The organism is Runella aurantiaca, from assembly GCF_003339505.1.
GTDB lineage: Bacteria > Bacteroidota > Bacteroidia > Cytophagales > Spirosomataceae > Runella > Runella aurantiaca.
Genome location: NZ_QPIW01000035.1, coordinates 1 through 57,671, shown reverse-complemented (window position 1 = coordinate 57,671; position 57,671 = coordinate 1). Strand labels below are relative to the sequence as shown.

41 protein-coding genes (1 of these 41 running past the window's edge) are annotated in these 57,671 nt (G+C 44.3%); 18 read left to right on the top strand and 23 right to left on the bottom strand.

The features are described from left to right. The 3 genes in view from dnaN to DVG78_RS26790 are tightly spaced (at most 56 nt apart) and all read right to left on the bottom strand, a layout consistent with a single transcriptional unit that may run on beyond the window. Positions 1–323, bottom strand: the beginning of a protein-coding gene (gene dnaN / locus DVG78_RS26800; protein ID WP_114464076.1) for a DNA polymerase III subunit beta. It extends 805 nt beyond the left edge of the window; 323 of the gene's 1,128 nt are visible here — the first part of the coding sequence; it begins with the start codon at positions 321–323; the stop codon falls past the left edge of the window. Between the two features lie 56 nt (positions 324–379). Beyond that, on the bottom strand, positions 380–1,462 hold the full coding sequence (gene aroC, locus DVG78_RS26795; RefSeq protein ID WP_114464075.1) for a chorismate synthase: 1,083 nt from the start codon (positions 1,460–1,462) through the stop codon (positions 380–382). Beyond that, positions 1,462–2,877 (bottom strand): BatD family protein, encoded by a 1,416-nt coding sequence (locus tag DVG78_RS26790; RefSeq protein ID WP_158550110.1) that lies wholly within the window; start codon positions 2,875–2,877, stop codon positions 1,462–1,464. Before DVG78_RS26790 ends, aroC begins: the two co-directional genes overlap by 1 nt. 113 nt (positions 2,878–2,990) lie before the next feature. Here DVG78_RS26790 and DVG78_RS26785 point away from each other — a divergent pair, with 113 nt between their 5' ends. Then, positions 2,991–3,197 carry a hypothetical protein gene (locus tag DVG78_RS26785; RefSeq protein ID WP_114067939.1) on the top strand — a complete coding sequence of 69 codons (207 nt, stop codon included), beginning with the start codon at positions 2,991–2,993 and terminating at the stop codon, positions 3,195–3,197. A gap of 65 nt (positions 3,198–3,262) precedes the next feature. Here DVG78_RS26785 and DVG78_RS26780 read toward each other — a convergent pair whose 3' ends face one another. The 8 genes from DVG78_RS26780 to DVG78_RS26745 form a co-directional block, all read right to left on the bottom strand. Beyond that, positions 3,263–5,023, bottom strand: coding sequence for a tetratricopeptide repeat protein (locus DVG78_RS26780; RefSeq protein ID WP_114464073.1), 1,761 nt, complete (start codon positions 5,021–5,023; stop codon positions 3,263–3,265). 97 nt (positions 5,024–5,120) lie between these two features. Continuing rightward, a complete protein-coding gene (locus tag DVG78_RS26775; RefSeq protein WP_262511877.1) occupies positions 5,121–6,044 on the bottom strand; it encodes a PstS family phosphate ABC transporter substrate-binding protein in 924 nt (307 codons plus the stop codon). Beyond that, the gene (locus DVG78_RS26770; protein ID WP_114464071.1) at positions 6,037–6,255 is read right to left on the bottom strand and encodes a hypothetical protein; all 219 of its coding nucleotides are present in this window, start codon (positions 6,253–6,255) and stop codon (positions 6,037–6,039) included. Before DVG78_RS26770 ends, DVG78_RS26775 begins: the two co-directional genes overlap by 8 nt. A 5-nt stretch (positions 6,256–6,260) precedes the next feature. Beyond that, a complete protein-coding gene (locus DVG78_RS26765) occupies positions 6,261–7,088 on the bottom strand; it encodes an energy transducer TonB (protein ID WP_114464070.1) in 828 nt (275 codons plus the stop codon). A gap of 36 nt (positions 7,089–7,124) precedes the next feature. Then, a complete protein-coding gene (locus DVG78_RS26760) occupies positions 7,125–7,694 on the bottom strand; it encodes an ExbD/TolR family protein (protein ID WP_114464069.1) in 570 nt (189 codons plus the stop codon). A 32-nt stretch (positions 7,695–7,726) separates the two neighbouring features. Then, entirely contained in the window at positions 7,727–8,353 is a 627-nt protein-coding gene (locus tag DVG78_RS26755; protein ID WP_114464068.1) for an ExbD/TolR family protein, read from the bottom strand. A gap of 104 nt (positions 8,354–8,457) precedes the next feature. Further along, complete coding sequence (locus tag DVG78_RS26750) at positions 8,458–9,291, bottom strand: MotA/TolQ/ExbB proton channel family protein (protein ID WP_114464067.1); 834 nt, start codon at positions 9,289–9,291, stop codon at positions 8,458–8,460. A 462-nt stretch (positions 9,292–9,753) separates the two neighbouring features. Then, the gene (locus DVG78_RS26745; RefSeq protein WP_114464066.1) at positions 9,754–10,581 is read right to left on the bottom strand and encodes an SDR family oxidoreductase; all 828 of its coding nucleotides are present in this window, start codon (positions 10,579–10,581) and stop codon (positions 9,754–9,756) included. A gap of 148 nt (positions 10,582–10,729) precedes the next feature. Between DVG78_RS26745 and DVG78_RS26740 the strand changes: the two genes are divergently transcribed. The 4 genes from DVG78_RS26740 (at position 10,730) to DVG78_RS26725 (ending at position 18,597) form a co-directional block, all read left to right on the top strand. Beyond that, positions 10,730–13,054 (top strand): T9SS type B sorting domain-containing protein, encoded by a 2,325-nt coding sequence (locus DVG78_RS26740; RefSeq protein WP_114464065.1) that lies wholly within the window; start codon positions 10,730–10,732, stop codon positions 13,052–13,054. A gap of 63 nt (positions 13,055–13,117) precedes the next feature. Beyond that, positions 13,118–15,589, top strand: coding sequence for an OmpA family protein (locus DVG78_RS26735; protein WP_114464064.1), 2,472 nt, complete (start codon positions 13,118–13,120; stop codon positions 15,587–15,589). A 146-nt stretch (positions 15,590–15,735) separates the two neighbouring features. Further along, positions 15,736–17,226 carry a GH3 auxin-responsive promoter family protein gene (locus tag DVG78_RS26730; protein ID WP_114464063.1) on the top strand — a complete coding sequence of 497 codons (1,491 nt, stop codon included), beginning with the start codon at positions 15,736–15,738 and terminating at the stop codon, positions 17,224–17,226. A gap of 342 nt (positions 17,227–17,568) precedes the next feature. Further along, positions 17,569–18,597, top strand: coding sequence for a lytic transglycosylase domain-containing protein (locus DVG78_RS26725; RefSeq protein WP_147277183.1), 1,029 nt, complete (start codon positions 17,569–17,571; stop codon positions 18,595–18,597). A gap of 80 nt (positions 18,598–18,677) precedes the next feature. On the opposite strand, the gene DVG78_RS26720 is transcribed toward DVG78_RS26725, so the two are convergent. The 5 genes from DVG78_RS26720 to DVG78_RS26700 all read right to left on the bottom strand — a co-directional run bounded on the left by DVG78_RS26720 (position 18,678) and on the right by DVG78_RS26700 (position 23,196). After that, positions 18,678–19,217 (bottom strand): YceI family protein, encoded by a 540-nt coding sequence (locus tag DVG78_RS26720; protein ID WP_114464061.1) that lies wholly within the window; start codon positions 19,215–19,217, stop codon positions 18,678–18,680. Positions 19,218–19,384: 167 nt separating this feature from the next. Then, positions 19,385–20,173: a polyprenol monophosphomannose synthase gene (locus DVG78_RS26715; RefSeq protein ID WP_114464060.1), complete on the bottom strand. Its 789-nt coding sequence runs from the start codon at positions 20,171–20,173 to the stop codon at positions 19,385–19,387. Next, the gene (locus DVG78_RS26710; RefSeq protein ID WP_114464059.1) at positions 20,146–21,408 is read right to left on the bottom strand and encodes a glycosyltransferase family protein; all 1,263 of its coding nucleotides are present in this window, start codon (positions 21,406–21,408) and stop codon (positions 20,146–20,148) included. The genes DVG78_RS26715 and DVG78_RS26710 overlap by 28 nt, the downstream gene beginning before the upstream one ends. Before the next feature lie 19 nt (positions 21,409–21,427). Then, the gene (gene hemE, locus DVG78_RS26705) at positions 21,428–22,450 is read right to left on the bottom strand and encodes a uroporphyrinogen decarboxylase (RefSeq protein WP_114464058.1); all 1,023 of its coding nucleotides are present in this window, start codon (positions 22,448–22,450) and stop codon (positions 21,428–21,430) included. 92 nt (positions 22,451–22,542) lie between these two features. After that, positions 22,543–23,196: a metal-dependent transcriptional regulator gene (locus DVG78_RS26700; RefSeq protein WP_114464057.1), complete on the bottom strand. Its 654-nt coding sequence runs from the start codon at positions 23,194–23,196 to the stop codon at positions 22,543–22,545. 285 nt (positions 23,197–23,481) lie between these two features. Between DVG78_RS26700 and DVG78_RS26695 the strand changes: the two genes are divergently transcribed. After that, a complete protein-coding gene (locus tag DVG78_RS26695) occupies positions 23,482–24,807 on the top strand; it encodes an Nramp family divalent metal transporter (protein WP_114464056.1) in 1,326 nt (441 codons plus the stop codon). Positions 24,808–25,064: 257 nt separating this feature from the next. Here DVG78_RS26695 and DVG78_RS26690 read toward each other — a convergent pair whose 3' ends face one another. Beyond that, on the bottom strand, positions 25,065–30,047 hold the full coding sequence (locus tag DVG78_RS26690; protein WP_147277182.1) for a hypothetical protein: 4,983 nt from the start codon (positions 30,045–30,047) through the stop codon (positions 25,065–25,067). Positions 30,048–30,202: 155 nt separating this feature from the next. On the opposite strand from DVG78_RS26690, the gene DVG78_RS26685 reads away from it, so the two are divergent. Together DVG78_RS26685 and DVG78_RS26680 are read left to right on the top strand one after the other, a co-directional pair. Continuing rightward, positions 30,203–31,486 carry a DUF2851 family protein gene (locus DVG78_RS26685; RefSeq protein ID WP_114464054.1) on the top strand — a complete coding sequence of 428 codons (1,284 nt, stop codon included), beginning with the start codon at positions 30,203–30,205 and terminating at the stop codon, positions 31,484–31,486. Between the two features lie 87 nt (positions 31,487–31,573). Then, entirely contained in the window at positions 31,574–33,043 is a 1,470-nt protein-coding gene (locus tag DVG78_RS26680) for a M20/M25/M40 family metallo-hydrolase (RefSeq protein WP_114464088.1), read from the top strand. 45 nt (positions 33,044–33,088) lie between these two features. On the opposite strand, the gene DVG78_RS26675 is transcribed toward DVG78_RS26680, so the two are convergent. Further along, complete coding sequence (locus tag DVG78_RS26675; RefSeq protein ID WP_229598328.1) at positions 33,089–38,659, bottom strand: alpha-2-macroglobulin family protein; 5,571 nt, start codon at positions 38,657–38,659, stop codon at positions 33,089–33,091. A 196-nt stretch (positions 38,660–38,855) separates the two neighbouring features. Between DVG78_RS26675 and vapB the strand changes: the two genes are divergently transcribed. The 4 genes from vapB to DVG78_RS26655 all read left to right on the top strand — a co-directional run bounded on the left by vapB (position 38,856) and on the right by DVG78_RS26655 (position 41,412). Then, positions 38,856–39,065 carry a type II toxin-antitoxin system VapB family antitoxin gene (vapB, locus tag DVG78_RS26670; protein WP_114464086.1) on the top strand — a complete coding sequence of 70 codons (210 nt, stop codon included), beginning with the start codon at positions 38,856–38,858 and terminating at the stop codon, positions 39,063–39,065. Between the two features lie 48 nt (positions 39,066–39,113). Further along, entirely contained in the window at positions 39,114–39,452 is a 339-nt protein-coding gene (locus DVG78_RS26665) for a type II toxin-antitoxin system VapC family toxin (RefSeq protein WP_114464053.1), read from the top strand. 400 nt (positions 39,453–39,852) lie between these two features. After that, positions 39,853–40,728 (top strand): sensor histidine kinase, encoded by an 876-nt coding sequence (locus DVG78_RS26660; RefSeq protein WP_158550108.1) that lies wholly within the window; start codon positions 39,853–39,855, stop codon positions 40,726–40,728. Positions 40,729–40,731: 3 nt separating this feature from the next. Beyond that, positions 40,732–41,412 carry a LytR/AlgR family response regulator transcription factor gene (locus DVG78_RS26655; RefSeq protein ID WP_114464051.1) on the top strand — a complete coding sequence of 227 codons (681 nt, stop codon included), beginning with the start codon at positions 40,732–40,734 and terminating at the stop codon, positions 41,410–41,412. A gap of 62 nt (positions 41,413–41,474) precedes the next feature. Here DVG78_RS26655 and DVG78_RS26650 read toward each other — a convergent pair whose 3' ends face one another. The 3 genes from DVG78_RS26650 to DVG78_RS26640 all read right to left on the bottom strand — a co-directional run bounded on the left by DVG78_RS26650 (position 41,475) and on the right by DVG78_RS26640 (position 44,428). Continuing rightward, positions 41,475–43,100 (bottom strand): ABC-F family ATP-binding cassette domain-containing protein, encoded by a 1,626-nt coding sequence (locus DVG78_RS26650; protein WP_114464050.1) that lies wholly within the window; start codon positions 43,098–43,100, stop codon positions 41,475–41,477. A 380-nt stretch (positions 43,101–43,480) separates the two neighbouring features. After that, complete coding sequence (imm9, locus tag DVG78_RS26645) at positions 43,481–43,960, bottom strand: Imm9 family immunity protein (RefSeq protein ID WP_114464049.1); 480 nt, start codon at positions 43,958–43,960, stop codon at positions 43,481–43,483. Between the two features lie 60 nt (positions 43,961–44,020). Continuing rightward, positions 44,021–44,428: a hypothetical protein gene (locus DVG78_RS26640; protein ID WP_147277181.1), complete on the bottom strand. Its 408-nt coding sequence runs from the start codon at positions 44,426–44,428 to the stop codon at positions 44,021–44,023. Between the two features lie 464 nt (positions 44,429–44,892). Here DVG78_RS26640 and DVG78_RS26635 point away from each other — a divergent pair, with 464 nt between their 5' ends. Beyond that, positions 44,893–45,177: a 2TM domain-containing protein gene (locus tag DVG78_RS26635; RefSeq protein WP_114464047.1), complete on the top strand. Its 285-nt coding sequence runs from the start codon at positions 44,893–44,895 to the stop codon at positions 45,175–45,177. A gap of 194 nt (positions 45,178–45,371) precedes the next feature. Next, positions 45,372–46,103, top strand: coding sequence for a metallophosphoesterase family protein (locus tag DVG78_RS26630; protein ID WP_114464046.1), 732 nt, complete (start codon positions 45,372–45,374; stop codon positions 46,101–46,103). Positions 46,104–46,130: 27 nt separating this feature from the next. Here the strand turns inward: DVG78_RS26630 and recO are convergent, their stop codons facing one another. Further along, entirely contained in the window at positions 46,131–46,826 is a 696-nt protein-coding gene (gene recO, locus DVG78_RS26625) for a DNA repair protein RecO (RefSeq protein ID WP_114464045.1), read from the bottom strand. Positions 46,827–46,871: 45 nt separating this feature from the next. Between recO and argB the strand changes: the two genes are divergently transcribed. Further along, positions 46,872–47,681 carry an acetylglutamate kinase gene (gene argB, locus DVG78_RS26620; RefSeq protein WP_114464044.1) on the top strand — a complete coding sequence of 270 codons (810 nt, stop codon included), beginning with the start codon at positions 46,872–46,874 and terminating at the stop codon, positions 47,679–47,681. Between the two features lie 46 nt (positions 47,682–47,727). Beyond that, positions 47,728–48,189, top strand: a complete 462-nt coding sequence (locus tag DVG78_RS26615; RefSeq protein ID WP_114067979.1) for a RidA family protein — start codon at positions 47,728–47,730, stop codon at positions 48,187–48,189. An 81-nt stretch (positions 48,190–48,270) separates the two neighbouring features. Here DVG78_RS26615 and sov read toward each other — a convergent pair whose 3' ends face one another. Next, a complete protein-coding gene (gene sov, locus DVG78_RS26610) occupies positions 48,271–55,839 on the bottom strand; it encodes a T9SS outer membrane translocon Sov/SprA (RefSeq protein WP_114464043.1) in 7,569 nt (2,522 codons plus the stop codon). Positions 55,840–56,098: 259 nt separating this feature from the next. On the opposite strand from sov, the gene DVG78_RS26605 reads away from it, so the two are divergent. Both DVG78_RS26605 and DVG78_RS26600 read left to right on the top strand, forming a co-directional pair. Further along, complete coding sequence (locus DVG78_RS26605) at positions 56,099–57,148, top strand: AAA family ATPase (RefSeq protein ID WP_114464042.1); 1,050 nt, start codon at positions 56,099–56,101, stop codon at positions 57,146–57,148. Beyond that, on the top strand, positions 57,132–57,557 hold the full coding sequence (locus tag DVG78_RS26600) for a hypothetical protein (protein WP_114464041.1): 426 nt from the start codon (positions 57,132–57,134) through the stop codon (positions 57,555–57,557). Before DVG78_RS26605 ends, DVG78_RS26600 begins: the two co-directional genes overlap by 17 nt. Positions 57,558–57,671: the final 114 nt, after the last annotated feature.

Sequence of the window (57,671 nt, the reverse complement as noted above, 5' to 3'; positions counted from 1 at the left end):
AGTTTATAGCGACCATTGTCAGAGATAATTTCAATGCCAAAGGTATCACTGTCTATGTTGAGCGTAATCGGCTGCTCTGGCAAGCCGCGCAGGGTATCTAAAAGCAGTTTGGCGGGAATCGCAATCGCTCCTTTATCAGATGATTCCACTGGCAATTCTGTTACCATCACCGTCTGTAAATCAGATGCTGTAACAGTAAGCAGGTTGTTATCTAGCTGAAACAGAAAATTTTCAAGAATAGGAACAATCGGATTAGTGGAAACGACGCCGTTAATCGCTGCGAGTTGTTTAAGCAAAACCGACGACGATACAGTAAATTTCATAGCTAGGAAAATATTTATTTATTAACAAATTTAGCAAAGATACGGCTAAAGTCAAACTATTTATGCCGGATTGTCCTATCTCTCAGGTAGAAATCTACCAAGACCAGCGCGGCCATGGCTTCCACGATGGGTACTGCTCTTGGCAACACGCACGGGTCGTGCCGTCCCTTACCCTGTACCAAAATTTTCTCCCCTTCACGGTTGATACTTTCTTGCTCTTGCATGATGGTCGCTACGGGCTTAAAAGCCACGTTAAAGAAAATATCTTCGCCGTTGGAAATTCCGCCCTGAATCCCTCCTGAGTGATTGGTACGGGTACGTACTCTGCCGTCCTCGTCGGTATAAAAAGCATCGTTGTGTTCAGAGCCGAGCAATTTCACACCCGCAAAACCACTTCCGTATTCAAATCCTTTGACAGCATTGATACTCAGCATTGCTTTCCCAAGCTCTGCATGAAGTTTATCAAATACGGGTTCGCCCCAGCCTACCGGAACACCTTTGAGTACGCCGCTTACAATACCACCGATAGAGTCACCCTCCTTACGAATAGCGTCAATGTAGTCAAACATTTCTTGCGCCATCACTGGATCGGGACAGCGAACGGCGTTAGAGTCGGTCAGCGATAGGTCAAGTTCGTGATATTCTTTATCCAATTTCAATTTTCCAACCTGCGAAACATACCCCTGCACTGTTACACCGAGGTCAGCAAGTACTAATTTTGCCAAGGCTCCCGCCGCAACCCTGGCCGCCGTTTCGCGGGCTGAACTACGCCCTCCGCCCCGATAATCCCGAACACCGTACTTGGTTTGATAGGTGAAATCCGCGTGCGACGGCCGATATTGGTCGGCAATATGTGAATAATCCTTGCTGCGCTGGTCTTCGTTCCAAATCACCATTGAGATGGGAGTACCCGTTGTTTTTTCTTCAAAAACCCCTGATAAAACCTGAACCGTATCAGCCTCGCGGCGTTGGGTTGTAATGCGCGATTGGCCAGGTTTGCGACGATCTAATTCCTGCTGAATAAATGCCAAATCAAACGTTACGCCCGCAGGGCATCCTTCTACCACTACCCCGATGGCCGCGCCGTGTGATTCGCCGAAGGTGGCTATTTTAAATATTTTTCCGTACGTACTGCTCATTATTTTCTAAACATAAAAATCATTACAATCAACATTATTACAATTAAGATGTTGGCAATATTGCGAATAATGGTCTGGTAATCAACCACTGGTTTCATACTATCCCATTGCTCTATGCCAGTATAAACCGACTCCGCATCCGAAGTCAACAATTGCGTATTCTGAACATTTTCTCCAACAATCGTCAGGTTAAGCGTTGAACGCAGCGTATCATATTTTTGCTTCTGCGGATTAAAATAGACCCAAAATACCAAATTGTTTAACAAAAAACTACCACTTTGTTTTGGAATTACCTGATACTGAAACGTTTTTGCACCAGCAATCCTATTTTTTTGTCGAACTATATTATTTTCTATATCGGGGGGATATACATCAAACAATGCCATATTCGTAAATGTTGGTTCACGAACGGATTGAATATTTCCTTCGCCCACTATGCTGAAATTATACCGATAACTGTTTCCAGTTTTAAGTTGGCTGCTGTTAATTTTTTCTTCTAACCTAAAATTTCCAACGATGACCTGATTTCGCAACGGGTGAGGCGGTAGACTCATTACTTCAATCGTGAGCGGTTTAGAGGTATAGGTTTTTAATTCTATCACATCTTTTCCTTCTTCCGACTTCGTTATCATTTTCATCATCCAGCCTACGGAAGGAAGCCTAATGGATTGGTTATTTAGAGGAAAAAAGGACGCTTGATAAATCCGATACTCCGTAAATCGTTTTCCATTTATGGTTATCGGAATATCAGGAATTTCCTGAATACCGAAATTCTCTTCCCAACAATTGGCGGGTTTGAGGATTTTGAGGATTTTTTCCAGCTGCTTTTCTACTTCGTAGAAATCCATTTCTGCGGCATTGTTTTCAGAAACCAGCAAGGAAAGCCGCAAGTTAAAACCCTGTTGCACATATACCCGCTTTTTATCTACACTAACCGCCAAAAACACTCCTTGTGAAGCCTCTTTTTCCAATTCTGCGCTTATTTCGGCCGATTCTTGTGTGATTTCTTGCGTTTCCTCCTCAGTGGCAGATTCCACCGTCACAGTAGTCCCCTCCGAGCGCAGGATTTGTTTATTTACTAAAATTTCCAGTGAGCCTATTGTAAACGTACCCGTTTTTATCGGGTAATAATTTTGTGAGATAGTATAAGTCACAATGGTTTTACCACCTACTTGATTTGTAAGGCTTGACCGCGAACTTTCCCGTTTTTGAAAATTTTTGATATTGTCAGGGAATGAAATCAATGGCACCTGTTCAAGTCCCGTTACTTTGACTGATATAGTAAAAGGCTCTTGTACGTTAATTTTGGTACCGCTAAATTCAATCTCAAAGGGGTTTTCAGTCACCTGCGATTGAGCTATGGATATAGTCCAAAAAAAAATCAAAAAAAGTATATATCTGTTTTCTTTTTTCATCGTTATATTTAATGCAAAATTAACAGACTCGTACGACATAATACCTACACCCAGTTCGTTAATTTACCAAAGGTCCATCCTCTTATCCATTTCTTTAAAATTATGAATCTACTATGGCGACTATGTTAGAGTTTATTAAGACTGTGCTTGTAAAAGTAAGTTTTGACAAGAAGCTGTTTGAAAAAGAGTTACGCAAAGCATTGAAGGTGCTATTGCCCGAAGATGTAAAACGGCTTAAAACGTGGTGTTACGAACATTTTAATGAAAAATACCACGTTGTATTAAATCAGTATTTCAGTAGACATCAATTGGCCCTTTAGTTTTTAAGCGCCACAAAAAAGCCCCTCGTGATCGACACGAGAGGCTTTTTTTATGCATAATGTTTTTATGCTTTTTTCTTCACTGGAGGCTTAGCTGCGGGTTGAGCAGGCTGCTCGGGTGCTGGCGGGTTCAGGAAGTCATTCGCAACTTTATTACCTGGATCAATTTCCAATAATTTAGTAAACCATTCCTTCGCTTTCGCTTCATCCTTCAGCGTAATCACACTATATGCTCCCAGTACTTGATAAAACAACTTGAAGTTAGCCTTTATAGCATCATCCATGGGGGCTGCCGAAGCAAGCTTGATATAGTTTTCCATGAGCGGAATCGCAATACCATTTGTCATCGCTTCTTCACGTGTATAGGCAAAGTAATTAGCTTTTGCCCGTTGGCCGTGTGCATACAGATAATCTGGCTTACGCTCGATCATTTTTATGTACAATGAATCTGCTGCCAAGAAGTAATTACGCTTTTTCTCACGCAATGCAAGAGAGTCAGGCCCCGAAGCAAACGTTCTGTTGGCAACATTGTACAAAGGCAAAGAGAGGTTTACATAATCCTGCAAGCCAGGTGTTTTTTCACGAGCAATCACCTTCTTATAGTAAACAATCGCTTTTTCATAATCCTTCGCAGCATTGTAGAAAGCAGCGATTTCTTTGTAACCGTTATCGACGGTATCCATTTCTGCCGCTTTCTCCAAATTCGCCACGGCGGCGGCGGTATCGGCTGGAGAAATACGCAACATCGCATTTCCAAGGTAGCGATAATCGTTATCAATCGCTTTTTGTGGCGCCTGTTTCAAAAACTTATTCAAGTTTTCGATGGCTTTTTCGTACTGATTTTCTTTGTAAGCGGCCCATCCCATCATACGATACAATACATCGCTGGTGCGGCCACTGCTCATTACTTTCGCAATTTTCGAGTTTACTTTTGAGAACTCTTCCGCCACGAAGTTAAACTGCGCACTACGCAACACTTCATCATCTGAAGCACACGCCGTAATCTTTTCTATGTAAGCATCCATATAACGTGATGCCTGTTTGTATTGACGAACATAGAAGTATAGCTCAGCGTATTCTTTGTTGGCAGGGGCATAATCAGGGTCAACTTCAATTGCTTTTTTAAAGTTGGTTTGGGCCAATTCATAATTGCGGCCACCCCAATAAATTTTAGCCACTTTAGCAAAAGCTTTTCCTAAGCCTGGCGTAACATTAATGGCATCTTCATAGGCCGATACTGCGGGTCCTGCTTCACCTTTAATATAAAAGGCATCTCCCTTGGCCATGTAAACTTCCTGATTTTTGTCTCCGCCTTTCAGCATCAATGCAATGGCAATATCAGCTAATTCTACCGCCTTGGCTGGGTCAGTGGTCTTGTAGATAGGTTTCATTGAATCTATCACCACATAGCCAGTATACGCTTCGCTGATGCGCTGCAGTACATTTACATTCTTGTTTTTGGTTGCCTTCAGCACTTCGGCAAAAATCGTTTGGGCGCCTGTACGGTCACCTTGGGCCAAAGCAACAGCTCCCATTCCTACCTTATTGAGGTTTTCTTTGCTCTTGGGGTCTGCGGCTAAGCCTTTTTCAAATGCAGCTTTTGCGAGATCAGGCTGCTTGGTGCGGAGGTAGTAGTAGCCTAAGTAGAACTGGTTGTCAGCAGAAGGAGTGGCAGTGGCCAACTTCTCAAATGTTTCTTTCGCCAAGCAAGCCTGGTTGCCGTCCAATTGCTTTAAACCGGTGGCGATGTCTTGAGCAGAAGTCTGACTGTAGACAAACGCACTTGCTGCAAACGCTACCAACCACGATTTGAATCTAATGTTCATCTTTCAGTAGGTTGAAAATGGAGGTGATATAAAAAAAGTTTAAATGACTCAAACAACGGGTAACAAAACTATGAAATTGTTAGATAACCGAAAAATTTTATATTTCTTTCTTTAAAATTACTTCCCGATTAAATGGTTTTGCGGGCCAAAGACCGCACTTTTCAATAACTAAACTCCCCACATCCCGCATAATATAATTGACCAATCCACTCCCTAAGCCCGAATGCATCTCACGACTTATAACGTACACTTTCCGATGCAGCGGGTATCTTCTCCACTTTAAATCATCTTGAAAAGGCTGATAATAATCTTCATTCGTAGGATTTGGTTTCTCAGCCACTCCCATTACGCGCAGCCCTTGCGAAAGTTCGGCCGTAAGTGGCGCCTCTCCGTCGCTTATCCAACTTACCCCAATAAACCCTAAAGCATTAGGGTGTTGCTTTACATATTCTATGACTTTTTTGTTGGACCCTGCCGAAAAAATATTAAGTCCTTTCACATCCGACAGGCCAAATTTTTTCATGATAAAATTAAGATTACTCGAATTGGCATTGTCAAATACAAGCACAATATCCTCCACCTGATTAGCACTTCCAAGCTGTCCCCATGTTTTGACTGTTCCTTTAAATACACCTGATATTTGCTCTAGCGTAATCAGTGTATCGGGATTAGACCGGTTTATTAATAGTGCCACTCCATCCGTGGCAATATGTTGAGGATTGTATTTTATCCCTTTGGACTTAAAAACTTTCTGTTCTTCGGCCGTGAACTCACGGGTCACAAATGCCAGACGAGCGCTGTCTTTTAACATAAAAGCAGCCGCTTGATGTTCAGGGAGGTACCGAACATCAAAATGCGTTTCTGGAAAGGTATGCTCATAAGCCTGATACACCTGATCAAGCATGGGTTGGAGAGACTCATCCGCCGTAATAGTAACCCGGCCATGAGACGTTGAATCTTCTGGCCTCTTGCAGGAAACTACCCAAAGCACAGAAAGTATAAAGAATGAGGTTCTAAACATCTTCATTTTGGTACTGAACATATCCACGATAAAATCGATAACCGCCATACACAACCAGCATTCCCCCAAACAGGTACCTGATTAATCCGGAAGGTAACATCCCAAAAGTAGCAGAGGAGGCCACCAAAAAGAGGCCTCCTCCGAAATATGCCAGCCCTATACTCATCGAAAGTATCGACGAAAGTTGCCGGTAAAATGGTTTACGCTTCATGCTACTTATTCCAATACAAAACTGATTGGTAAGTTGTATTTTACCCGCACGTTACGGCCAGACTGTTTTCCTGGCTTCCATTTAGGCATACCTTTTACAACTCGAATAGCTTCTTCGTCGCAGCCGAATCCCAAACCTTTGAGTACGGCAATATCCTGAATACTACCATCCGTATTTACTACGAATGTTAAAAATACTCTTCCAGATACGTTAGCGCGAGACGCAGCAGCAGGATACTTGATATTTTTACCTAAGTATTGCCCCAGTGCACTTAGTCCTCCTGGAAATTCTGGATTTTGCTCAACCACCTGAAAAACTTGTTCTTCAACAGGAGCGGCTTCCACAACTTTCACCTCTTCTTTTACAGGAGCGGTTTCTTCAGGGGCGATAATTGCCTCTTGGGCATTCTCATCACCTTCCTGTGTTTTGTCAGCAACTACTGCTTTTTCCAGTTCTTCCACCACTGGTGGAGGTGTTTCTTCTGGTACTTCTTCATCTTTCTTCACTTCAGGAGGAAGAAATTTGATGGTAGCCACTTTTGGCACCTCAATTGGCGGAGGTGGCGGCGGAGGTGGCTCGTTAGGGTCGATTGGCGGTGGCGGAATCTTCATCAAGTCAATTTCCGACATGAATTGTTCTTCTTCTTTCTGCGGAATCAGACTGATGAGGGCCGGAGAAAGCATTGCCAATACAAACAGACCGATACCAATAAACATGGATTTGGTCAGCGTTGGACGGTATACTTTTCTCAGGTCATACGCACCATACGCTTTATTGCGGTTCTCAAAGATAATATCGTCGAGAGTTACCGCGGATGCTTTAGTTTCAGCCATTGCGTTTGGTTATTTTTTTAATAAAATAAAATACAATTATTCTGCTTTGTCTCCTAAAAGTTCTTTCTCAGCAGTCGTAAGTGCATCTACGAGGGCGTAACGTTTACTTCTAGTTACTGCCATCTCATCAAGAGCGTCTACCATATTTTTGTAGGTACTGCTCCTCAAAGGTTTGATAACAACTACGAATTGGCTTATGCCTTTTTCATCTTTACCGTGCTCACGGTCTACTTGCGCCTGTGCCTGAAAGATCAAGGTACGCAAATCAGGACCAAAAGAGACTTTTTTCAAGTCTGTTTTGGCTTTGTCATCATCAGCCGCAATCCGATCAAGCGCCCAAACCGTATTATCCTTACCTAAAAATAACGTTAATACTTTTGAGGCTTTAAGAGGTTCGGTATCTTGAGGTTGGTCTTTATTTTGCTTATCAGGCACTGCCAACGACATCGACGAAGGCTTGCTGAGCGTAGTAGCCAAGATGAAGAACGTAATGAGCAGGAAGCCCAAGTCCACCATCGGGGTCATATCTACGCGTGTAGAGGCTTTTTTACTGCGGACTTTCTTATCACCGTGTCCGCCACCACCACCTTGTGCTATTTCTGACATTTCTTAAAAGATTTTAATAGTGGTTTGGTTAATTATTCTGCTTTCCAGCCAGCGGGTGGGGCCTCCGTTCCTGTAATCAAGTTAAACTTGTTGATGTTTTGTGCTTGTAGTGAGCCCATTACATCTTTGAATACAGCAAACTTAGCAACGTTATCACCTTTGATAGCGATACGAAGTTGGGGATTGGCACGGCGTGCTTGGTAAATCCACTTAGCCAACTCATTTTGTGAAGTTGAGTCAGTTGGAATACCAGGTTGTGGCACATCCTTCATTTTATCAGGATTAGTCACGCCTACGTTGAGCCATTGAGGTAAAGAGCGGATTGGAACACCAAAGTTAGCTTGAAGAGAGAATACTTTTTTCTGCTTGTCAGTAAATTGTATCCCTTCCGTTTGGGTGATATTATCCAGCATTGCAAGGCGCGTCTGCTGGTTATCCACTCCAAAATAAACTTTTCCGTCTTTGCCTATGCTAATAATCATAATGTCCTTATCGGGAACTTTGATAGCCGATATAGACGAGGGCGTTTCGATGGTTGCCGCATCTTGTGCCTTGAACTGAGCCGTCAAGATAAAGAAGGTCAGCAGCAGAAAGGCTACGTCACACATCGCCGTCATGTCCATCATCGGATAATTCCGTTTGGGTTTTAGAGCAGGCATATTACTTTCGTTTTAAATTGACAATACAAATGTAGAACACGAACAAATACAAAGCAAATATTTATATATAATTTTTTTATATATAACATTTGCCCTGCCAACTCTTAGTTATGAGCTGAGAAATTTTGCTGGATGCTCAGACCGATTTCGTCAATTTTGTAAGTCAACGTATCAATACGGCTTGTAAAGTAGCTGTACATGATTGTAGCAATAGCCGCAGTACCGATACCGAGGGCCGTGTTTACAAGTGCTTCAGAGATACCTGTTGCAAGAGCGCCAGTATCAGGAGCACCAGTGTTACCCATAGCGGCAAACGCACGAATCATACCCAAAACCGTTCCAAGAAGAGCCGTCAAGGTAGAAACAGACGCCAAGGTTGCGATAATGGTCAAGTTTTTCTCAAGCATAGGCAACTCAAGGCTGGTTGCTTCTTCAACTTCTTTCTGAAGAGCCGCCAATTTTTGATCTTTAGTCAGTTCGGTTTCCGTACGAAGTTCAACGAACTTGTGAAGGGCCGTTTTTACAACGTTACCAACTGAACCTTTTTGTTTGTCACACTCTTTGATAGCCGCTTCAATTTCGTTCTTGTCAAGAAGGCTTTTCACTTTGCGAACAAACTCATCAATTGAACCTGAACCATTGGCACGGCCAAGGATAAAGAAACGCTCAATTGAGAAAACTAATACTGTTAAAAAACAGGTAAACAACAATGGCACGATAGGTCCCCCTTCATATACGATACCGAAATAATCGCCAGATTTTGGTCCTTTCTCGTGGTCTCCATCTACAAAGTGACTAGAGTCACCGCAAATAAACGTGTAAACGAGATAAGCAATAACCAACAATACAGGGATAACCAAAATGGGGTTAAGACCACCAGCTTGTTTTTTGGGAGCGGCCGCTTTGGCCGGTGCGGGAGATGTAGCCTTCTTTTCCATCAGACTTACTTTTAGGGTTTAATTGAAAAATAGTTTAAGTGTTTGCGCTGTAAAGAAAACGAAAATTTTAAACGGTTAATGCTTTAACCAAGAAAATTTTTGTTGGTGATTTCTTAAAATACTTATAAAAAATGCGGTACAAAGCTATAAGATTTCAGAAAAAAAACTGTCAAATCAAGTGTTAGTTTTTTTTATTTTTTTTTAAATCCTTCCCATTTAATCAACCGTTAAATAAGAAAACCTTTCTTCTTAAGGACATTTTACCGATTGCTCTCTCAAACGTAACTGCTGTATTATCAAGCAAAATACTTAGTTTGACAATAATATCAGGTACAATTTCCAAAGCTTATTCCAAAGTAATTGGAAATCATATTTTACTCTATTTAAATTTTCTTCCTCATCGAAAAAACCTAAGAAGTTTCTTTAATCACCTAAGCCAAAGGGAGGCTCAGATGGTTAAAATTAAATAAAAAAATCTGGCAGCAGTTCACTATCATTCACTTCAGTGTACTTGTACTTGTCGAAGTTTGTGACCCCACTCTCACGCAAGACCTCTTCATCAATGAAAAAATTACCTGTACACTCGCGACTGCCTCTGCTCAAAACAGCATAGGCAGCATCAGCCATAATTTCTGGTTTTCGACATCTTTGAATGGATTGCTCTCCTCCCAAAAGATTTCGAACTGCGGCCGTTGCAATGGCGGTTTTAGGCCACAGCGCATTGAAAGCCACACCCTGCTTTCGAAACTCTGACGCCATCCCCAATACGCACATACTCATCCCGAATTTTGCCATCGTATAAGCAACATGAGGAGCAAACCAACGAGCCTCCATGTTGAGCGGTGGTGACAAATTCAGTACATGGGGATTGTCTGCTTTAAGTAGATATGGCAAACAGGCTTTGCTCGTAAGAAATGTACCTCGGGTGTTGATTTGATGCATTAAATCATACCGCTTCATGTCGGTCATTAAGGTGGGGGTCAACTGAATAGCGCTGGCATTATTGACCAGAATATCAATTCCGCCAAAAACCTTTACAGCCTCTTCCACTGCATCATACACCTGTTGTTCTTCTCGAACATTTACGATTAAGGGCAAAGCTTTGCCGCCAGCAGCTTCAATTTCGGCCGCAGCTGTGTAGATGGTTCCCGGTAACTTGGGATGGGGTTCGGTCGTCTTGGCAGCAATGACGACATTGGCTCCCTCCTGCGCCAAACGCAGCCCAATGGCCAATCCGATGCCTCGGCTTGCGCCAGTAATAAAGGCCGTTTTTCCTTGAAAATGGTTCATGTTTTCGTAATTAGAGAGGGTTTTACTGCAATTATGAAAGTACTATTGGCACGATTTATGATTTGAAGTCTAAACAATGTTTACACGAAGGTAAGTGACCTCAATTATAGAAAAAATATAATTCTACATTGAGTCTAAAAATCAAAGTATGAAATTACGCTCAGCATCATATCTGGTTATAATAGCTGTTCTGTTTAGTTACCATACCTCAGCAACCGCGCACGAAAACTGTGATAGTTTAGCCGCGCCCACTATCAGTTGTCAAAAACAAGTCAGTTGTGCAGGGCAACCAGTAGTGTTTAAGGCCACAGGATGCGATGGAACTGTTGAATGGTCAACTAAAAAGACGGGAGTAACCCTCACTGTTTATCCGACTCAAACGACGACCTTCCAAGCGGCTTGCCTAAAGGGAGCTTGTAAAAGCAAAGCATCAAATGAGTTGATTATTACGGTTTCTACTCCCGCTACTCCAGTTGTTGAAGCTACAAAAACCAAGCTTTGTTTCGGTGATTCTGTTAAATTAACCACGAAAGGATGCTCCGGTGAGGTGATTTGGTCTAATGGAATGGTTGGGAAGGAAATTGTTGTTTATCCAGTAGCAACGGCTAAATACACCGCTACATGTCGTACAGAAGGCTGCGTGAGTTGTTTTGCGGATGATGTCATTATTGCGGTTATGGGAGGTGAACCTTTAAGGTTAAAGGCCTCTCAACCCACTATCTGCGAAGGACAAAGCACTATTTTATCGGCTACAGGCAACTGTGCCGGGCAAATAAAATGGTCAACGATGGAAACGGGAAGCGCCATTACGGTCAAACCCAACCATACGACCGAGTACTGGGCCTTTTGCGAAACAGACGGATGCGAGCCCGTCAAAAGCACTCTCATTATCCAAGTTGCCCCCCCCAAACCACCCGTGTTAACATCCACTAAAAGTGCCGTTTGCGTTGGTGAAAGTCTAACAATTACGGCCGAAGGCTGTTTGGGAATCGTCAAATGGAACACGACAATGGAAGGGCAAACCATCACTGTCTCTCCAAACGAAACAACAACTTATTCAGCCGTTTGTGTGCAAGGCACTTGCCAAAGCAATTTTTCTTCTCCTATTATAATATATACCAAAGAGTCCACCCCCACCAAGCCGCAAGCAGTACAGGAATTAAAGAATGAATGCCCTTATACCACCGTTGATTTATCTTCTGCTATTACAGTAAAAGCAGTAACAGGGGTTTACCATGAGGCCCATACTAGCGACTCTCCCGCTTCGCCTTTGGTCGCAGAAGTAGGAGCCATTACAGAAAGCCGTACCTTTTACTTGTTTGCCCGAAACAAGGAAGGTTGTTACAGTGAAGCAACCCCCATTAAAACAATAATCAATGCCTGTCAAAATGCCTTGCCACTTTGCAGTACAAATCCTGCAACGGCTGCGATTGTCAAAGCCGAGCTAACGACAGCAGGCAATTATTCACTGGAAGGCAAAATTGCGGGCATCGCTGCTACTGGTCAATGGAAAACCAACGGCACAGGAGTATTCAATACGATGGTTGGGCTATCGGTGATTTACACTCCATCCCCAGAAGACCGTCAGGCAGGAAAGGTATCTATTCATTTTTCTAGCGACGACCCTGACGGCGAAGGCCCCTGTAAAGCAGGTGTGGATGTAAAGGAATTGGAAATTAAGGCCGCACCTTTGTCTCCCAAAGAAATTATCGGTATCAATAAATTAGTAAAAGGATGGGTACAACTTTCGGCACAACTGTTTGAAATTGAGTACACTATTCAAATTGTCAACATGGGCAACAATGAACTTAAGCAAATTGAACTCATAGACAGTTTAGATACAGTTTTCAAAAATGGCGCAATTATTGTGGGAAAACCAATAGTAAAGGCCGTTGACTTTGTTTCGGCACTTACCATTGACACCGCTTACACAGGGCAAAATGGTCATTACAACCTCTTGGTGCCAGAGTCAGGCTCTTTATTGTCAGGGCAAACCTTGAGTGTAACCCTTAAAGCAGTCATCAATACTACCGATGCAAAAGACAGTTTATTTTATAATACCGCCTATGCAAGGGCACAGGATGTCAATGGAAATTTTTGTACCGACCAATCGACCAACGGAAATTGGCCAGACCTTAATCAAAATGAAGACCCAACCGACGATTCAGTGCCTACCGTTGTGGCGCTAAATACCTTGAAAGATGCAGGACATGACTTATTGCTTCCAGAAGGATTTTCACCCAATTCAGATGGCATCAACGATTTTTTTGTCGTAAAAAAACCAATCGGCCTAACCGCCTTGCTGGAAGTATATAACCGATGGGGCGGTCTGGTTTACCGAAACGAAGATTATAAAAATGATTGGAACGGGGGTATTAATTCCCAAAATAATATCCCTACGGGCACTTATTTTTACGTTATAAGATTAAGTGACGGGCGGGAATTTTCGAAATTTTTAACAATAAACCGCTAAAACCCGTTCGTTAAAACAATATCTCAATTAGCTGATATGCAGGGGACTTAAAAGCATATACCCATGATGATTAAACTTAAATATCTTTGTTTGGCACTACTTTTCTCCGCCGTTACACTGGCACAAACTCCAGCGAGAGAGTCGTTAATACAGCAAGCCAACCGGCACTTTGATACCCAAGCTTATGCCAAAGCAGTAGCTCTATATCAGGAGATACTGACTCAAAATCTAATACCTATTCCGCAGCGCCAACAAGTATTATTGAACTTAGCTTCATCTTACTTCAATCTAGGAGACAACGTTAAGTCGGAAGAATTTTATAAAACCATTCTCAGCGAAGGCTCCCTTAGTGAGTTGCCAGCATCTCACTATCTGAATTTTGCAAAAGCGCTTGCCAATAATGGCAAAATGCAGGAATCCGAAAAATACTACGACCTCTATCAAAGCCGTAAATTGGCCGAAACTCAACAAAATCAGGGCGCAGAAAACTATACCAAGAAGCGCATTACGTATCGTCTCGACTACCTTGCCATCAATACCTCTAACGCCGAGTTCAGTCCCATGTATTATAAAGACGGATTGGTGTTTGTATCGGGCAAAGCCGCTGGTGCCGTTTCTACAGAATCTACCGAAAAAGGATATTTAGATTTATTTTTTGTCAATAAAGAAAGTGAAATCAGAGCCTTGACCACGCTGAATGCTGATGGAACAGAAGCTGAAATAAAAGAGGCACGCCAGGTACCTGCTCCCACTCAACCAAGAAAGCTTGGCAGCGACTCATACACAAAAAGTACCTCCAATGACTCCCGTACCCTTGGCTCTTACAACGGCTATGGTTTGAATGACGAAGCAACTGGAGGGCAAAAATCAACCACAAAATCAGGAAAAGCAGTCCCGTTTAGTAAGGAATTGAATACAAGGTTTCACGAAGGGCCTGTCACGTTTTCGGCCGACGGCTCCCAAATAATTTTTACACGCAATAACTTTAACGAAGGCCAAAAAGGGGTAAGCGACGACAATAATATCAAACTCAAACTATACAGTGCACAGTGGGGAAATGGCGACTGGACGAATGTGCAGGAACTTCCTTTCAACAACAACGATTATTCTACCGCCCATCCTTCCTTGAGCAAGGATGGCTCACTACTGTATTTTGTCTCAGATATGCCCAAAGGAATGGGTGGCAAAGATATTTACGTATCGCGGTATGATAATGGGCAATGGTCAACCCCTATTAATCTTGGAAAAGAGCTAAATACAAAACAGGACGAGGTTTTTCCTTTTGTCGATGCCCGTGGAAATCTGTATTTCTCAACCGCTGGTCGCAAAGGAGGCTATGGTGGCTTGGATTTATACTATGCCGTACTGAGTAAAGACGGCACAAAAGTTATTGAAGTGATTCATTTAGACGCTCCAATCAACTCCAAAGCCGACGATTTTGGACTCATCACTGACGCCGCCCGAACGACAGGTTATTTCAGCAGCAACCGCCGCGAAGGAGATGACGATATTTATCGCTTCACGCGTGAGAGTTCTCTCTATGAATGTCGCGAATTACTTGTACGGGTCTTTGATAACCAAACCCAGCAGCCTCTCGACAGTGCCACCATCACCATTAAATCAAAATCCGAAAGCCCTGAAGCTGATAAACCATTACAGACCGACGCCAACGGTTGGGCTCATTTATGCCTTGCTTCCAACAACGATTTTATCTTTAATATTTCTAAAAATGGTTATTTGGACAACACAATCGGTTTTTCGACCCGCTATTTGACCGATGATAAACCAACACGTTTAGAACTCGGCATGGAGACATTCACACCAAGCAATATTATATCTACGACTACTACCGAAACTGAACCAAAAAAGACACCAATCGGTGACGACATTTCTGAATTAAAACACTCTCGGGTAAGGGGAATCGTACGCACAGAAACCGACCGACAGCCCATCGAGGGGGTCTTGGTCAAGCTAAGAAACGAATGTGATAAAAAAATATACGAATCTATTACTGGCCCCGACGGTCGTTATGACTTTGAGATTGCGGAGGGGTGTGATTATACTTTGATTTATTCTAAAGATACCTACGGAACAAATACGGTTAAAATCAACCGAGTTCCGAAAAAAGCGGTGCCTAAAGTGCTTTCCAAAGATATTGGCCTTTTGAAAAAAGGAGACATTGTCAAACTTGACAATATTTATTACGACCAAGGCAAAGACGGAATTCGTCCAGATGCGGCGCGTGAATTGGAGAAGGTAGTTGCTACCATGAAACGTTATCCTTCCTTGCAAGCTGAAATCCTCTCCCATACCGACAGCCGGGGCGATGCCAACTTTAATCAGGTTCTTTCGCAAAAAAGAGCGCAGGCGGTTGTTGATTACATGGTTTCAAAAGGTGTTAGCCGAAATCGCCTTAAACCCACGGGCATGGGCGAGAGCACTCCTGTCAATGGTTGTGTAGATGGTGTTATTTGTACGGAAGCTGAGTACCAGAGAAATCGACGTACAGAGTTTAAAGTGCTAGAAATCAGATAAATAAATATCTTTAATTAAAAAAGAGGGCCCCCAATCAGGTCCCTCTTTTTCTTTTTTATTGAGCGTAATCCATAAAACGCCTATTTTTGAGGTTTCGGTCCCTGTATTTATTTTTTGCAAAGACCCCAAACCATAAAGACTCAACAATGGGCTTCCGCTCTTTTCTCAGCAAACCGCTCGCAAAATACATTTTTAACAGTGAGCAAAACTGGATGTATAATGCCCCAGCAACCCAAAATCAATGGCGCACAAAATTGGTCTCAACTGCCACAAAAACGGCCTTTGGACGTGATCATTTTTTTAAGGATGTGGCATCATACGAGGATTTTAAGCAGGCCGTTCCCGTTCGGGATTATGAAGACTTAAAAGGGTACATTCAACAGATAATCGACGGTCAGGACAATATCTTATGGCCTGGAAAACCTATCTATTTTGCGAAGACATCGGGCACCACATCAGGCACAAAATACATCCCAATCAGCGAAGATTCTATCTCCAATCATATCAATTCCGCCCGCGACGCGCTGCTCAACTATATTCATGAAACTGGCAAAGGGGCATTTTTAGACAACAAACTCATTTTCTTATCAGGCAGCCCCGTGCTAGATACCAAAGGGAGCGTGCCCACGGGGCGGTTATCGGGTATTTCTAATCATCACGTCCCTGCCTATCTGCGTACCAATCAACTACCAAGCTACGAAACCAACTGCATCGAAGAATGGGAAGAAAAATTGGAACGGATTATTGACGAAACCATTTCGCAGCCCATGTCGCTCATTTCGGGGATTCCTCCGTGGGTACAGATGTACTTTGATCGCATCATTGCCCGAACTGGAAAACCCATCAAAGATGTTTTTCCCGAATTTCAACTCTTCGTTTATGGAGGGGTCAATTTTGAACCTTATCGAGCTAAGCTGTATGAATCTATCGGAAAAAAAATAGACTCTATTGAGATGTATCCTGCCTCCGAAGGTTTTATTGCCTATCAAGATTCCCAGTATGCAGAAGGGCTGTTATTGCTTGCTGATACAGGTATTTTTTACGAGTTTATACCTACGGAAGAGTTTTTCAACGAAAAACCAACACGTTTGTCACTGGAAGAAGTCGAAGTAGGCAAAAACTACGCCCTCATTATCAACAATAACGCAGGCCTTTGGGGCTATTCCATTGGCGACACCGTTAAATTTGTTTCCAAAGACCCCTATCGTCTGTTGGTTACGGGGCGCATCAAGCATTTTATTTCTGCTTTTGGTGAACACGTCATTGGCGAAGAAGTAGAAAAAGCGCTCAAATACGCTATGCAACGACAACCCGAAACCGAAGTCGTTGAGTTTACAGTAGCTCCGATGGTGACTCCGAGTGAGGGACTCCCCTACCATGAATGGCTCATTGAATTTGCCACTCCACCCAACGATATTGAACGTTTTTCGCTCGACATTGACCATCGGCTCGCTGAGTTGAACGTTTATTATGATGACCTCGTGTCGGGCAGCATTTTGCGGCCTTTAAAAATCACAACATTGGCAAAAAATGCCTTCATTGACTACATGCGCTCACAAGGCAAATTAGGGGGGCAAAATAAGGTTCCCCGCTTAGCAAATGACCGAAAAATTGCTGATTTTCTATCCGTAGGCTAACAAAATTTTCTCTAAATCTTCATTGACTAAGCCGTCGTATACGACGGCTTAGCTGTTTTATTCCATCAATTATTTGTTGATTTCTTCTGAATACAAATTTACAAAAAGTACAAGTTTGGTCCGTTTTTTGCTATATATCTTTACCGTTAAATAATTATTTTACTACGATAAAATATAGACCGCTATATTGCAAGTGCCTGATAATCTATTGGTAAATTTTTAGGACATTGAACAATTTTTACGTATCTTTACGTTAATGTAGCTTCACAGCTATTGAAAAGCGAGGTACTTTACCCTTCTTAAAAGGCATACCTAGCAATGTTTCACTAACCAAAAATCGTTTTGAAAAGAAGACAATGTATCATTCTATCAACGCTTTTGTTGTCAAGTTTAGGAGCTGAAGCCGAGGGCTTCAATGAATCCTCATGTATTCGCTTTTGTAATGAGCCACTCCCAGTTTATGAAAGCCAAGTACTCAAGTATTTTCAATCTGCTTTGCTCCACACGGCCAGTATGCCCCTGCATCAAATTAAGCCAAGAGCACAGAAATTTTTTCAGGTCATTGACCCAATTTTAAAACAATATCAAGTTCCACTGGATTTTAAGTACTTGTGTGTAGTAGAAAGTGCGCTCAACCCTAAGGCCATCTCCCACAAAGGAGCCTATGGCTATTGGCAGTTTATGCCCCACACAGCTCGCGCGATGGGCCTCGTCGTTGACGGCCCAAAGGATGAACGCGAAAATCTGGTTAAATCTACCCACGCTGCCTGTCAGTACTTTTTAGACCTTTATCGTCAGCTCGGCTCGTGGTCGTTGGTAGCTGCTGCTTACAATGCTGGTCCTACAAAAGTGCGACGGTATTTGTCAGCGCGTGGCAAAACGAGTTATTACAACCTTCGCATCAGTGCCGAAAATCGCCGTTATCTATACCGGGTTTTGGCCGCCAAGGAGCTTTTTACTCGCCCTGAACTGTATAAGTCGGTGATTAGTGAGGAGATGACTCTCCAAAAATTCATCCGACTACACGGATTGGCACTGGGTTTGATTGCCCCTTTAAAAATAAAAGTAAAGTCTCCTAAGACAAACGAGTTTCTTACCGAAGAAACAACCGCTACCTTGGACGAAGGACTTTTAACAGGTTTTGACGATTTGATTTCGTTATCGTTTAAGCGTAACGGGACTTTCCGTTACACGCCTCCTGAGCCAATCGACGAGTTGGAGTTTGCTCAAAGTACTGACTCTAAAACGAATCTGTACTGGTGGAGAGCGCCCCGAGTTAATACTCGCCGGCGAAACGACCTGAAAGCTTTATTGGCTGAAGCTCGTAGCCGAGTGGCACGTACTCCTCACTTAAACTCCAGTTTAGTTTAGCTAGCACGTTGTATTTCAAACAAAAAGCGTCATCTCGAAAGAGATGACGCTTTTTGTTTGAACCAGAAGTTCTAATTCTACTAAGCTTGCTTAATCAGCTGGATATTGATGTGTAGTTTTACTTCGTCGCTTACCACAATTCCGCCCGCTTCAGTAACAGCCGCCCAGTTTAAACCAAATTCTTTACGGTTGACCTTACCTGCTATTTCAAACCCCACTTTCGTATTACCGTAGAAATCAACCATTTGTCCACCGTACTCGGCAGAAAGGGTTACCGATTTAGTAACGCCCCGCATGGTCAAATCGCCCGTTAAAACGTATTCATCATCACTTTTTTTAGTCAATGAGGTAGATACAAATGAAAGCGTAGGGAAATTTTCGGCATCAAAGAAATCGGCACTTTTAAGGTGGGCATCGCGCTGTTCCATGTTGGTATCAATGCTGTTAACATCGGCACTAAACTTAATAGACGCGCCTTCAAAACTATCTCCGTCAGTTTCGGCAGATGCTTCAAACGACTTAAAGCTCCCCGTTACGGTCGAAATTACTAAGTGCTTTACTTTAAATTGTACTTCTGAGTGTGTTGGGTCAGCTACCCAAGCAGTTTTTAATGTTGCCATTGTTTTATGTAAGTTTTATGTAAATCAAAATTGATGATGCAAATTTATATGTATATACATTAAATGTCAAGACATTTTTTAAATATTTTTTTTGAACAAAAAAAAGTTGCCAGTAAGCGTTTACTTACCAGCAACTTTAGGGAGAAACGACTGCAGCCAGTCACAATTTAAACCATTTCTGTAACGGGGGCTTCGGGGACCACCTCAGCTTCTGTTTGCGGAATATAAGTCTTAAAAAAACTTCTGATTTTTAAATAGAGTACCCCCAAAACCGCTTCCTTAAAAATCTTCGTAGACATTTTCGAAACGCCCTTGGTGCGGTCTGTAAAAATGATCGGCACTTCGGTTATTTTATAGCCATATTTCCACGTATTAAATTTCATCTCAATTTGAAAAGCATAGCCTACAAATCGAATATCGTTTAAACCAATCCCCTGCAACACTTCACGTTTATAGCAAATAAACCCCGCTGTGGGGTCCATAATTTCCATCCCCGTAATGAAACGAACATAGACTCCCGCAAAATAAGACATCAAAACGCGTCCCATTGGCCAGTTGACCACATTTACCCCTTTGATATACCGAGAACCAATCGCTACGTCATTTCCCTCTTTTGCACAAGCTGTATACAAACGCACCAAATCATCAGGATTATGGGAAAAATCAGCATCCATTTCAAACAAATAACGATACCCTTCGCCAAATGCCCACTGAAATCCGTGAATATAAGCCGTACCAAGCCCCTGCTTACCTTTGCGTTCAAGCAAGTGCAATTGGCCCGAATACTCCTGCTGAAGCTCTTTCACTTTCAGCGCAGTACCATCAGGAGAACCATCATCTACAACGAGTATATCAAAAGGAAGAGACAAACTAAATACCTTACGGATAATAGCCTCAATATTTTCAATTTCATTATAGGTAGGGATGACTACAAGATTCTCTTTGAAGATTCCCATATATTTTTTCGTTTTAAATTAATATCAAATCTGTTTAAAAAAGGCATCGAATAAAGACCAAATATCAACATGACAAATATCAGGCCATTTCGTACGTTAAGCATTACTACCCACAACAACTTCATTTCGACCATGCGATGATAGGAGCCTGGGTAAATTGCTATTGTTAAGATAAACGCTGCCCCAAAACAATAAATTATCGTGGGACGTAAAAAAGGGACAATCGGCAAAAACCAGATGAGGTATTGTGGAGAAAATACTTTATTACTTACTAAGAACAAAAGTAACACTACTCCAAAAGCAATCAACAACATCTCCGTAGAAACGCGATTTTGCTTCTGAAAGAAGACGTATATTACGCCCAAAACCAATAAATACGTCATGGCGAATCCCCACGATAGTACTTTCAACAGTGGAATAGTCAGGGGAGTAACCAAATGAATCGCCCCAAAATTAGTGATTGTTTGCAAGGGAGTTCCTCCTATTTTATTCCAAAGCACCAGCCATCCTCCTACCAAACTTTCAAGTTGAATACCTCTTAACTGGTGATATTTTAGGAAAGACCATACATCCTCGCCCGCCCAAAAATACATTCCTACAATTGTAAGTACTGAAATCACTGAAATTCCCCCTAAAAAAAGCGCTAAAAATCGGTATTGCTTATTTACAAAATAATAAAAAACGATTGGCGCTACAAAAATAACTGGGTATAGTTTTGCAAGAATACCAACCGCCAGCCATACGCCAGAAGCGGCTGGCGATTGCTTTACTACATAATAAATGACCAGAATCGTGGAAAACGCCACAAACGCATCATACCTAAATAGAAATATAGGCAAACTGATTACCCATAAAACCCAATAAATCAGCCGTATTTCCTGGACTTTTGGCGCTTCTAAAAATGTATTCGCTATTTTGAAAGCAATCCTCCCTGTATAAAAGCCGAAAACAATATTTTGTAGCGCAAAAAAAACGACAAAGCCATAAAAACCTGTTTCCCCAATTTGACACAACAATTGGGGAAACAGCATGGTAAGAATGGCCAATGGTGGGTATTCCAGCTTAAAATCATGGTAAGGCACTAGCCTGTACACAATTATATTTTTGGAAAGGTCATAGTAGACCTGCAAATCCCCCAAATGCACCGAGAAATTACGAAGGGTTACCACTACCTCAAAACACACAAACAACCCTACAAATACAAGTATATTTTTTCTAAACAGGGCTGAATTCATGCATATTAATTAAGTGGAATCAGTGCGATTTTACAGCATTAATAAAACAACGTACCTTTTCAGGATCGGTGTCCGGATATACTCCGTGGCCTAAGTTAGCAATATATCGCTGATTACCAAAGGCATCCAGCATTTTTCGAACTTCTTTTTCAATTTGACTAAAAGACGAATAAAGCACACAGGGGTCAAGATTTCCCTGTAAGGTCTTGGTAGGAATCAACTGGCGCGACTCCTCAATATCCATGTTCCAGTCCAGCCCTACTACTTCGCAGCTTAATTCGCCGATTTCTTTACGCGCAAAAAAGGCCCCCTTGGCAAACACTGTAACGGGAACTTCGGTGATTGCGTCACAAATTTGTTTGATATAAGGCAACGAATACTCTCGATACTGCGTTGGCGACAAGATTCCCGCCCACGAGTCAAAGATTTGAACCAAATTTGCCCCCGCTGCGATTTGTGCTTTTAAGTACAAAATGGTGCTGTCTGTGATTTTTTGGAGCAATTTATGGGAAAATTCAGGGTCAGCATAAAGGGCTTTTTTGGCCACTGAAAACGTTTTTGAACCTTTGCCTTCCGTCATATAGCAAAAGATGGTAAACGGCGCGCCCGCAAAACCAATCAAAGGCACTCGACCGTTGAGTTCTTTCTTTACAATACGAATGGCCTTCAGCACATACCCTAAATCAGCTTCAGGGTCAGCGATTCGCAATTGGTCTATATCGCCCATTGTTTTCACCACCTTCGGAAACACCGGCCCGCGTTTTTCTTCCATTTCGTAGGGTAAGCCCATCGCTTCGGGCACCACCAAAATATCGGAAAAAATAATCGCCGCATCTACCCCTAGCAAATCTACGGGTTGAATAGTGACTTCGGCGGCCAGTTCTGGCGTAGTAGCAAGTTGAATAAAGCTACCAGCTTTTTCGCGCACGGCACGGTATTCGGCCAATATTCGCCCTGCCTGACGCATCATCCAAACAGGTACACGTTCGGTTTTTTCTCCTCGCGCAGCCCGCAGGAGAAGGTCATTTTGTAATAATTCCATACTGCAAATGTACAAAGAAGCTGGTAGTAGGTTGGTGAGATGGGGAGAAATATCAACAACACTGCCTAAAGAAGTTCGAAAAAATTTAACTGTTATTTTACCAAAAGGTTTTTTGCAACTTCATGACTGACAAACAATGTACGTACGTTGTCAATCAAAACGCTAACTGATTTATCAAAATCGCTGATTTCGTTCACTTTTAGTTGACAACCGAGCGTGAGGCCCGCTTTATCCAAATGCTGCAAAAACGCGGGGGAATGTTCCGATACTCCCGTCATAATTACCGTAGTTCCTTCCACAATTTCTGAGAGTTTACGGTAAATAAAACGGGGCATTTCGCCAGCAGCGTTGGGGATTGGGTCGCCGTGGGGGTCAAACTTGGGATACCCCAAAAAAGCGTCCAGTTTTTCAATCAGGCGCTCCGAGCGTATATGTTCCAGTTCTTCGGCAATCACGTGTACTTCGTCCCAGCCAAACTGAAGTTTTTCGGCCAAAAAAACTTCCCAAAGACGGTGCTTCCGAATGACCAGCAACGCAAGCCGCTCACCTTCTTCGGTCAAGGTGACACCCCGGTATTTTTGATAATTGATCAATCCTTTCTCTGCCAACCGCTTAAGCATGTCTGAAACCGACGCCGCCCGCGTATTGGTACTGTCGGCGAGGGCATTGGTTGAAACACCTTCCTGAGTCCCTATTGACAGGTAAAAGATGGTCTTGAGGTAATTTTCTTCCGTGAATGAATACAAGACTTTACATTTTGTTTCAACAAAAAAACAAAATTTAGCTCACTTTTCTGCACTCAATATTTCAACATCTTTGATAAACCACTGAAATTCAATAAAAAACACTTGGCAACTTTTATTAAAACAAAAAGTTTAGAAACGATAAATAAAAAATTTAGACTAATCTAAAAAAATTATTTGAAACCCCTTATATTTGTATTGCCTATTATTAACAAGCCATAAAAACACCTCGGTGGCACAGCTGTTTTGAGTACTAAAAGCTGTGCCGCCACAAAACGAACAAAAACAATGAAATTAATACTGTCTACCCAAAATATGCCTCTCGACCGCCAATCCCTTTCCGAAACCAACGCGAGCATTGCCGTACACACAAAAGGCAGTTTTTGGAAAAAAATGTCGGCCTATATTGGACCAGGTTTAATGGTTGCCGTTGGATATATGGACCCCGGAAACTGGGCGACCGACATCGCAGGCGGAGCGCGCTTTGGCTATACGCTGTTGTCCGTTATTCTGATATCCAATCTTTTTGCCATGCTTCTGCAACACTTATCGCTCAAGCTGGGCATTGCCACGGGCATGGATTTGGCGCAGGCTTGCCGCGCTTATTTTCCCAAAAAAGTAGCCCTCGTTTTGTGGGCATTGGCCGAAATAGCCATTACAGCCTGTGATTTGGCCGAAGTTTTAGGCTCCGCAATTGCCCTCAATCTGCTATTTCATATCCCATTATCGGTAGGGGTAGTCATTACTACGTTGGATGTATTGCTGATTTTATATTTTCAGAACAAAGGTTTTCGAATTATCGAAAGCATTGTGGGTGGGCTGATTGCCGTTATATTGATGTGTTTTGTGTACGAAGTCATCGTTTCACACCCCGAATGGAGCCAAGTAGCGGGTGGATTGATTCCGCAAAAAGAAGTGATTACCAACCCAGGGATGTTGTACGTAGCCATTGGTATTTTGGGCGCTACAGTCATGCCGCACAACTTATATTTACACTCCAGCATTATCCAAACCCGCGCCTACGCACGCACGGATGAAGGGCGCAAATCGGCCATTCGTTATGCCACTATCGACTCCACGGCGTCGCTCGGCATTGCATTTTTTATTAACGCGGCCATTTTGATTTTGGCAGCGGCTACTTTTCATACCACAGGCAACCAACAAGTAGCCGACATCACCGACGCCCACCACCTCCTCGACCCGCTCTTGGGCAGTCGATGGGCCAGCGTGCTTTTTGCCGTAGCTTTGCTGGCCGCCGGACAAAACGCCACCATCACGGGCACTATGGCGGGGCAGATTGTAATGGAAGGATTTTTGAATCTACAAATGAAACCGTGGCTTCGCCAGCTCATCACGCGGCTGATTGCGATTGTTCCAGCGCTGTTTGTTGCCATCCAATACGGCGAACATGGCACGAGCGAACTGCTTGTTTTCAGTCAAGTAATTCTCTCTATCCAATTGAGCTTTGCCGTGATTCCCCTGATTCTTTTCACCAACAAACGCGACTGGATGGGTCGTTTTGTCAACTCACGTTTACTTTCTACGGTTAGTTGGGTAATTGCTGCCATCATTGTGGTGCTGAATGTATATTTATTGATAGATACTTTCACTTAGCGGTATTTTACCTGAAAAAATACCTGAATTCCGGTATTGTGGCCTACTATATAAACACAGATATTTGCGTTCATAAAATCTGGGCTCCTTTTTTGAAGGGACACTAACATCATTATAATTTTTCCTATTAACAGCCTTTCCACTTTTTTCAATTGTTTTCAGCAGCTTTATGGTGTTGTATTACATTTGAATCACAAAACAAATCGGCCAGTGATGAACTACGCTCATCACTGGCCGATTTGTTTACTCTTTTTTCGCTAAAATCCTTCTTTCTCCTCTTCCTTCTCTTTTTTCTTAGCAGGAACTTTAGCGGGCGTCTGCGCTACTTTTGCCCCTGGCTTGGCTTTCGGGTCAGTCGGCTTGGCCGCCGTTTTCGTATCCTTTGCCGTTGATGTTTTCGGGTCTTTCTTACCCTTGGCAGGAGTTGCTTTATCGGCTACTTTTGTATCGGTTTCCTCCGCTATTTCTTCTTCGGCCTCCGTCTCTTCTACTTTAGGTTCTTTGGTTTTGGCGGGAGCGGCGGCCGCAGTTTTGGTTCCGCCGCTAGGAGCGGCTTTGGTAGGAGTACCCTTGGTTGGTGCCTTGGTATCTTTGGCCAATGTAGGCTTTTTAGGTCTTGGGCGGTACATTGACATGAACCTACTCACAAACATATCGCGCTCTTCTAGCCCGATGGGCAGTACCGTTGACTCCTTTTTATCCCTTGATTTAACCGTAATAAAATCATTCACTTCCTGTACCGACGACACCATCGCCAGTTTTCCTTGCTGCCAGTCAAAGTAATACCAAACATCTTCCGACGACTCAATGTAGATACTCACCTCATCGCCCCGGGCATTTTTACGGATTTCAACCATGCCTTCCAACTCTGCATTTATGTCGGTGTTACCGAGGTTTGACACCCCGATTTTGCCCACACTATAAAACGCATTTTGCGGTGCCGACCACCTCAAATCAACGTTTGATAATACCAACGACGCATTAAATTTGGGCGACGCATCAAACAGCGGCTTATACGCCGCCGCCGTACGCGCAATGTAGCTATCGGTGGCTTTTCGGCCGATTAAGGCGGTCAATTTGGCCCCTAAACGTTCAAAATCAGGCTCTGCAGGGTCGCTGTTTTGTTCGTCAAGATTTGTTTGCACAATATTCTCCGCCGCTTTGGTAATAATCTCCCGATTGGCGGGAAAACTCATCGAAAGCAACGTATTAAAACGATACGAAGTACTGTCAATGTTTGTTTGCACACTTCCCGACGCCAAAATCATCTTTTCTCCTTCTTTCTCGCTCCGTTCGTTAATCAAGTTAAGTTTTCCGAGATAACTGATGGTGCCTTTGACATCGTTGAAGGTGTACGCATTTTCTTCATCCACCAACTCATCCGCTGATTTTGTCTCGGGAATAATTTTAAATAATTTGCTCTTCGCATCAAAACGCAACAACCCTTGCGCCTCAAAAATAGTCTGGTCATTGCGGGCTTCTTTGGGCGATAAAAACGTACTGTATAACCCGTCAGCCCCCGCACGATAGTGCAATCCGACCGAAATCGGCAAATCAGACTCGTTTTTGAGGGAGGGGGTTACTTTCAACGCCACATCTTTGGTCGGTGTTTCTTTGAACGGAATCCACGATGCGACCAAATCGGGTCGTTTCTTTATAATGGGCTTGATGTAGCCGTCAAATTGCAGGTTTGGCTCGGGGGCCAACATCGTCATGCCACCTTTGTACTGCAACCTCGGTCCCACCACAAAATTATCAGCCTCCACAATCTCTGCCCGCGCAACGGTCGAAAATACCTTTGTTTTGCTCTGTGGAACGCGGGTACTAGTTGACGCCGACGCCGTGGTTATCTGACGCAAATCAAAATTGCCCATTTTGACGGGAATGGTGTCATTGGTTACCGTAGCATATAGGTAGGTGGCATCGCCTGAGAATTTTGTGCGGGACACAATCTGAATATTTCCGTTTTTCAGGCGGTGGTATTCATTCAACGTATCAAGGACCAAACGTGCGTTTTTAAACGGTGTCATTTCTCCGTTGCGACGCACCACCACCAAACCCTTGTCAGGCAGCACCTTGGCATCAGCGGCTTTGATAAACGGTACACCTCCGATGTTGAGCGTCATTTTTTCAATCTCATACAATGCCGACGAGCCATTGAAGGTCAAGCCTTCTTGTTCGGGTGCGGTCGCCGTAAATGTCGACGTAGCCACATCGCCTTTCATCGCAATGGTTTTGGCATTAATATTCCATTGCGCGCGGTTGATAGACGTTCGATACGAGGCAAACGGAAAATCCATCGACGTGTTTTCTAACGAATTTTTGTTCGTAGAAATCCCCACCAATCCTTTCACGATGTTGAAATCAATGTCTACATTTTGCCCTAACAACACTGGCCGGGTGGCGTTGGTAGCGGAGATAATTTTATACTGCGACTCGCCCGCCAAAAACCCTTCTTTGTTAAATTTAATGTCCTGAGAAGTAAGCTCGGAGTCGTCGCGACGCAGAAGGCCCTTGCCGTACAATCCCGTAGAGCGCAGCACAATACGTCCGTCTAGCTTGGTGGTAGCGTTATAAAAATTAAAGGTATTTCCCTTGGTAGTCAGCGACATACTATCAGCTTTAGGCATCCAGCGTAGGCTATAATTGCGTAGCTCTACTTTAGGAAAATAGGCTTTGCCAATGGTCGCTTCCTTGATTTCTGCCTCCGCTCCGCTCGCAATCAACGAATCAGACATAAACAGCATGGCTTGGGTCGGAATCCGCGCGCTCAAGTGGGCAATTTCGCCCTGCGAGCGCAGCCCTTGCTTATCCATGACCAGTTCTTTTGTAAACTTGATGGTGGTATTGGACCCGTAGACTTTATAACCAGCCGCAGGAGGTGTGTAATTGAACCCTAATGAATTGTCGGGCATGGAGCGCAGTTGTGCCTGAAACGGCGGGAAAATCCCGCCCGAATTAAAGGTCCCGATAAACACAATGTCCTGCGTACCGAGGCTGTCATAATCCAGTGAAGGAATTTTGAAAAAGACTTTTTTATCGTAGGCTAGCTCTCCCCGATCGGGTTGGTCAAAATAAACCGTCATCCCTTCGGGCACACTCAGACGCGGAAAGACCGAGTTTTTCTTCCCACCCGCTTTATTGCCAGGGTCGTTCAGGTAAATTCTCCCAGATTTTTCGTAGACAATATCCCCGCCAACTTCGGTCGAACTTCCTTTATCGTAGGCTTCTTTGGGAATATACGTAATCTTATCAATTTTGTTCAAGTCCACAAAAAACTTGTCGTAATTAAACATCAAATCGCGCCCATTGAACCTAAAGTTGGCTGACATTAGCAAGCCATTCATCATAAAATCCCGATTCTTATAGACTTTGATTTGCTTATCCGACGGAAACGCCACGATTTTTAGGGAATCACTAATGGTAAATTTATCAACACCCCTAATCGTTAATACATTGTCTTTAAGGTCAATAGAAGCATTGGCAGTGGTACTGTTGGCAGGATAGAGCGACGACACCAAAAAGTTATCAAAGTCGGTTTGTTTGTTATTAGCAAGTACGTACAAAAGCCCTTTGTTGGCCATTCGATACAATCCCGTCTTGGGCTCAATGGCCAAATACCCATCGGCATTCAGCTGACTGAATGCCGTACGCAGCGCCGCCGGGTCACGTTTATAAAACAGTGCGATGTCTTCGGCAAAAAAGGTAGGTGTTTTTTGTTTGGAAATATAGTTGGCCACCATCAGCAGCGGATGAAAACCGTATTGCTCACTCATGGCCCGAAAACGCTCAGACTTGAAAAAACTAAAGGATTCAAAACGAACAGGAACGACATTTTTGCCCGCAATAACCGAAAACTCAATTTCATTTTTCACAAAACTCCAGCGTACCATTTCGGCGTCGATGTACATTTTGTGGTAAGAATCGGTAAAAGAGGTATTTTGATAACCCGTTCGCTCGGCTTTTTGAACCTTTACCAGCCCTTCTGAGTCGTTGTAAGAAAGTCGAATGGCGGGGTGATACAAAGAATCTTTATCGCCCAAATAAGTTGCAAAACTTGCCAACGGCGACGTAATGAGGGAGTCGGCAAATTCAAACCGACGGCTCGTTGATTTAAACGCTATTTTGTTGCCGTTGCTGATAATCAGCGTTGAAGGCTCCTGACTTAGCGAACCGCTCGATAGTTTCAAACCTACCAACGACACACCGCCTTTATAGCGCATATTTTTGCTCAACCCCTTCAATTGGGCATCATTCTGATAGGAGACAAACCGTGGATATGGCGAGGGCTGCCCCTTGGGCCGCCGCTTGCTTTCGTACTCAAAAAGTCCATCAACGGGTTGGGCGAGCTTGGCCGTATAGTTCAGCTTAGCGTCATCGGTAATGATTTTTGGTAAGCCTACGTTAAAACTATACCCACCAAATGTAACGTAGACATCGGGCGTACCCGCCATCTCCCAGGTCATTTTCCCGCCTTTTCCGAGCCAAATTCCTTCTTTGACCGCCAACTGCCCGTTGGTTTGGGTGATAGGAACGGAGTCATTGGCGGTGGTCATGACCAAGTTTACGTTTTTGAATTCAACAAGCGCTCCCATCACGGTGGGCAAAGGCTTTTTTTCGTAAGCGGTGGCGCTGCTGAGCAACCCCGTCGAATCGGCAGTCACACTTCCCCATCCGTCATTGGCGGCGGCAGGTTTGGTCGAGTCGGTGGCTTTGGCGGCATCGGCAGCCGCATCCACAAAGCGAAAGCTGAACGTGCCCTCGAAGGCAAACAAACGGTTAAAATTTGAGAGATAAATCAGGCGATTTTCAAACAGGTTTCGTGCCGTTTCGAAATATTTAAGCGCGCTTTTGGTATCGTAGGTTTCCACCACTTGCGTGGCCACGGTCAGGTAATTATCAACTTCGGCGGGGTTGGCGTAGGTGCCGTTAAAGGCCGCGTTGATACCGCTAAAAAACTGCTCAAAATGCGGCATGGCGGGTTTGTAGCCCTTGGCCACCATGCGCCGCGAGAGCGCAACGATACTTTTTTGGTGGTTTTGCGTCAAACGACTGTCTAACCACAGTGTTTCTAGGTTCTTAGCTGCTTTGACATACGCTGGACTCCCACTCATCGCCATCATTTTTTGCGCATCGGCAATGAACTGCGCGGGGTCTTCTGAGAGCTTTACAACTTGGGCTTGTGTGTTTAAACCCAACAGGATAAGAACAAATAGTATAAGTAATGAGAATGGTTTCATAGACAGGTTTTTAAAACAAACTCTTAAGGGTAATATTGAAATCACTTAGCTCCACTATGTGGACACGCACATGCTCATAAACACAACGTAATTTGAAGAAAATAAACCATTTAATATAACTCAATTTAAGGCCTTTTTATTTTGAATCAACGCCCATGTCTGAAGATTTTCTGTATTTCCTGTGGCAATTTCAATATTTCCAAAAAACCAACCTGCAAACCGTTACGGGTGAGGCGCTTCAGATTTTGGCCGTGGGGCTACGCAATACCAATGCAGGGCCCGATTTTCTGAATGGGCGGGTGCTCATCGACGGATTGGAATGGGTGGGTAACGTCGAAATGCACCTGCGAAGCTCCGATTGGCACCGGCATACCCACACGCACGACCGCGCCTACGACAGCGTGATATTGCACGTGGTCTGGGAAAACGACGCCGTCATTGCCCGCCCCGATGGTTCGTTGGTGCCTACACTCGCGCTCAAACCGCTGACTGCCTTGGTGTTACTTCAAAAATACCATTCGCTCATCGACAACCACGAGGTGATTCCGTGCGCTGGTCAATTTGAACACGTACCCGAACTCCAAAAACGCTCCATGCTCGACCGCGCACTCCTGCAACGCCTCCAACGCAAGGCCGCCACGGTGCATGAAATGCTGGTGCGAAATCAGCAAGATTGGGAAGAAACGACCTATCAGTTGTTGGCCCAAAACTTTGGCTTTAAAATCAACGCCGAACCGATGCTTAGATTGGCGCAGGGACTCCCCCTCAAAGTCCTGCAAAAGCACCGCGACAATCATACCCAACTAGAAGCAATGCTGTTGGGCCAATCGGGGCTGCTCTCCAACGCGCAAGGTTCTGACGATTATTCCCATACGCTAGAACGTGAATATACTTTTTTATCGGCCAAGTATGGCCTGAATTCCCACCAACTCCGCCTACATGAATGGAAATTTTTACGTCTGCGTCCCGCCAATTTTCCAACGGTGCGACTTGCCCAATTGGCCACCCTGATTCAGCAGCAAACAAGCTTTTTTTCGTTATTCATTCATGCCGAAAATGTTGAACAATTGAGTCGGTTGCTACGCGTTGAGCAATCGGTTTATTGGCAAAAACATTATTTATTTCAGAAAGAGGCGTCGGCAAAAGTAGCCCTATTGGGCAAATCATCGGTTGAAAATATCGTCATTAATACCGTCATTCCGCTTTTAGTGGCTTATTCGGAAGCCCGCGACAATCGCGTTTTTTTGGATAAAGCGATGGACTTTTTAGAGCAACTCCCTACCGAAAAAAACCACATAACAGAGATATGGGCCGCGTTGGGACAAACCACGAAGACGGCATTTGATTCGCAAGGTGTTATTGAAATTTATACGCATTTTTGCCAACCCAAACAGTGTTTAAATTGCACGATTGGCACATCCCTTCTGCGTCACACCTAACCGTTTGATAATTACTTTTGACGCGAAGAAACGATAATGTCTGCTTTTTTGTATTTTTATAAGTTCTTAACGCTTCCACAACCCCGTATGTATCGTCAAGTTTTATCTGCTTCTTCAGTAAGCCTTTTGTTGGTCGCTTTGTTGGCTTTCCGAGGCGACAATGAATTCGTTTCTTCCTTCCAAAAAATCAACGAAGATGTCCTTAAAAACAGCCGAGCGTACGAAACTTTAGGCAATGCGGTATCTACCATCGGCCACCGACTGACGGGCAGTGTCAACGGTGCCAAAGCGGAGCAATATGCTTTTAATCTGTTCAAAAAGTACGGCTATACAGATGTAAAATACCAACCGTTTGAAGTAGAATCATGGATGCGCGATACCGTTACGCTGGAAGTTGTCCCCAATAAAAGCGATAATTTTCGAAGTGTACCCGTGGTGGCCTTGGCGCACTCGCCCGTGCAGGCGCGGGTCAATGGTGCCATTGTTGATGTTGGCAACGGCTTAGAAGAAGACTTTGAGGCTGTAAAAGAGCAGATTAAAGGCAATATCGCGATGGCAAACATCGGCTTGGTCAACGGGAAACCCGGTCAAAAGAATCTACACCGCTCCGAAAAAACAGCCTTAGCCATTCAATACGGTGCTACGGCGATTATCACGGTCAATCAAGTTCCTGGTAATGTACTGCTGACGGGAACCGCTTCTGTGACTGGCTCGCTGATTTCCATTCCTGCCGTGAATATTTCGAAAGAAAGCGGCGAAGAAATCAGAAATTGGATAAAAGTAGACACGGATTTGCACGCCATTGTGGATATGCGCAACGTCAGTAAAAAAATCAAAGCCCGCAACATCATTGCCACTTTGCCCGGAAAAACCGACGAGCGTATCATCATCGGAGGACATCTGGATTCGTGGGATTTGGCCACGGGTGCCACCGATAACGGTCTTGGTTCTTTTACCATTATGGACATAGCCCGTGCCTTTAAAGCCCTTAAATTAAAACCAAAACGAACCATTGATTTTGTACTTTTCATGGGTGAAGAGCAAGGATTATTGGGCTCGCGTCAGGTGGTGAAAGAACTCGTAAAAAATAAGCAGATTGACAAGGTAAAATTCATGATGAACCTCGACATGACCAACAATGTACAGGGCATGAACGTAGGTGGGCGCGATGAGTTGGTTCCTTTTTTTCAAGCCGTTGGCGAACAAATAAAGAAAGTAGACGCAAACTTTGCCAACTTGGTCGGCAGTCGTGCGGCACTGCATTCGGACCATCAGCCTTTTATGTTAGAGGGGATTCCTACGGGCGCACCTGCGGGTCGTTTAGCACCTAATGTATTCGGCTGTTACCACGCCGACTGCGACAACTTCAACCTTGTCAATCGGGAAGAAATGACCAATGGTGTGCGTTTTTCGGCCATGTTGCTCTACGCACTCGCCAACGCCGATGCTCTTCCTGCCAAAAAATTGGACAGCAACAAAACCCGCGATTTACTCGTAGCCCAAGGCCTTAAAAAAGAATTGATTTTGGGAAAAGACTGGAAATGGAACGATAATTAACATCATTTATTTACGGGACGCTCTAATGACGTCCCGTAAATAACCTCAATCTACTTTCACTTTTCCTCCTCCCGAATAGCTTCTGAAATCTCCTGAATACATCGCATCCGCCGAAACGGGGCCGAGTGTGAATGTACCTTTGGTAATCACACGCACCATGTAATAAAACGTCTTCGGCGTGTTATCGGCAGTAGTGTAATAATTGATGCGGTCGTCGCGAATATCGAAATGATTTGGGATGCTCGGCGCTTTAATCCATGGCATATCGCGCGGCTCGGTTAGGCGTGGATTTTCAATTTCAAAGGCTGCGGGAAGCAAATCCGTTAACACCACATTTTCCACGGGCGAGCCATCGGTACTTGTCAGCGTGATTTTCACCACCACTAAATCATTTTGACGAAACGTACTCAATGGCTGACCGTTGCGGCTCAAAAACTGCTTGCGTACCCGCAACCCTGCATCCTCTTCTACATACGCACCCGTAGCATTCAGCCCTTCGCTTTGCGCAAACCAATAAAGGGAACCTTTGCCGGAGGCTGTAATTTGCAATTTACGGTTTGCGATTTGTGATTGTAATACCAAATCTTTCCCATCAAATGCCGCCAACTGCTTACTGCCTACCGCTAACTTAGCCGTTACCGTCGAGCCAGCATTTTTCTTAGCCAATTTACCCAAGGCTAAAAAGGAAAACGCCGCTTCTTGCGTGTTGAGGTACGCGGTGGAATTCAGGGCTTGCGACAATCGACGCGCCAACGTAGGAATTTGAAGATTACTGGCATCTGTTTCAATCAGCGTATTTAGCGTCAACGCTAAATTTCGAATAGGCGACGCAAAACTACCGCTCAATTGACGCGCTGAGCGGGTTTCGGCCAAAGCAGTTGGCAATAAAGCAACGTAACTGCGTTCATCCCCAATCTGCTTAAAAGCCGCCGCCAGCAAATAGCGCGTATCTGAAGTCAGCAACTGTTGATTTTGTTTGTAATAATTCATAGAGGCGCGATTGGCTTTTCCGCCCAGCGCCAAGGCATATAGCGAGTACAGCGACGAACGGCTCGCAATCGTCACCTGCGTATAGCCACTTGCTTCGTCGTAGGTGTAGTCATACTCGGTAGCGGGTGAGCCTGTTTTTACGGTCAAATAATCCAACATGCGCCCCAAAGCCGATTGATTGATTTCGAATCCTGCGCGTTGAGCTTCGATAAGAAAATGAGTAGCGTAGGCCGTTCCCCAAGAAGACTCTTCGGTGCTGGCGGGCCAGTAGCTCACCGCACCGCTCGGCAACTGCATACTTTCTATTTTTTGAATGGCCGCCTGTACGTTGAAAGTGGGATTAAAATCACTCTCTCCGCTTTTAACCACGTAGGTCTTTGGCGCAATCGACTTGGCGATGTCGGCAAAATACAGTTGAGGGAATGCCTTGGAGATTGTCTGCTCAATACAACCGTGTGGATAGCCCAACAGATAATCCAAGGCTTTGGCATATTGCACCATCGGCGAGCGGCTCACCACCAATTTACTGCTGACCGTTGAAGGAATAAAACCATTTCCACTTAAATCAACAGTTCCTGCACTCCCACCAGCAATCACGCCTGATTGTGATGTTTTAAGCAATGAAGTGGCAGGACGTATGGTTAATTCCGTCTTCTCTACAAACTTTTCTTTGCCGTTGTTGACCGTCACAGTCACACTACCCGTGCCCATTGCTTGTGCAGCTTTTACCACAAATGAAGTACGACTTTCTTTTTCGGGTGCAATGCTCAGCGTTTGACTTTTGGCTTGCAGATTCTGAAGCTGACCGTTTACACTCAGGCTTACCTGCACGTTGGCCGCCGTTTTTTCAGTATTGGTTACGTTGACGGGAACAATAAGTTCATCATCTGGACTCAAAAAGCGCGGCAAAGCAGTACTAATCACGATGGGGTCTGCCACTTTCATGTTTTTGTTGCCCGAACCAAAACCATTGTCTTTATAGGCCACGGCCATGATGCGTAAGTCGCCCGAAAATTGGGGAATATCGACTTCAAATTCAGCTTCCCCGTCCATGCCAGCGTCCAGTTGCCCAGACCAATAAGCCACCAAGTTGACCCGTCCGTTGGAGAGCGGATTGATGCGTTTTTCTAAATCATAACCATCTCCCCCCACGCTGCTGGTGGAAGCCAGTGAAAGTTCGGGAAACAGAAATGGGTACAAATCGTGGCTATTGACCTCCAAGGCACGTTTTTGGTAAAAGAACCCATGAATATCTGGCGTTTGAAAATTCTTGATTTGTAAAATCCCTTCATCCACCACCGCCACGGTCACCTGCGCATTGCGGGCCGTTTTGATACGAATCTTTTGCTTGGTTTTAGAACGAGACTTTTCTACGGCAACAATCTCCACAGGTAATTTCGTATCTTCATCTTCGACTTTGACCGAGGCAAACCCGTGCGCCACGGTCAACGGCAAGTTAGAGTTGTCCAACGGTCGAATCAAAGTTGCGGAAATAAAGACATTCGGCAAATGATTGCTGCCCACTGAGAAGCTGAATTCGGCAGATTTGTTATCGGTCGTTAAATAGGTGTGTTCCAGTATTTTATTGCGCTCGACCGTAACCAATAATTTACCCACAAACGGTGTTTTGAACAAAACCGTGGCTTTGTCACCTACTTTATAACTTGGTTTGTCAAACTCCATCAGCACTTCGCCTTCATTGCTCACTTCAAACGACGAGGCCGAAGTACTTCCCCACCCGTATGCGTAAAAATTGACCACCGAATACCCCGCGACTGGTGTCCCCACCGCCCCACTCGTACGCCGTATCCGCACTTCATATTCGCCCGACACCGTAGGCACATAACGCACTTCTGCCAAACCGTTTTTAAAATTCACGACGTTGGAATACACCACTTTTTCGCGCTTTTTGGAAGAATAACGCAATTGATCATTTTGTTTTTCCACGACCGTCTGGTAGTCCATGCGAATCACCTCTACCTGCGCCTGCACCGTTGCTTTGGGCTTGCCGTCTTTATCGACCGCCACCAACCCAATAGGTACGGGCGCATTGAGCCCCACGTAGTTATCGGCCATTTTTACCCCGTAAAATACCTCCTGCGTAAACACATCAAAGCGCTTGAGACGATTGACAGGGCGGCCCGTTTCGTCAAAAACAGTCACGTAAATTTTTCCTTCCAACACCCCCAAATCCTTGTATTCGACAGGGAGCGGAAATGCTTCTTTCGCTAATCCATTATCATCGGTCACGCCTTGTCGCAGTACATTTTCAAATTTTGTAGCAGTACCATCGGGCATATCAAAAATGTACTCTTTGTAGTTGGCGGCAAAAAAAGCTTTGCGCTTGAGCGAAAACTCCATTTCATAGTTGCGCCCCGACGCGGGCGGTCCAAACAGGTTGAGCGCAGTCGCGTTGAGCGTAATGGTTTGACCCGTTCGGTAAAATTCCTGATTGGTTTTGGCGTCTACCTTGATGCGGTCGGGCATAAACTCCTCAATATTCAGCTTTTTAGAAGCCAGCAACACATCGTTTGCGTTGTATATTTCCACGCTGTAGCCACCCGTCACGGCGGCTTTGTCGAGCGCTAAAGAAGTTTCTACCGCACCTTCACCGTTGGTCGTTACGCGATAAGTTTTGAGTTCTTTTCCGTTGGGTAGCAGCACTTTAATTTTCAACGGCACCTCCCCTACACTTTTCCAGTTTTGCTGTCGCACCACGGTATTGAAGTGAATCGTCTCGCCAGGGCGATAAATATCGCGGTCGCCGTAGATAAAAGCTTCAAAACCCGAATTATTGTCGCGCTTGCCCTCCACTTCAAAGCGAGAAGTTTCAACCTGCGTATCTTCCAGAAGGAGATAATTAAAATCAGCATCGCGACTTTGGGCTTCACCGCTGTGGGCCACGACCATCGCGATGGAAAAATTCGGGGCTTTTTCCGATAGTTTTTCAAACTTAACCACGCCTTTGTTGTCGGTCTTTCCTGTCAACACCGTTTGGTTATTAGAAGAAATAAGGCTAATTTCTAACTTATCTAGTGGCTCGGCGGTTTTGATGGAATTGGCAAACACCCACAATTCATCTTTGCCCTGCTTCGCAATCAATCCAATATCCGACAACGAAACCAATTTATTCGCGCGTTGGTATTGCTCATCTTTCGACTGGACGGTTACCAAATAAATTCCACGAAAAGCATTGGGCGCATCTGGCAAGCCCAGATTAAGCGCCGAAACGCCTTTTACTTTGGGGAGGTTATCGGTCTCAACGGTCTTATCCACCACAAGGTCGCTGTAAGATTGGTTGTCATCTTCCTGATAGTTATACGCGCCTGTAGGTCCCCAATTGTCGTCGCCGCCCAAATAGCCGTACTCTTCGTAGCGGTTATTTCTGAGGTACTGCAAAATGTTATTTTCATATATCTTGGCGATTTTCACCTGCACTTTAGGCACGTTCACAATCTGAACCCCAACGTTACGCGCGCCTTTGGAAGAAAGATACACGGCTTTTTTATTGACAAAGCCAATGCTCGCGGGCATCAAGCCAAAAAACAAATCTTTACTGACCGCTTCTTCCAGATTCGCACCCAAAACGCCTTTCACTTGGTCGGTGAGGGTCAGTACGTACGTATCCGTTTCGTTAAAATCTCCCCGAATGACAAAACCGTTTTCGGTCAGTTCTGCCTTGGTCTGCACGGCGGGCTGAATGGTATAAAAAGTCGACAAATCTACATTTTGAAGTTCCTGCGTGGTCACGACACGCACCATGCCCCGGTTGTTCTCAAAACCCGTTTTTACCTCTTTTACTTCGAGGGTCGTGGCGGACGGAATCGTGCTAGAGAGCGCAATATTTTCTTTGCTTACATAGGCGGTATTGGGCACTTTCAAGCCTTTTTCGACCGAAAGTTCCAGCGGTTGCTCGTTTTTATCAGCGGCGGCATCGTTCAACGAAACCGTAACGGCCTCAGATGTTTGCGATTGAATAATGGAGGAGTTAAGTGCTTTCTCCTCACTTTTCACTTTCAACTTTCCGCCCACGTCGCTCCCATTAACAGCATAATTAAAATGCAGTTTGGCTTTGGCCAATGCTTTTCCCGTTTCGCGCGATTTGGTCCAGTAGGTTTCGGCGTCGGTAAGTTGGAGGTAAGGTGTATGAAATTCTATTTCTTCGCCCGATACGTCATATCGTTTTTCAATGGTTTTCTTTGCCAGCTCTTTGCTCAGCTCGGCGCGGTATTCGGTGGCGGGCTCAAAGCCGCTTGCGGGCGAAAAAATCAGTTCGTTGGGCGCGGTCCACTTAAATTTCCCCGCCACGGCAGGGATAAATTCCACAAATTTGGTCGACTCCCAACTGTTCAGTTCCGACTCAGAAACAATGTCTTTGTTGAAAGTAAAAACCAGATTTTGAGCCAGGTTGATCTCATCATCAAAATTTCGCCCCACCACCCGAAGTTCGTTGAGTTTTCCACATTGTGTGAGGAAAAGTGTGGAAAAGAGAAGTGTAAAAAGGGAAAGACGAACGAATTTGATTTTAGGACGATAAGTATCTTTGTCATTCTGAAAGAAAGTGTTTTCAGACCCTTTCAGGGGGACAAAACAGGCTTGGAAGCGACTGCTAAACAGGGAGCACATTAGGGTGAGAGGTTTAGAATTTAAGCGTATTAACGCTAAAAGTACGGGAAATTGTTATCACAAAACAACAAAAGAATTTCCCATTTATTTGGCGGTCTGTAAAGGAAATTTTAACACAGCGTTGTGGGCAGGCCACCAGTATTTTTCTGACGTCAGGATCGAAAAATTTGATAATTTTGTAGAAAAATCAACAGAGATGGCAACCGACCAATTATTATTGAAAGAGTTTAACAAATTGCCCGCTTCTTTACAGCAGGAAGTACTGGACTTTGTTGGCTATCTTTCTTCTAAGTATAAAACAAAGCGTTCTGTACCCAAACGTAAAGCAGGCAGTATGAAGGGTTTAGTTTCGTATATTTCCGACGACTTCAATGCTCCCTTGGAGGATTTTAAAGATTATATGTAAAAATCATTCATAATGTATTTATTGGACACGCACACTTTGTTGTAGTATTTGGAAGAAAACGCTCAGTTATCCCCCAAAGTCAAGAAGTTAATAGAGCACCAAATTTGCTTCGTTCACATCGCTTCTTTTTGGGAAATAGCTATAAAGGTTTCTATTGGCAAGCTTTCTCTAACGTATACGATTGACCAAATGATAGCTCAGTTACGAAAAGAAGCCATTACGATTTTGCCAATTTCCGAGAAAGCCATTGAAGAGATCAAAACCCTGCCGCTCCATCATCGTGACCCATTCGATAGGCTGTTGATTGCGGAGGCCATCACTCAAAACTATATTCTGCTGAGTATTGATACTCAAATAGACCCTTATCCTGTTCAAAGGATTTGGTAGTGTTCCCATTCATCCTGCCGTCTGTACCTTTACGCCACGTCATTCAGGGTGTTTGCCACCTTTATTTTCAGGCTTCATTGGGTTGTTTTTGATTTGCGTCATCATCCTTATCTTTACCACTATGCAAATCAACAAATGGCGACTTTTTTGGCTTCATTATGCGGGCGTTTTTACTGTTCTGTTCTTTTGGGGATTTATGAGTTACTATACTCGTGGACTTATCCGAGATGGTGAACCGGTTACATGGTATGCAATAACATGGGATTTGTTTCAGTCTTCAATTTCCCCTTTTCCTAATGCACTCTGGCCTGCTTTTTTTGGAACTATTTTCTATTTGTTTGTTTTTCAAGATTGGTTACGAAAAAAATATCGACTTTTTGGGATTAAGGTATTTCTGTTTTTGGGGTTAGTCATAGCCGGACATATTTTATGGGATAGCTATAATGGATGGCTTAGAAGTAATTATACTTATGTCTATTTTTCACCTGAATCACTTGAATATTATAAAAAACAGGGAATGCTGTTTAGAGGTTTTTGGCCTATTTTAAGGGAAAACTTTTTAGTCTATTTTAATAATTTAGAGTACTTCTCCACAATAGACTTTACGATTATCCACCTCCTCTACACTGCCTTCTTTACCCTCATCATGTACGTTTGGCAAAGCCGCAAGCGGGAAGCAGAATTGGAAAAACTGCAACGCGAAACGGAGATCCAAGCACTGAAAGCGCAGTTGAACCCGCACTTTTTGTTCAATTCGCTCAATACCATTTACAGTTCGGCACTGACCGAAAAAGACACTTCAACGGCGCAGTTGGTCCAACAACTTTCGGGGATTTTGCGACACAGTGTCGAGGAAGTGCAACAGGAGAAAACGGATATTCAAAAAGAACTGACTTTTATTGAAAAATACATCGCCCTCCAACGCGCCCGCTTGCCGGAGCACCCCAATGTATCCATTCAATCCACGCTATTTTGGGACCAAGAACCGGCCGACATTGCGCCACTGCTGCTGATTCCGTTGATAGAAAATGCGTTTCAGTATGGCGTCAGCATTGATGAGCCGAGTTTTGTGCGCGTGGATTTGCGCGTAGAAGACCGAAAACTGCACCTCACCGTAGAAAACAGCATTACCCAACACCACTCCGAAAAAAAAGGCGCAGGAACGGGCCTGAAAAATACCGAAAAACGCTTGGCGTTGCTTTATCCTGACCGGTATTCATTACATTGTGACCGACAAAAAGATACCTTTGAAATTGATTTGACCCTTCAGCTGTAAGCTATGAAAATCTCCTGCATCGCCATAGACGACGAACCCGCCTCTTTGGCAGTCATTGAGCAATACGCTGAGTGGGTGCCGTTTCTGGCGTTGAAACAGACGTTTGTGAGCGTCAAAGAGGCATTGGCTTTTCTAAAGAACGAGCGGGTAGATTGCGTTTTTTTAGATGTAAAAATGCCCGATCTGCCTGGTACTGAATTAGCGCGTATTTTGCGCGGACAAACGCAGATTATTTTCATCACCGCTTATTCGGAATATGCCGTGCAGGGGTTTGAAGTACAGGCCCTTGATTATCTGCTGAAGCCCATCGAATTTGACCGATTTTTGCAGGCGGCCAATCGGGTTCATGCGCACCTCAGCCAACGCGTGGAAGGCCAAAGCTCCATTTTTGTCAAGGAAGGCTACGATTGGGTACGGGTGTCTTTGAATGAAATCCAATACATTCAGTCCGATACGAATCTGCTGTTTATTTACGAGCAAAATCGCCGCGTCATCACACGTATGACCATGACCGAGATGTTGAGTTTATTGCCGTCGGAGCGGTTCATCCGAGTTCATAAATCGTTCATTGTCGCGATTGAGTCCATTCAGAAAATAGAGCGCCATCAACTCACTTTGACCAAAGGAAATGTGCCGATTGGAGAACTGTACCGCGAGGGCTTAGAGCGGTTGTTGTTGCGATAAAAAAAGAGAGCCGCCAAATAAAAGGGCGGCTCTCTTCGTACATATTACGTTAATTCCGTGATTTACACCAACTCCCTATACAACTCCTCACGCTGCGCTTTGACGCGGTCGTCGGTGATGTATTCGTCGTAGGTCATGAGTTTATCAATGATGCCGTTTGGCGTAACTTCGATGATGCGATTGGCGACCGTTTGAATGAATTGGTGGTCGTGCGAATAAAACAACATCGCGCCTTTGAACTCAATCAAACCGTTGTTGAGCGCAGTGATGGATTCCAGATCCAAGTGGTTGGTAGGGTCGTCGAGGGTCAGGAAGTTGGAGCCCGAAAGCATCATTTTTGAGAGCATACAACGTACTTTTTCACCTCCTGAAAGCACGCTGGCTTTTTTGAGCGATTCCTCGCCCGAAAACAGCATCCGACCTAAAAATCCGCGAATAAAGCTTTCGTCTTTTTCTTTGGAAAACTGACGCAACCAATCCACCAAGTTATCGTCGGTTTGGAAATAATGGTCGCTATCTTTGGGGAAATACGCATTGGTGACCGTTACGCCCCATTTAAAATCGCCCGAATCTGGTTTAATCTGCTCCTGAAGAATCTCAAACAACGCCGTGATTGCCAAGGTATTGCGCCCGATAAAGGCCACTTTATCTTCCCGATTCAGACGGAATGTGACGTTCTCAAACAGCTTGGTTCCGTCTTCGGCGGTTTTGGAAAGACCTTCCACACTCAATACCTGATCACCGATTTCGCGCTCAGGTTTGAAATTGATGTAAGGATACTTGCGCGACGAAGGCTTGATTTCGTCGACGTTGAGTTTTTCCAACATTTTCTGCCGGGCTGTTGCCTGCTTTGACTTGGCGACGTTGGCACTGAAACGACGAATAAACTCTTCCAATTCCTTCCGCTTCTCGTCCGATTTCTTGTTTTGGTCGGCGCGTTGTTTCAACGCCAATTGGCTTGATTCATACCAGAATGTATAGTTACCGCCGTACATCTGCACCTTACTGAAGTCAATATCCACCACGTGCGTACACACTTGGTCGAGGAAGTGGCGGTCGTGGGAAACCACGATGACGATGTTCTTGAAGTTGTTCAAAAAGTTTTCCAACCACATCACCGTTTCCACGTCAAGGTTGTTGGTAGGCTCATCTAACAGCAAAATATCAGGGTTGCCGAAAAGAGTCTGGGCCAATAACACCCGCACTTTTTGGCTAGGATCGAGGTCGGTCATCTGGGCATAGTGAAGGTCTTCTTTGATACCCAAACCGCTCAATAGAGAGGCCGCTTCGGGCTCTGCTTCCCAGCCGTCCAACTCGGCAAATTCGGCTTCCAAGTCAGCCGCTTTTTCGCCGTCGGCTTCCGTAAAATCTTCTTTGGCGTAGATGGCGTCTTTTTCAATCATGATGTCATACAGGCGTTTGTGGCCCATAATCACCGTCTGCAACACCTGAAACTCGTCAAACTCAAACTGATTTTGTTTCAGGACGGCCATGCGTTGGCCAGGCGTAATGGCTACCGTACCCGTCTGCGCGTCTATTTCGCCCGACAAAATTTTTAAAAAAGTGGATTTACCCGCCCCGTTGGCCCCAATAACGCCGTAGCAGTTGCCCGGGTTAAATTTAATATTTACTTCGTCGAAAAGCACCCGTTTACCGTAGCGCAACGACACGTTTGATACCGTTATCATTAATAAATTGAAATTTTCTGTAAAAGATGCTGCAAAAATACAAAATTTTCGGGGGAATGCCGATTATAAATATACCAGTTCAATGGCCTTGCGTGTTCTGGCCATCTCCATTGGTCAGCGAAAGAGATAACCCATTTTGGTGACTGGCAAATGATTTATGATTCATCACAAATGCCCCGACTGTTACAGATTTTTTTGTAGGTTGACGCTTACATCTGGATACAATAAAAATATCTCACTATGTCATGCCAAAACGAGACATTGAGACATTGATTTATGAGACGATTCGTTGAGACAATTTTGAGAGTTTATTTGGAAGAGTTTTCAGGATTGATTCTTGTCTCACAAAATGCCCGTTTTGTGAGACGATGAAGGGACACTTATATTGATTTTGCTACAATTTTAACACCTCCAACGGTAAAACCTTCAAAAAATGCTCTCTCAATCGCTCGCCTCAAACAATCATATATGTAGTCAGCACGGATATTAAACTGAAGAACATGAACTTCTTCCACCCAAAAGTTTTTCAATAGCGTTTGATAGTGATCAGGGCCGTATATGTACTGATTGTCCTTTACCCCCCAAGGTACTCCTTGAATTGAAGGTATAGGAATAACAATCTGAATTTCCTTTATCCTATCACTATAAAAGGTGCCAAATCTATTCTTGCTTATCAGGAGCTGCCGACCGTTATTATAAACAACTCTGAATACAATCAGCCAATCATTTTTAGTAGATAAGCCATTCTTTAACAAGATACTGTCAACCAACGTCTTGAATTGGGCACTGAGCTGGCGTGTGCTGAAATCAACATTTAAAAAATTTGACAGTAAAGAACTATGGACAATTCTGGATTCCATTAAAGCATACGTTTTATATAAACTGTAGTATCACTTTCTCAATTACCGTTGAATTAGTTTCTAATATCCCTCTATATAAATATTGCCGGGGGTGTCCTTAAGTTTAAAAAAGGTATCTGTATTAACCCTATTGGGTGCAATTTTAGTTGAAGGAAAGGTTGCAGTATAATATCCCGATATATAATTAATACTTATTTTTTCACCATTACAAGTCGCAACCACTTCGTAATTGGAATCCCATCCTCCTAAAAAAGCTCCTACTAAGCTTTCTTTTTCAGGTAATGATTTTTCTTTTAGGTGCCCATAGGCGAATACTACTCCTCTTTCTCCAAATCTGCTATATTCGATTTTTGTTAAAACTGTCTTTGAGCAGTTTTTAAATTTGTAATAGCTAATAGTGTAATTCGGTTTTAAGAGAAAATAACCAAGACCAAAGGCTACTAATGTAACGAAAGTTATGATAGACATTCTTTTCATAAACCAAATATACAAAAGCCCTCCATCAATGGGTTCTTACTTATCATAAATCCTATTATAAGACTACTTGTATCTCACTGAAATAACTTTACACTAACCATTTAAATGTATGTAGGCGAGCCGCTTTTTCTGATTTAACTATCTGTATTTTAGATAATTAATCTACACTCAATACATTAAGTCCTCCCGTTTCGTAAGACACAATTATACAGAAAATGCTCTGATGTAGTTGAAAAAGATGTTCGCCCGATTGAACACTTTTTGTCAAGCCCTATTACTTGAAAGGCAAGGCCTCTCCTTTTCACTCCACCCGTTTTAAATTTGACACTTCTTTCCCTACGCTTCGTCGGAATCTACTATCGAATCGCCTCCACACCTGCTACTTTTGATTCAACAAACAGCCAAAAGCACCTAATTCAAACAAAATTTATCCGAAACATAAAACCTTTACAACCATGAACTCAACTTTCTCTTCCGCCTCTGAACACAATGCGTATTTAATGAAAATTGCCCGCCGTCGGGTGAAATTTCAAAAACATGCCATCGTTTATTTAATCGTTTGTTCTGTTATTTCGTTGCTCTGTCTGGTCTCAGGCGGCAAAGTTCCCATTGATTTGTGGTGGGCGTGGGGTATTGGCTTAGGGTTTCACGGCATCGGAGCTTACGGCCTGCTACTGGACGAACAAAAAGCCACGGAAGAAGAATACCGAAAATTGGTCCGTCAGGAAAGAGAGAACTAAAAACTGCTCACCATTATTAGCCAATCTCAGGGTAGAGTTGCAAAAAAATGGGGGATGAGTTTAGCTATAAACGTTAAACTTATCCCCCATTTTCATGATGAAAAATGAAGAATAGGTTGCATTTGCTAATCATTTAGCCAACATTTGTATCCGTCAACACCTTAGTTTTGAAAAAGCGGCGGCTACCCAAAACGATGAAGAGAACGTTAGTAATTGGTGATATACACGGTGGACTGAAGGCTTTGTTGCAGGTACTAGGACGCGCGGAGATTCAACCCAGCGATACCCTTATCTTCTTGGGCGACTACGTAGATGGTTGGAGTGAATCCGCCCAAGTCATTGCCTTTCTCATGGAACTTGCTACTAAGCAAACCTGCCTTTTTATGAAAGGAAACCATGATATGTGGTGCGAAAACTGGCTCGACAGCGGCCTAGCGCCCCACGTATGGCTCATGCACGGCGGAAGCAGCACTGCAGAGAGCTACCGCTACATGGATTTTCAAACTCGCCAAATCCATTTATCATTTTTCAACCAATTGAAAAGTTATCACATCGACTCCCAAAACCGTCTGTTTGTACACGCGGGTTTTGCTTCCATTCACGGCCCCGAAGATGAGCACGATGACAACAATTTTTTGTGGGATCGAACCCTCTGGGAAACCGCGCTGACGATAGAACGCCGGAACCAAAAGGACGAAACCATGATTCCCAAACGCCTCAAACTCTTCAAAGAAATATTCATCGGCCACACGCCAACGCTCAATTATAACATAGAGGTCCCGATGCACGCTGCCACGGTTTGGAACATCGACACGGGGGCCGCTTTTCACGGCAGACTCAGTATCATGGACATTGACACCAAGGAGTTTTGGCAAAGCGACGTAGTGCAAAGTTTATACCCCAACGAAAAAGGGCGAAATAATTAAGAATACAATAAATTCATAATAAGACACTTACTTCATCAACTCCCGCAATACATCCAACGATTTGATTTCGCCCAAACCTTCTAAATGGATTTTGAAGTAAAAAATAAGGGTATCCAATAACTGCCCCCTGCGCTGTCGGTCCAATGACGCAGGGTAATCAAACGGCATCAGAATGAAGTTCTGCGTGACTTCGCGGGTGGGAGCATCTAGTGCGTAAGGATACAGATTTTCTTTGAGCTGCTGTTCCATTTCATAGACTGTTTCGGCCCCAAACCCCAGATAAAAGGCGTATTTAGCCAGAAACTGCAAGTGAAAATTCTCAAAATGTTGGTCGGCTTCTTCAAGGTAAATAATCCCTTCCATCAAAAAATGAAAAAGCGGATGATTGGCCTCTTCTTCGCGCAGGGTTTTGACCAACATTTCCGTCACAAACAACGCAATGCTGGATTTGATAAAATCAAACGGCAAACTTCGAAAAGGCAAACTGCACTTCACTTCCGAGAGCCGATGAATGGTTTGCTCTTTGTTTTTGTGATAAACGACCAAATCTAGTAAAGTAAGCGGCTGAAAAAGAGCGATGCGATTGGTTTTGGATTTGGCACTGCGTACGCCATTGACAATGTAACTTTGGATACCAAAATCTTCGGTGTAAATCTTAACGATAATGGAAGTTTCACGGTAGCGAATATAATTGAGAACAATACCGCGTGTTTTGTGGAGCATGAGTGTAACTTTGAAGCGAAAATAACACAAAATGTACAGATTCTTATGAAACCAAAGCTATACGTTGTCAAGATTGGCGGAAATATAATCGACAATTCCGAGGCGCTACGTTCTTTTCTGACCTCTTTTGCGGCGTTGAAAGGCAATAAGATTTTGCTCCACGGAGGAGGTAAAATCGCCACCCAAGTGGCCGAAAAATTGGGAATCCCCACCGAAATGGTGGAAGGTCGCCGTATCACCGACCACGCCATGCTTGATGTGGTGACAATGGTCTACGGAGGATTGGTTAACAAAAACATTGTGGCTACCCTCCAATCATTAAATAGCAACGCCATCGGGCTTACGGGCGCCGATGCGGGTCTGATTCGAGCGCACAAACGCCCCATCAACGACAACGTAGACCCCGTGATTGACTACGGTTTTGTGGGGGATATTGACGCGGTCAACGGCAAACAATTGACCGCCTTCCTGAAAAATAAGCTCCTGCCCATCATCGCACCTTTAACGTTTGACCCCGCCTTGGGCGTGATGCTCAACACCAATGCCGACACCATGGCCTCGGCCGTAGCCGTTGGATTATCAGAATTTTATGACGTAAATCTGGTTTATTGTTTTGAAAAAAACGGCGTGTTGCTCGATGCCGACAACGACGACACCGTCATTCCAGTACTGACCCCCGAACTCTACGCCACGTGCAAAACCGCAGGAGCTATTTATAAAGGCATGATTCCAAAACTGGACAACGCCTTTGCGGCCCTGCGAAACGGCGTTGCGGAAGTGACTATTTGCCACGCCGACCAACTCGGTCTGGCATTAACCAAAAAAACAGCTGGCACAAAACTTACGCTTGGCTAATTCAATCTATCGCCATTTTTTTCATTTTTTCATCATCCTATAATTCATGACTCCCGAACAAAACCTTGCCAATCTGGGCATTACGCTTCCATCACCTCCCGCCAAAGGAGGCGTTTATACCCCCGTCGTTGTAACGGGCAATTTGGCCTACATTTCTGGACACATCTCTTTAGACCTCGACGGCAGCCTGATTGCGGGCAAAGTAGGCCGAGACCTCACCGCCGAAGAGGCAAAAGAAGCCTCCCGCAAAACGGGCTATTTGTTGCTTGCTACGCTTCGTTCTTATTTCGGTAGCCTTGATAAAATCAATAAAGTTGTGAAAATTCTGGGCATGATTAACGCCGTTCCGGAATTTGAACAGCACGCTTTCGTCATGAACGGTTGCAGTGAATTATTTGCCGAAATTTGGGGCCCTGAAAAAGGCGTTGGCGCCCGTAGCGCCGTAGGAATGGGCTCTCTCCCACGCATGGCGGCGATTGAAATAGAAGTGATTTTTGAACTGGCGTAAATATCTCACCGCATCTGTTTGCTGTCCCACATTTAGCAACCCTCTCCTTTTTTTAAGGAGAGGGTTGGAGTGAGGTAAAACTTACAACTCTGCTACGTTAAACCGCACCTGGATTCCTCCTGCAGTGGTAGCCCTTCTGAAAGAGTTAAGAACGTACGGATTGTTGAACGTACGGTCAAAATAAAGCTGCAGACTCCACAATTTGCTGACGGTATAATTAAGTTGCGGGCGCAATTGGAAGTTATAATTACCCGCAATCGCCGTTGGTGGCTCGTCAAAACGCCGCTGAATGGCCCGCGTATCGCGAATGGTAAAGTTGCACTGAAACTGCAAATCATTCTTCAATTTTTTGAACTCCCCATTGATTCGGAACGGAATCCGCACATTATTTCGGGTCAGGCCCAATGTGATGGTTACGTCGCGGTTGAAGAGTTCTGCCACCTGCGAATTTGACAGGTTGAGTGAAATATTCCGGTCTTGGTTATAAGCAAAACGCATATCAATCTTGTTTTGCGTCCGCGCTCGAATGGCAATCAAAGGAGCAAATTTCTCTGACAACGAAATGGTGCTCATTACAAAAATAGGCAGGGCACTCCCATTTTCGCCCGACAATAACGCAAGTTGGTAATCCCGATTGTCGAGGGTCAAGTATTTGGTATACAAATCATTGTAATCTAAAGAAGAAGTAAAGCTCCCCACACTGTACGTAGATTGATAACTGTGCTCTAAGGTAAACGAACTAAAAATCTTCTTAAACCCGGGCAACTGGGCAAGTCCGTTATAATCGACTCGCCAGTTGGGCAGTGGAAAACCCAAAAAGGGATTGGTGCGGGCTTTGGCTGGATCTTTCTTAGGGTCACGTCCGTTGTAAGCGGCAAAAAAGGCCGCAATCAGCACATCCTGTGAGTTTTGATTATATTCTCCCCCTTTGTATTCAGGATTAGAACGTTGTTTTTCGGTAAGGATTTGGACAAAATCTTCACGGTAAGCCTTAAATTGCTCAAAAATAGGGGAACTGTTGTCGTCATTGATTTTAGCAAAAGCCGTTCGGAACGACATGAATGACATCTGGAAGTTTCCAGTCCTAACAGGGCTTTGAATTTGGTAGCTGTTACGATTGGTCGAGTCAACTACTCGGTAAAACATGCGGTATTCATCGCCGCGCGTAAGTTGGGCGCTGATCTGAATTCTGAAATCTTTAAACGGCTCCAAACGGGTATTTATTCTGAATGTCCGATTGTCGGTTTGTACAAAAGGCACGTTCAGCATGGTGCTTTGTGTCAAATCGCCTTTCGCCGCCGCATCGTAAAGTACTTTGGTGCTTTGACTGCCCAAGATAAATCTTGTTAATGAACTAGGACGGGTGCCGTCTAACCCCCAAAAACCTGTACTAGAAGGTAAAAACCCAGGAAGGGTAGTGGTAAGCGTCCGGGTATAATCTACGTCTATGCCACGCACGGTCATGAGCAGGCGGGTTAGGTTTTTAAGCACTTTACTAGGCTCCCGGCTGATGTCTTCATCGTCTCCTGGACTACGGGCAAAGTTTTTACGCGGTGGTGACGGATTATTGGCAAAGCGCAGATAACGAAGTTTATTGTACAATTTAACAAAATCGACCTTACCCCGAATTCCCTGTTCCCTGCCATTACGAAGGATATTTCCCAAAAGGAAATTCTCAGAATCGGTCAAGCGATAACCGCCCGCCTGAAACGCAGGATTTTGGTTTGCACCATAGCCGCCAGTGTTGCCTGCTCCATAGCTATTATTTCCACCAAACATCGACATGCCCGGTGAGCCTGACGAAAAGGACGGCCCCGAGGAAGAATACGATGTAATCGGCGAAAACTGATACATAATGTTATGATTGTAATCAGCAGTCATCCAATCCAGCAATGGAATTTTTTCCAACGGCAACCGGTAGGTCAGTCGTATCTTCTGGTCAAAATTTTTCATTCTTCCCAGATTTCTAAAATTACGCCAGACCACATCCTGCTTAGCCTCCGTATTAATATCCCCTTCTGGCTCATCAATCACGGCATTGGCCAAAGCGCTGTAGCTCAGCACCACATTTTTGGTCAAGTTCCATGATAAATCATAGCCCCGGTTGAATAAAAAATATTTTTCAAACAAAGGTGCCTGATTGGCATCCGTAAGGTCGGCACTGCGGTACAGCGTGCGGATAAAACTCCGGTCGGCGTCAAATCTGATGGCTACTTGGGTAGGGAGCAATGAAAGATTGAAATCTTTCAGTAGTTCCAGATAAGGGCGCTCAAAACTCTTCACGGTACGGAAAGGCTCCCACGAGCGCTGCGGAAAGCCGTATTGGTAGACAATGCCGCCGCGATACTGCCGTTGGGCGTAGTCAGCGATGGTACTGGTTCGTCGGGTTTGTTCGTTATAAGCGTACGTAAACGATAGATTTTCAAAGTCCCAGAAATGCCGCTTGGCGTTGGGGCCTAGTTTGGTTTTACGTACATTAGAAAAGTTAAACCCGCGCCGCTCGGCTTTTTCGGTAGAGGCATTTTCGAGTTGTATCCGTCGCGGGTCATTTTCGGCGTAGTTTGCCAACGACATCGCTAAAGGTGTATCAGGATCGTAAGGATTGAAATGCGGTTTTACGTCGCGCAGGTCGTAGTTGACATACAAGGGAATTTTAAAGCCCCATTTTTCAGGCAAAAATTTATCCAGCGCCAGCGCCGCCGAAAGGCTAAACTCTCGCGAATCGTCGCGGGAGCGGTCAGTCAGTTTTTGCTGAACCCCGCCAAAACCAAAGGTGGTGTATTTTCCTGCCACCTGCACCGTCCCTAAATCCGCCAGTTTGATGTCGGCCCGCGCAATCGCCGCCGTTCCCGACTGATTGTCAAAACCCTGCACGTGCATTTCGTTGACCCAAATACAAAAACTTTTGGGTTGTTGGTCGGGCGTGCGTGGGTTTCGCATCCCAATCATGATAATCATCACGTTGCTCAAATCGGGCCGCCCCACCACGGTAATCCGATACACTCGCCCAAGGGCATCCGTCTTAGTGACCGTATAAGGAGCCGAAATCGTCCCACTTGCCTGACGGTCACGCTCGGCTTTGGCCTCTATCAGCCAAGGTATTTCAACATCAATTTCGTTTTGTTGGGGCCAAACTCGCTCAGGGTCTGATTCATTGGGCGGCGTGGCCTGCAAATTAGTCACCTCAATTTCGTAGTAATGTTCCGAAACGTCCGTTCCCAAACGCATAAATGCCGACATCTGACCATTTTCATTTTGGTCATTTTGCATGTGTACAAACATCTTCAGGCGTTCACGAAAAAGTAAGTTTTGGCTCGTTACATTCTTAAAAGCCGCTCTTGAGTCCCCATCCCGCAAGTTGGTCACGCAGAGGCTCATGGATTGCTCGTTCAACGGACGTTGGTTGGGGGTAGTATAATCCACATCCCGCTGCCATCCTGGAGGTACGGTATAAACATTTCGCCCTTGTCCCTGTCCGCCTGTGGTTACGGGAGCGCTGTTTTCCTCCACACTGACGGTAGCAATTTTAAATTGCGCGTCGTACGGCTCGGGTACTTCCTGCAAACCTCGGGCGTTGAGGTCGCCCGTGTACTTACGATATTGCGTGGCCACCATTTGCAACTGTGCAAAACGCAAAACGACAGGCTGCTCCCAATCGGTCATGTACATACGCACAAACCGAATGGATTTAAACCCGTTGATGTTTCCGACTTTGCGCGTAAACTCCCGCACAGGGATACGGAACAAGTACCAATTTACTTCTTCACTAGCGCCGTTGGGAGCGCTTACTTTATCCACAATATACGGCTTTCCTACGTCCAACTGGCCCGGCTTCAGGTCTACTTCGTATTCATAATAAGCCTCTTGGTCATTGATGGTATTGTCGGTGTTGAGGTCTTCAATATCGGGTAAATTCGTGGCAGCAGCAGTAATTTCGTTGTTGCTCTGAAACTCTGGCGTATTGTTTTCTACCCCCATGTAGCTTTTATAACGCTCAACGATTTTCTTATTGGCGCTATCGGCTTTGGCACTGAAATAAAACTCAAAGTCATCCCCCGACGGGTCGGTCAGGATTTGATTGCGGGCTTCTGTTTTGAGGGTAGGCGGAAGGTTCTGAATGTAATCTTGGAAGAAAGTCCGCTCTTCTTCATTGCTCAAGCCATCCAATCCTACGTCTTGCTTTGGCCGAGCACCTGCCTCGTTGGTAAACGCATTGATAATGTATTGTTGCCGGGTCGAATAGCCCCACGCCGATTGCGCCACGTTAGCAGGAAGCGTTCCCGTGGTAGTGGTTCTTTTTTCGTCCAAAGGCAATCCGTTCTCGAAATCGTACCGTCCGTTTTTAACCACATCTTCCGAAACTTCACCCAAGTTAAAGTACAATTTTCCGCCCGTCGTGTTATTGGTATTGGTCACCCCATCACGAACCACCCCGTTGGGGCCTTCTTTAAAGGGATCCATCAACCAAAACTCCATGATTTCGACGTTGGCGTTGTCAAAATCAACGTCTGACCCAATGGCCCGCGTAACGGCACCAAAGTTTTTCCGTGGATTTTTGAGTCTTCCATCGGGGTCAAGGTCGGTATTAAAATTATACATTCCCCGTTCACGCGGAAAATACGCAATGTCCAGAATATTTTCGGGCAAATTGACCAAGTACTGCCCGCGTCCTTTGAAAATATCTTGCGGAGTAAAAAGTCGTTCGTAGAAATTATTAAAATCCTGCGTCGTAATGTTTGGGCGAACGCTCAACCCCACTTGTGCTTGGGGCGAAAACGTGATATCAATGGTATAGGCCGATATTTTGGCGCGGTTGTAGGCATATTCCAGCGGATTGGTCGGGGTGCCTTGCGGGAATTGCTGCGGAGTACCGCCCAAACGCCAGCGCGTTGGTTGGCGAGTTAGGTCAAACTGTGTACGAGCCGCTTCAAAATCATCAATCATGATGCGGTTTCTGACCTGAGGGTGCAAGCCCGCAAAAGACTGCGCGATTTCACCCTGAAACTGAATGGCAGAAATCTCTTTGGTCTGCAAAAGAGGCAGTTTGTCCAACAATTTTGTCAGAAAACGAGACTCTTTCCGAAAAGTAAGGTCGGCCCCAATGATGCTGTTATTGACGGGGTCGTTGCCCAACGCGGCGCGGGTCAAAAAGCCCGGCGGCGTTTCGCGCATATTCATGGCCGTAAGCCCAATCTGCATATCGCGGTTAACAACATAGTTGAGGCGCGTCCCTAACAACCGACGGATTTGATTCTGGAACAAGTCTGGTTGTTCATAACAAATTTCAATGTCACGACCCGAATTCAGCACACTCTCATTAATCAGCCGCACCGAACCCGATTGACCTTCGACGGCATAATCAATGCCCGGCTGCAGCTGAACACCACCTGCACGGACAGTTACTGATTTTTCAGATACGCCAAACGGTAATGGAATGGCAGCCCCACCCGACGAGCCTTGAAAAGACCCTTTCAGAAAGAATTTATTTTTCTCGGTTACCTGCTGTGCATCGATTTGGGTAGTACGATAAAGCTCATTAAAAACATATTTGTTGGCTAAAACGGGATCACTGTTGAACTGCTTCACCAGATTTGAACCAAAAGGCTCCAAAACGGGAAAAATAATACGACCAAAGCGGCTGTCAATCGTGACATTGTCTACAAAGTCAAAGTTACCATCCCCAATGGCTTTCCCTGAATTATCCAAAACGGGGTCATTGAGCGGGTTCAGTTTATCCAACCCCATCACGCGCAACAGCGGCACGTTGGCAATCGGCCCTTCTTGTAGGTTGGGATTGTCAATTCCAGTCAAATCATCTTTATAGATAACCCGCATCTGAAAATTTTGCTTTCCTACCTGCGTGGTATTCAATGAATAAATGTTCTTCATCATCAAATTCCACATCGGGTGGTTCGTATTGTTACGAATCGTTGATGATTTCAATAATTTCAACACCAGCACCTCGTCGTCGCGGCGGGCTTGATAATCTTCGGTGAGTTCCCCTACTTTATATTTTTGTCCGTTAAGGGTGTATTCATAGGCCACGGCCAAAATCTCATCGTTGCGCAAGGGCGTTAGTAATGAAATATAGCCCAGTTCGGCCTGAAATTTATATTCGCGTTCGTTCAGTTTCCGAGCACCGCGCAACAAATCATAATCATCACCCCGACGGAGGTTGTAGCGGCTGTCGAGCGCAAAACTTGTTTTATCTGCTTCGCGAAGTTCGGGGTCATTGGTTACTTTTTGATACAGGCCATTGCTTTTGTTGTTAACGGGCTGATTGGCCACAATCGGCGCCAGATTTGGATTAGCGCTATTGACGGGAGCCGATTCTCCCAAATCAGAAAAAGCGACAAAGTTGCGCAGGGTTTCGGTATTGTTGGTGCGGTTGGTGACGTACACTTCCAGACGGGTAATGGTCACCCCCGACATGACCAGCGGGATATTGCCCAACCAGCGTTCATAATTGTTGCGGAAGAAGTACGACAGAAAGAAGTGACGATTTTCGTCATAGGCATCGGCTCGTATTTCAAACGGGCGATTTTGCACCCCTCCTCGCAACGTAATACACTGTTGTTTAGACCGTTGCTGTGAAGCCACCACCGTTGTAGTCAAACGCCCGAAACGTAAATCAACCTTGGCACCAAATAAATTTTGTACTCCTGGAATCAACTGAGAAGGAATCTGCCAGTTGATATTTCCCGCCTGAATTCCCTGAATAATGCTTTCGTTTTCGGGAATATAATTCTGCGGCCCTGCCCCCAAGCCACCGAATGGATTTTGGCCTGCACCCCCATTTTGACCCAAACCTTGCACTCCGTTTTGACCTAAACCCGCCGCATTGGGGAGATTGGAGGCGTTCGGAAGATTGGCGGAGTTGGTGGGAAGATTTCCTGGACGATAATCCAGTTTGAACTGATTCTCAAAATTGAAACTCGACTTAGTATCAAAGTTGGTCAACATTCCTAGCTTATCGCCAATCTTGCCGTTAAAGTTAATGTTGATTTGCTCATTAAACAGAAAGTTCGTCGATTTCCGCTGACGGATAGGCACTTGCGGATTGTCAATATTTTGGTGCAACACGCCAAAATCCAACAGTACAAAACCATTGGGCTTAAAGTCGACAAGATTGCTGCCAAAAATGCGGTCAAGGCCCGGAGGCAAGTCCAATTTGGGCAACAAGCCACGCGCACCGAGCGCGCCTTTGCCATCCTGTTTGGAAGAATAATCGCGCCAGAGGTAGTTGAAGACCCGCTTGTCCTGCAATTTCTGGAAATCTTCGTAACTCATACTCAGCGGATCGCGGTAATTGAGGGTCGGCAATTTAGCATCGCCAATGCGCTCATATACCGAAATTCGGCGGGTAGTATCCAGCCGAAACTCATTGGAAAGCCCTTTGGGTTCTTTCAGAAAGAAAGTGGAACGGGGCGGTGTATAAATGAAACGATTGCCGATGCGGTCGTTCCAACGAGAATAGAGCAGCCGCCGACTTTGACGGTCGTTTCGACTGGTATCCAGAACCACGGGGCGGCGGTTGGTCGGTTGTTGAGCAACCCCCACGTACGCAACTAACCACAGAGCTAAGACTAGCCCGATGATAAAGTATGATTTGGTAGAGATAAGGTAGAGCTGTTTTCTGATAATTCCCACGATTCTTCAGCGGTCTGGGTACTCAAATCCTTAACGGCTAAAACCTTGCCAATCGTCTCTGAGCGTTCAACTATTTTTAAGAATGTGGGGTAAAGATAGAAACAGGCACGAGATAAACGCAATTTTTAGCCAAAAAAGGCAGATTGAGGTAAACGATTGGGCTTGTTAGGATATACCTGTTATTCTTTAGCTTCAAACACAAAGCCTGCGGAGAGGCATGTGTAAATTCTTCGTAATATTGTAAAAAATGTAAAAAGTGATGGCAGATAAGCTCATTGTAAAGGATTTTGGCCCTATCCGAGACGCCGAAATGGACATTAAGAAAACTACGGTGCTTATTGGACCACAGGGAAGCGGAAAAAGTACCTTGGCGAAGTTGGTGGCGATAATGCGACAGAAAAAAAGCAATATAATAACCAACGAAGACTTGAAATTTTATAGTTTATCAGAAAACTATAGCAAGAAGAATTATACAGTAGATTTAGCTTCAAATCAGTCGGGAGATTTAAATAAACTTACGAGTCTTACTCAAGAATACGGCACTCATGAGTTAATGAAACGTAGTATATTTCATTTATCATCAGACCAACAAATTTACATACCTGCAGAACGGATTTTTTTCCCAATAATTATAGAATCCATATTAGGACTTCTTAGCCAACGCGTAGCTATACCTCAATTTATTTTAGAGTTCGGAAGAGAATATGAATTAGCCAGAAAAAATTTACAAACACTGAAAGTAAATTATCTCAACATCGAATTCAAACATGAAGGTGGACATGATTATGTCGTTTTCAATGATTCGGAAAGTATTCTATTAAATGAAAGCGCAAGCGGTTTTCAATCAATTCTTCCTATGAAATTGGTTATTGAAAATAATAATGGGATAGTACCAACTCGTCATTTCATCATTGAAGAGCCCGAACTCAATCTATACCCCACCACCCAAAAAAATCTGATTTATTATCTGGCTGACCGCTGCACAAAAGGCGAAAACGAATTGATGATGACTACTCACAGTCCCTACGTACTTGCTGCGCTTAACAATTTACTTTTTGCCTACAAAGTAGCCCAAGACCATCCCGAAAAAGCAATCGAGGTCGAAAAAGTGATTCCAAGAGCCTCTTGGCTCGCTCCTGATGAGTTTGCGGCGTATTTTGTGGTAGATGGAACAGTACGCTCCATCATAAATCCCAAAACAGGGTTAATCTCTGAAAATGAGTTAGATAATGTTTCTGACGAAATCGGGGATGAGTTTAATCAATTGGTTGACATTTACCGAAGTAAGAAGAATGAGACAGTCCATTGAGGCCTTCTTTCCACAATGTATAGAAGGGAAATGCATTGAAACTGAACAGGGTGATTTTCAAATTTTTGATAGCGAGCAAGAGCCCAAAAGATGTTATATCAGAAAAAACGAAGAGGAACCTACGCATTTCAGCGTACTGAATCCTGCCCAAAAAGAGGTAAATTTTCTCGCGATTGATAAATGTATACTATATGACAATGCAAAAGAGCACTGTGATTTTGCGGTATTTGATGACACCAGATTTAGCTTTGTAGAAATAAAAGCAAGACATCCACTCCACAAAAGACGTTTATCGGACAGAAAAAAAGCCCGTCAACAACTGCAAGAAACCATTCTTCATTTTCAGGAAAACGGTATAGAATTTAAAAACATAAATCTTGAAGCGATTATTTGCTTAGAGCATGTTTAAATTTTGGAAAAAGGCACCGGAATCATATCTTATGAGCGACCAAACTTATAATCTATGCAAACCTGTTATGAGGTTTTATCCGATGCCCGTTGGCAAGTTATCGAAGAAATTTTG

Excerpts from the sequence above, each read along its gene's own strand:
- DVG78_RS26755 (WP_114464068.1), bottom strand. The coding sequence starts at position 8,353 with ATGCCTGCTCTAAAACCCAAACGGAATTATCCGATGATGGACATGACG.
- DVG78_RS26740 (WP_114464065.1), top strand. The coding sequence starts at position 10,730 with ATGAAATTACGCTCAGCATCATATCTGGTTATAATAGCTGTTCTGTTT.
- DVG78_RS26735 (WP_114464064.1), top strand. The coding sequence starts at position 13,118 with ATGATGATTAAACTTAAATATCTTTGTTTGGCACTACTTTTCTCCGCC.
- DVG78_RS26635 (WP_114464047.1), top strand. The coding sequence starts at position 44,893 with ATGAACTCAACTTTCTCTTCCGCCTCTGAACACAATGCGTATTTAATG.
- DVG78_RS26765 (WP_114464070.1), bottom strand. The coding sequence starts at position 7,088 with ATGGCTGAAACTAAAGCATCCGCGGTAACTCTCGACGATATTATCTTT.
- DVG78_RS26760 (WP_114464069.1), bottom strand. The coding sequence starts at position 7,694 with ATGTCAGAAATAGCACAAGGTGGTGGTGGCGGACACGGTGATAAGAAA.
- DVG78_RS26785 (WP_114067939.1), top strand. The coding sequence starts at position 2,991 with ATGGCGACTATGTTAGAGTTTATTAAGACTGTGCTTGTAAAAGTAAGT.
- recO (WP_114464045.1), bottom strand. The coding sequence starts at position 46,826 with ATGCTCCACAAAACACGCGGTATTGTTCTCAATTATATTCGCTACCGT.
- DVG78_RS26695 (WP_114464056.1), top strand. The coding sequence starts at position 23,482 with ATGAAATTAATACTGTCTACCCAAAATATGCCTCTCGACCGCCAATCC.
- argB (WP_114464044.1), top strand. The coding sequence starts at position 46,872 with ATGAAACCAAAGCTATACGTTGTCAAGATTGGCGGAAATATAATCGAC.
- DVG78_RS26655 (WP_114464051.1), top strand. The coding sequence starts at position 40,732 with ATGAAAATCTCCTGCATCGCCATAGACGACGAACCCGCCTCTTTGGCA.
- DVG78_RS26750 (WP_114464067.1), bottom strand. The coding sequence starts at position 9,291 with ATGGAAAAGAAGGCTACATCTCCCGCACCGGCCAAAGCGGCCGCTCCC.
- DVG78_RS26775 (WP_262511877.1), bottom strand. The coding sequence starts at position 6,044 with ATGTTTAGAACCTCATTCTTTATACTTTCTGTGCTTTGGGTAGTTTCC.
- DVG78_RS26650 (WP_114464050.1), bottom strand. The coding sequence starts at position 43,100 with ATGATAACGGTATCAAACGTGTCGTTGCGCTACGGTAAACGGGTGCTT.
- vapB (WP_114464086.1), top strand. The coding sequence starts at position 38,856 with ATGGCAACCGACCAATTATTATTGAAAGAGTTTAACAAATTGCCCGCT.
- DVG78_RS26710 (WP_114464059.1), bottom strand. The coding sequence starts at position 21,408 with ATGAATTCAGCCCTGTTTAGAAAAAATATACTTGTATTTGTAGGGTTG.
- DVG78_RS26780 (WP_114464073.1), bottom strand. The coding sequence starts at position 5,023 with ATGAACATTAGATTCAAATCGTGGTTGGTAGCGTTTGCAGCAAGTGCG.
- DVG78_RS26615 (WP_114067979.1), top strand. The coding sequence starts at position 47,728 with ATGACTCCCGAACAAAACCTTGCCAATCTGGGCATTACGCTTCCATCA.
- DVG78_RS26685 (WP_114464054.1), top strand. The coding sequence starts at position 30,203 with ATGTCTGAAGATTTTCTGTATTTCCTGTGGCAATTTCAATATTTCCAA.
- hemE (WP_114464058.1), bottom strand. The coding sequence starts at position 22,450 with ATGGAATTATTACAAAATGACCTTCTCCTGCGGGCTGCGCGAGGAGAA.
- imm9 (WP_114464049.1), bottom strand. The coding sequence starts at position 43,960 with ATGGAATCCAGAATTGTCCATAGTTCTTTACTGTCAAATTTTTTAAAT.
- aroC (WP_114464075.1), bottom strand. The coding sequence starts at position 1,462 with ATGAGCAGTACGTACGGAAAAATATTTAAAATAGCCACCTTCGGCGAA.
- DVG78_RS26680 (WP_114464088.1), top strand. The coding sequence starts at position 31,574 with ATGTATCGTCAAGTTTTATCTGCTTCTTCAGTAAGCCTTTTGTTGGTC.
- DVG78_RS26790 (WP_158550110.1), bottom strand. The coding sequence starts at position 2,877 with ATGAAAAAAGAAAACAGATATATACTTTTTTTGATTTTTTTTTGGACT.
- DVG78_RS26640 (WP_147277181.1), bottom strand. The coding sequence starts at position 44,428 with ATGTCTATCATAACTTTCGTTACATTAGTAGCCTTTGGTCTTGGTTAT.
- DVG78_RS26630 (WP_114464046.1), top strand. The coding sequence starts at position 45,372 with ATGAAGAGAACGTTAGTAATTGGTGATATACACGGTGGACTGAAGGCT.
- DVG78_RS26600 (WP_114464041.1), top strand. The coding sequence starts at position 57,132 with ATGAGACAGTCCATTGAGGCCTTCTTTCCACAATGTATAGAAGGGAAA.
- DVG78_RS26745 (WP_114464066.1), bottom strand. The coding sequence starts at position 10,581 with ATGAACCATTTTCAAGGAAAAACGGCCTTTATTACTGGCGCAAGCCGA.
- DVG78_RS26730 (WP_114464063.1), top strand. The coding sequence starts at position 15,736 with ATGGGCTTCCGCTCTTTTCTCAGCAAACCGCTCGCAAAATACATTTTT.
- DVG78_RS26675 (WP_229598328.1), bottom strand. The coding sequence starts at position 38,659 with ATGTGCTCCCTGTTTAGCAGTCGCTTCCAAGCCTGTTTTGTCCCCCTG.
- DVG78_RS26715 (WP_114464060.1), bottom strand. The coding sequence starts at position 20,173 with ATGGGAATCTTCAAAGAGAATCTTGTAGTCATCCCTACCTATAATGAA.
- DVG78_RS26605 (WP_114464042.1), top strand. The coding sequence starts at position 56,099 with ATGGCAGATAAGCTCATTGTAAAGGATTTTGGCCCTATCCGAGACGCC.
- DVG78_RS26720 (WP_114464061.1), bottom strand. The coding sequence starts at position 19,217 with ATGGCAACATTAAAAACTGCTTGGGTAGCTGACCCAACACACTCAGAA.
- DVG78_RS26690 (WP_147277182.1), bottom strand. The coding sequence starts at position 30,047 with ATGAAACCATTCTCATTACTTATACTATTTGTTCTTATCCTGTTGGGT.
- DVG78_RS26770 (WP_114464071.1), bottom strand. The coding sequence starts at position 6,255 with ATGAAGCGTAAACCATTTTACCGGCAACTTTCGTCGATACTTTCGATG.